The sequence below is a fragment of the Sphingomonas aurantiaca genome, assembly GCF_003050705.1.
Taxonomy (GTDB): domain Bacteria; phylum Pseudomonadota; class Alphaproteobacteria; order Sphingomonadales; family Sphingomonadaceae; genus Sphingomonas; species Sphingomonas aurantiaca.
Genome location: NZ_QAOG01000003.1, coordinates 510663 through 567397, shown reverse-complemented (window position 1 = coordinate 567397; position 56735 = coordinate 510663). Strand labels below are relative to the sequence as shown.

Genomic DNA, 56735 nt, shown 5'->3' with positions numbered 1-56735 from the left:
TGCCGGGTTCGCGGATGTTGAAGACGACGATCGGGATATTGTTGTCGCGGCACAGCGCGATCGCGCTGGCGTCCATGACCTTGAGGTCGTCGGACAGCACACGGCTGTACGACACCGTCTCGTAGCGCACCGCGTCGGGGTGGGTCTTCGGGTCGGCGTTGTAGACGCCGTCGACCGAGGTGCCCTTGAACAGCGCATCGCACTTCATCTCGGCAGCACGCAGCGCGGCGCCCGAATCGGTGGTGAAATAGGGGCTGCCGACGCCCGCCGCGAAGATCACGACGCGACCCTTTTCGAGGTGACGCTCGGCGCGACGGCGGATGAACGGCTCGCACACGCTCGCCATCGGGATCGCCGACTGGACGCGCGTGTCGATGCCGATCTGCTCGAGCGCGTTCTGCACCGCGAGCGCATTCATCACGGTCGCTAGCATGCCCATGTAATCGCCGGTCGCGCGGTCCATGCCGCGGGCGGCGCCGGCCATGCCGCGGAAGATGTTCCCGCCGCCGACGACGATGCAGATCTCATAGCCCTTGGCTTTGACATCGGCGATCTCGCCTGCGACGCGCGCGGTGACCTCGGTGTCGATCGACAGGCCGGACGATCCCATCAGGACCTCGCCCGACAGTTTCAGCAAAATACGTTTGAAGCGCGGAGGCGTCATAAATCTCGAATTGTGATTGGCGGGGCGGCGCGGACCTTAGGCGGCGAGCGCCACGATGGGAAGCGCCGCGCGAGGCCTGCACCGTCTCTCCACGGCAAAGCGACGGAAAATCATCGGTCGCGGGAGTGCGCGCGGGGCTAGTATCGTCATTCCCGGGGAGGCGGGAACCCAGAGTGACTGCCGTCGCGATCGATCATCGCCCGCAGAGGATATGGATCCCCGCTTGCGCGGGGATGACGGACCGGGTGGAATGACACCGCCTTATCCTTCTCCCCTCGGGGAGAAGGTGGCCCGGCAGGGCCGGATGAGGGGGCGTGAGACTCAAGACCTCATCACGCCCCTCCCCCTTCCCACGGCCAAGCGGCCGCGGGCCCCCTCCCTCTCCCCGTAGGGGCGAGGGAAAGAGTCAGCTTACGCCTGCGGAACACCCGACGCTGCAGCGACCTCGGCTGCGAAGTCGGACTGCTCCTTCTCGATGCCTTCGCCGAGCTGGAAGCGGACATAGTCCACCAGCTTGATCTCGGCGCCCGCATCCTTGCCGGCCTTGGCGACGACGTCGGAGATCTTGGTCTTGCCGTCCATCACGAACAGCTGGCTGACCAGCGCATGCTCCTTGCGGTACTTGGCGATGCCGCCTTCGACCATCTTAGCGATGATGTCGGCAGGCTTGCCCGACTCGGCGGCCTTCTCGGTCGCGATCGCGCGCTCGCGCTCGATCTCGGCTTCGTCGAGGTCGGACTCGTTCAGCGCCTTCGGGAACGCCGCGGCGATGTGCATCGCGAGCTGCTTGCCGAGCGCCTGGAGAGCCTCGTCCGAAGCTTCCGACTCAAGAGCGACAAGAACGCCGATCTTGCCGAGGCCGGGGGCAGCGGCGTTGTGGATGTAGGGCACGACCGCGCCCTTGCTGACTTCCAGCGTGCGCGAGCGGCGCAGCGACTGGTTCTCGCCGATCGTCGCGACGTTGTTCGTCAGGACTTCCTCGACGGTCTTGCCCGATGGCATCGCCTGCGACTTGAGCGACTCGATGTCGCCGCCCTTGGCGAGCGCGATCTGCGTCACGTCACGGACGAACGACTGGAACTGGTCGTTCTTGGCGACGAAATCGGTCTCCGAGTTGACTTCGACCGCAGCACCCTTGGTGCCCGACACGGCGACGCCGACCAGGCCCTCGGCCGCGGTACGGCTGGACTTCTTGGCGGCAGCAGCGAGACCCTTGGTCCGCAGCCAATCCATCGCCTGATCCATGTCGCCGGCGTTCTCGCTGAGCGCCTTTTTGCAATCCATCATGCCTGCGCCGCTCTTTTCGCGCAGATCCTTGACCATTGCTGCCGTGATATCGGCCATGTCTCTCATCCTTGTTTAGGTCTGAATGTAGTTGCGGGCGAGGCAGAGCTGATGCCCTACCCCGCCCGCATGACGGTTCGACGACGACGCTTACGCGTCGATCTGGCGCTCACCCTCAGCTGCGAACTCGGCAGCGGTATCGGCATTCGCCGCAGCCTGCGTCGTGTCGGCGGTTGCCTCGACGGTCGGCTCGGCCATGGCCTCTTCCTTCGGCGGCTCGATCATCGCGCCGACGTCAGCACCGGTGCGGCGCTGCTGCTCCTGGCCGCCACGCGTCGCGGCGATCGCGATCGCCTCGCAGTACAGGCGGATGGCGCGGGCTGCGTCGTCGTTCGCGGGAACCGGGAAGGCGATGCCGTCCGGCGACACGTTCGAATCGAGGATCGCGACGACGGGAATACCCAGCGTGTTCGCTTCCTTGATCGCCAGCTCTTCCTTGTTCGCGTCGATCACGAACATCACGTCGGGAATGCCGCCCATGTCGCGGATGCCGCCGAGCGACAGCTCGAGCTTGTCCTTCTCGCGGGTGAGCTGGAGGACTTCCTTCTTGGTCAGGCCGACGGTGTCGCCCGACAGCATTTCCTCGAGAGTCTTGAGACGCTTGATCGAACCCGAGATGGTCTTCCAGTTGGTGAGCATGCCGCCCAGCCAGCGATGGTTGACGAAGTGCTGGCCCGAACGACGTGCTGCGTCCGCGACGGGCTCCTGCGCCTGACGCTTGGTGCCGACGAACAGGACCTTGCCACCACCGGCAACCGCCGACGAGACGAACTCGAGCGCGCGTGCGAACAGCGGCACGGTCTGCGAGAGGTCGAGGATGTGGACGCCGTTACGATCACCGAAGATGTAAGGCTTCATCTTGGGGTTCCACCGGTGAGTCTGGTGGCCGAAATGCGCGCCCGTTTCGATGAGCTGCTGCATGGAGACGACTGGTGCCGCCATAGGGATATATCCTTCCGGTTGTGCCTCTGGGAAGCGGATGACGTCCTGGCCGAATGACCGTGACGCACCGGGCTATGATGCCTCCCATGCGGGGTTAGAGGCGCGCCCCTTAGCGTGGCTTTACCCGAAACGCAATCGCTCAACCACAGCTTGACTCATGGAACGCAATGAGAACATAAAGGGCTCAGAGAGGAACAGATGTTCGACTCGGCGCGGAATCACCCCGGCAGGGCGAGATTCGAAATGCGACGAGTGGAACGATGTTTCTGACCAAGTGTTTGCGGATATTAGGAATTTGTTCGCAACTCATAGGAAGGCGGACGTGATGTTGGTTCTGAGCTTCATGGTTTTTGCAGGTGCATTCGCGGTCGCAGGCATGATGATCGTATCGTCGATCGCGCCACAATGGGATCGTATCGTCCGGCTCGCGCTGGGCAATGTCGAACCCGCCTTCCAGCCGCTCCGGACGCTCGCAGTCGCCGAGCGCCGGATCGCCGTCAGGCGCTGGGCGTCGACGACGGCTCCGTCGTCCGCGCGCCGCTGGAACGCTGCCGCCTGATCTTGGCGTAGCTGGCGATGCTGAACGGCATCGATATCAGGTACAGCACGCAAATGATGCTGAGCGTATGCCATGGCGCGCTCACCATCGCGGCGCCGAGCAGGACGACGAGCGCGAGCGCCTCGAACCGCACGTTGCTACGCAGCTTGAGCGAGCCCCAGGAATAGGTCGCGACGCTTGATACCATCAGCAGCGCGATGAACGCGACCCATGGCGCGACGAAATAGGGCGATGCGAAGCGCGCCTCGTCGGTCCAGAACCAGAAGAACATCGGCATCAGTGCAAGGCCGGCACCCGCCGGGGCCGGCACGCCGGTCAAGAAACCGGCCGATTTGTGCGGCTGGTGACTCTCGTCGATCTTGGCGTTGAACCGTGCGAGGCGCAGCGCGCAGAATACCGCGAAGATCAGCGCGCAGATCCACCCTACCCGCGGCAGCGCGGCGAGCGACCAGAGATAGACGATCAAAGCCGGCGCGACGCCGAACGAGATCGCGTCCGAGAGCGAATCGAGTTCGGCACCGAACCGGCTCTCGCCATGCAGCATCCGTGCGATCCGGCCGTCGAGGCCATCGAGCACGCCCGCAACCATGATCATCGCAACGGCGCTCTCCCATTGCCCGCCGATCGCGAATCGCACGCCGCTGAGACCCGAGCACAGCGCAAGCGCCGTTACCGCGTTGGGCGCGACCGCGCGCAAGGGAAGCCCACGCGGCGCACGGCGCGTACGGCCGAAGCGTCCCCGCCCGCGGCCTTCGATCGAATCGGTAGAGCCGTCGTCGATATCGTCGCGGTCCATCACTGCGCGATACCCCCGACTGGCACGCCACCGACGCGACCCAGGACGGTCTCGCCCGCGATGCTGCGCTGGCCGAGGCATACCTGCGGCACGACATGATCGGGCAGATACACGTCGACCCGGCTGCCGAAGCGGATCAGGCCGATGCGCTGGCCGGCTGCGACCATGTCACCCGACTTTACGAAGCCCAGGATACGGCGCGCGACGAGGCCGGCGATCTGCGTGAAGCCGATGCGCATTCCGGTGCGGTCCTCGACCACGAAATGCTGGCGCTCATTCTCTTCGCTCGCCTTGTCGAGATCGGCGTTGAGGAACTTGCCCGAGATATAGACCACCTGACGGATCGTCCCCGCGATCGGCGTGCGGTTGATGTGCACGTCGAACACCGACATGAAGATCGAGACGCGGACCAGCGGCGCATCGCCGAGGCCGTTCTCGCCGGCAAGTTCGCGCGGGATGGGAACGCGCTGGATCATCGTGATCAGCCCGTCGGCCGGTGCGACGACCAGCCCCTCGCCCTGCGGTGTGGTGCGGACCGGATCGCGGAAGAACGTCGCAACCCAGATCAGCACGCCGACCATCGGCCAGAACAACACGTGGCTGACCATCGTCAGCAGCAGCGTGATGCCGGTCGCGATCGCGACGTATTTGTGGCCTTCCGGATGGACTGCGGGAAATCGCCATTTGACCGTGGAGGTCGTGACGGGCGGCTTGTCGAGCGATGCCATAACGCGCGGGTCTATCCGTGCACGACGCGCGATACAACGATGAACCGGCTTTTCCTTACAGGGCCAACGGTTGCCGGGTGGTTGGCCAACGGTTGATCGACGCGACGCGCTCCCCTAGACGCTCGTCAAACCCCTCCCCCGAAGGACGCGCACATGGCGAAGATCAAGGTAAAGAATCCGATCGTGGAGATCGACGGCGACGAGATGACCCGGATCATCTGGGAATGGATCCGCGAGCGCCTGATCAAGCCGTATCTCGACATCCAGCTCGATTATTACGATCTCGGCGTCGAGCATCGCGACGCGACCGACGACCAGGTCACGATCGACAGCGCGCTCGCCACGCAGAAGCACGGCGTCGCGGTGAAGTGCGCGACGATCACGCCCGACGAGCAGCGCGTGACCGAATTCGGCCTGAAAAAGATGTGGAAGTCGCCGAACGGCACGATCCGCAACATCCTCGGCGGCACGATCTTCCGCGAGCCGATCGTGATCAAGAACGTCCCCCGCCTGATCCCGGGCTGGACTCACCCGATCGTCGTTGGCCGTCATGCGTTCGGCGATCAGTATCGCGCGACCGATTTCCTCGTCCCCGGCCCCGGCAAGCTGCGCCTCGTGTTCGAAGGCGACGACGGCGCGACGATCGACCGCGAAGTGTTCCAGTTCCCGTCGGCGGGCGTCGCGATGGCGATGTACAATCTCGACGACTCGATCCGCGATTTCGCCCGTGCGTCGATGCATTACGGCCTCAACCTGAAGTGGCCAGTGTACCTGTCGACCAAGAACACGATCCTCAAGGCCTATGACGGCCGCTTCAAGGATCTGTTCGCCGAGGTGTTCGAGGCCGAGTTCAAGGACAAGTTCAAGGAAGCGGGCATCGTCTACGAGCATCGCCTGATCGACGACATGGTCGCCAGCGCGCTCAAGTGGAACGGCGAGTTCGTCTGGGCCTGCAAGAACTATGACGGCGACGTCCAGTCGGACCAGGTCGCGCAAGGGTTCGGCTCGCTGGGGCTCATGACCTCGATCCTGCTGACCCCGGACGGCAAGACCGTCGAGGCCGAGGCCGCGCATGGCACCGTCACGCGCCACTTCCGCATGCACGAGCAGGGCAAGGCGACCTCGACCAACCCGATCGCGTCGATCTTCGCGTGGACGGGTGGGCTGAAGTATCGCGGCAAGTTCGACGATACGCCCGACGTGACGAAGTTCGCCGAGACGCTCGAGCGCGTCTGCGTCCAGACGGTGGAGAACGGCCACATGACCAAGGATCTCGCAATCCTGATCGGCCCCGACCAGCCCTGGATGACGACCGAGCAGTTCTTCGAGCAGGTCCGCGCGAACCTCGAAGCTGAAATGGCCAACTGGGCGTAACGGGATTCCCCCGCTCCCCGATGACGGGAGCGGGGTTTTTCGTCAGACACTGCCCCACTCCCGTCATCCTGACGAAAGTCAGGATCCAGGGTAACCGAGCGCCGTCCCTCGCGGCTCTGGATCCTGACCTTCGTCAGGATGACGGAGGAGTCTGAGGACGATGCAACACTACGGGTGACAATTCCGCCACGCCTCCCCTAAGGTTGCAGGCATGGCATTACGGCTCGACAACCACAGCTTCAGCGACGCGCTCGTCATTCTCGGCGCTGCCGGGCTGGTGATCCCCGCATTTGCGCGATTCAAGGTGAGCCCGGTCATCGGGTTCATCCTGGTCGGATTGCTCGTCGGCCCCGCCGGGCTTGGTGCGCTCACCGGCGTCGCGCCGTGGCTCTATTACCTCACCATCTCGAACCCCGAATCGATCGAGCCGTTCGCCGAGTTCGGGATCATCCTGCTGCTGTTCTCGATCGGGCTCGAACTCTCGTTCAAGCGGCTATGGTCGATGAAGCGGCTGGTGTTCGGCACCGGCGCGGCCGAGCTGATCGGCTCCGCGCTGATCATCGGCGTCGCGCTCCACTTCATCGGCCAGGGATGGGCCGGCGCGATCGGGCTGGGGTTCGCGCTCGCGCTGTCGTCGACCGCGCTGGTCCTGCCGCTCGTCGGCACCACCGGCGCGGTCGGGCGCGGCGCGTTCGCGATGCTGTTGTTCGAGGATCTGGCGCTCGTCCCGATCATCTTCGTGCTCGGTGCGCTCGCGCCGACTGCAAGCGCCGATGGCTGGGCGGATATCGCCGGGGTGGCGTTACGCGGGGGCCTGACGGTGGTCGCGATGTATGTCGGCGGGCGGGTCGTCCTGCCGCGGCTGTTCGGACAGGCCGCGCGGACCAAAAGCCCCGAGCTGTTCCTTGCAGCGTCGCTGCTGGTCGTCATCGTCGCCAGTGTCGCGACCACCGCCGCCGGGCTGTCGCCGATCGTCGGCGCGCTGCTCGCAGGACTGCTGATCGCGGAGACCGAGTATCACAGCGAGGTCGAGGTGATCACCGCGCCGTTCAAGGGCCTCGCGCTCGGCGTGTTCCTGATCTCGGTCGGCATGAGCCTCGACCTGCGGCTGATCGCGCAGAACTGGCCGTCGCTGCTGCTCGCGGTGACGGGCGTCGTTGCGGTCAAGGCGATCGTGACGTTCCTGTTCCTGCGCGTTGCCAACTCGCGGCGCGGCGTAGCGGCCGAAACCGGCCTGCTGATGGGCAGCCCGTCCGAGACGACGCTGATCGTGCTCGCCACCGCCGCGCAGGCGCAGCTGATCCTGCCCTCGACCGCGACCTTCTGGCAGACCGTCACCGCGATCGGGCTGACGATCACGCCGCTGCTCGCCAAGCTCGGCCGCACCGTCTCGCGCCATCTGGAGAGCCGGTCGGTCGCCGATACGAGCGATATCGAGATCGACGACGACGGTCCGGGCACGGTTGTGATCGGCTTCGGCCGGGTCGGGAACATGGTGGCGGACATGCTCGCGGTCCACGGTCAGAAATATGTCGCGGTCGAGGCGGATATCGACTCGGTCGAAGCCGCGCGGCGACAAGGGCACCCGGTGCTGTTCGGCGACGTCTCGCGCGCGGAACTGGTCGATCGGCTGAAGCTGCACACGGCGAAGGCACTGATCCTGACGATGGACGATCCCGTGCTGACGGTGCGGCTCGCGCGGCGGGTGCGTGCGTTGGCACCGGACCTGCCGATCGTCGCGCGTGCGCGCGATACCGCGCACGCGGCCGAGCTCTACCGCGCCGGCGTGACGGATGCGGTGCCGGAGACGCTGGAGAGTTCGCTGCAACTGGCCGAGGCGGTGCTGGTCGATCTCGGCGTGGCGATGGGGCCGGTGATCGCGTCGATCCACGAGAAGCGCGACGAGCTTCGGCAGGAGATCAAGAAGGCGGCGGACATGCTGGTCGAGCCGCGCATCAGGAAGGCGAAGCGGACGCCGCGTTCGGCGTAGCGCGTCCGGTCATCGCGCTCCTTGTTCTCCCGCAAAGGCGGGAGTCCAGTCTGGGTCCCCGCCTTCGCGGGGAAACAGGGTTGGAGGATTGCTGAACGCTCATCGCTCAACGACCGATGGCGAGTTCAGCCATGCCAACCCACGCACCACCCCGGCGAAGGCCGGGGCCCAGTTGGAAAGGTCGTTGTAACGGAGCTCCGCTACTCGTTACCTCCGTCCCCCAACTGGGCCCCGGCCTTCGCCGGGGTGGTAGATGTATAGTCGTAGCTCAGTCATGCCCGCCTCCGGCGCAGGGCCGCGCAATCTAAGCCACGCTCGCCCGGCTGGTCATCAGCGGCTGGATCCGCGTCCCGAACGCCTCCACCCCTTCGAGGAAATCGTCGAAGGTGAGCAAAACGCCGCCGGTATTGGGCACCGCGGCCATCTCGTCGAGCATCCGCGCGACGCTTTCGTACGAGCCGACGAGAGTGCCCATGTTGATGTTTACCGCGCCTTCGGGGGCGGCAAGCTGGCGGACGTTGGTGTCTTTATTGTGCGTGTCCTTCGCGCCCTGATCCATCAGCCACGCGATCGCCTCGACATCGACGCCCGCGTTGTAATGCTGCCATTTGGCCATCGCCGCGTCGTCGGTTTCGGCGGCGATGATCATGATCAAGACGAAGACCTGCACGTCACGCCCGGTCTTCGCGGTCGCGAGCGCGAGGCGTTCGTTGTTGACCGCGAACGCAGTGGGTGTGTTGACGCCCTTCCCCAGGCAAAACGCATAGTCCGCCCATTTGGCGGAGAAGGCGAGGCCGTCGTCGGACGATCCCGCGCAGATGATCTTCATGTCGCCGGTCGGCCTGGGCCAGACCCGGCAGTCGGTCATCTGGTAATAGTCGCCCTTGAAGTCGGACGTTCCCTCGTCCCACAGCTCGCGCAGGATATGGGCGTATTCGTCGAGCATCGCGTAGCGGTTGCGGAAATGTTCGTCGCCGGGCCACATCCCCATCTGCGTATATTCGGGCGGCTGCCAGCCGGTGATGAGGTTCAGCCCGAACCGGCCATGGCTGATCGAATCGATCGTGTTGCACATCCGCGCGGCATAAGCAGGCGGGATCAGCAGCGTCGGGCAGGTCGCGAAGATCTTGATCCGTTCGGTGACCGCAGCAAGCCCGGCCATCAGCGTGAAGCTCTCCAGCCCGTAATCCCAGAACTCGGTCTTGCCACCAAAGCCGCGCAGCTTGATCATCGACAGCAGGAAATCGAGCCCGTGCTTCTCGGCCGCCTGCGCGATCGCCTTGTTGAGATCGAAGCTCGGTTTGTACTGCGGCGCAGTCTCGCTGATCAGCCAGCCATTGTTGTTGATGGGAACGAAGACGCCGACCTGCATATGCCGCTCCTATTCGCCGTCGAGCCAGTCGAGCAGCCACATGTTGAAATGCGCCGCCCGCGTCACGTTGCAGGCGTGCGCGCCCACCGCCATCCGCGCGAGCAGCGCACCGGGGATGCCGGCGGCGAGCTTTTCGGAAGCGGACGGCGGCACCAGCATGTCGTCGTCCGACGCGACCAGCAGCGTCGGCACGCGAATCTCGTCGAGGCGGCCGGCGATGTTGAAGCGCCGCACCGCCGCCACCCGCCGCTCGATCATGTCCGCGCCGGGGAAGTGCGCGAGCAGCGCCTCCTCCTCGTCCTGGAGCGCATCATGGTGATCGGCGATCCATTGCGGCGGGTAGAGGAACAGCGGCTGCGCGTGGAGATAGGCGCGCGGGCCGCTGTTGCGCAGCAGTGCGAGCCGCGTGTCGAAACAGCGCGCGGTGTGGAGGTCGAGCTTGGCCCAGCCGTTGATGACGACGAGCCGGTCGAGCCGGGTGGGCGCTGCGAGCGCGAGCGCGAGGCCGATATGCCCGCCGAGCGCGTGGCCGATAAAGGTGCAGCGATCGAGCCCGATCGCATCGATCAGCGCGACGACGTCGGCGGCCATCGCCTCCACGGTGAGATCGCCCGCGACATGGCGATCGGAGCGGCCGGTGCCGCGGTGATCATAGGTGATGACGCGGTGGCGGGCGGCGAGCGCGGCGAGATTGGGCTGCCAATAGCTGCCCGATCCGCCAAGACCGCTCGACAACAGGATCACCGGCCCCTCCGGCTGGCCGTGCGACTCCCAGTGGATGCCGCCTGCGTCGGGCATCAGGCGAGGTGGGCGATGCTGGCGATCTCGACAAGGCAGTCGGGTTTCACCAGCTCGGTCTTGATGCAGTAGCGTGCGGGCTTGGGGCCGGGGAAATACTCCGCATACACCGTGTTGAACGCGGCATAGTCGGCGAGGTCTTTCAGGAAGATGTGGTTGAAGGCGATATCCGCCATCGTCGCGCCCGCGGCCTCGAGCGTGGTCTCGATCGTCTCCAGCACCGCGCGGGTCTGCGCCGCGGCGTCGCCGACATGCAGCACGATGCCGCCCTCGCCCAGCGCCAGCACCCCCGAGACGTAAACCGTGTTGCCGGCCTTCGCCGCCGCCGAATAGGGCGCGATCGGGGTCGGGAACTGCGGCGGGTTGATGGCGTCGAACGGCATGTGTTTTCCTTCTACGTGCTCATCATGGCCAAGCCGTTCCCCCGCGAAGGCGGGGGTCCAGGGTCGCAGGCGATATCGTTCGTGATTCCTGGGCCCCGCGTTCGCGAGGGAACAAGGGAGAATCGATCACTTCGGCAACTGCCCGAACGAACCGCAGAAATCGCCGACGGTGCTGACCCAGCCGAAGAATTTCTCGACATTGTAGACGGTGGCCGCCTGCATCTCGGGCGGCCCGAGGTGATGCGTCGCGTCCTCCAGCATCACCCCGAAATATTCGAGGTGGAAGCCGTCGCGCAGCGTGCTCTCAACGCAGACGTTGGTGGCGATGCCGACGAAGACGAGGTTGCGGATGCCGCGCGACCGCAGGATGCTGTCGAGCTGCGAATTGAAGAACGCCGAATAGCGCGTCTTGTGGACGCGGATGTCGCCGGGCTGGGGTTTCAGCGCGTCGACGATCTCGTAATCCCACCCGCCGCGCGCGAGGAAGCGGCCGTGCAGCTCGGGGCGCGCGCGCATCGTCTTGAGCGCATTGGACTTGTGCCAGTTCGGCGAGCCGGGACCGCCCGCCTCGACATAGTCCGCGTCCCAGCCGTTCTGGAGGAAGACCACTGGCATCGCCGCGGCGCGCGCGGTGGCGAGGACCTTGGTGATCTGCGCGATCGTGGCGGCCGCGCCGGCGATGTCGAAGCCTGCGGTGTCGACATAGCCGCCGGGCGACGCATAGGCGTTCTGCATGTCGATGACGATCACCGCGGTTTCGGCAGGATCGAGACGCAGCGCCTCCGGCCGCGCGGGCAGCGTGACGGCGTTCGCCTCGTTCGCACCGGTACGCAGGATCGGGGGGCCGACTGTCATTGTGACAAGCTCGCTGCATCGCGGGCATTGTGCAAGTGCGAAATGATCTGGGGTGGAAGCGTATCCAGCCAGCCCCAAACAAGTGTGTATCCCCGCGAAGGCGGGGACCCAGACTGGGCTCCCGCCTTCGCGGGAGAACAAGGAAGCGAGAACCGCACGCGCGAAGCATCCCCCAGCCACCCCGCGCACCAGCCACCACCGTCATCCCAGCGAAAGCTGGGATCTCCCGGTTCAGGCCACAGCGCACGCCACGCGAAGATCCCAGCTTTCGCTGGGATGACGGGCGGTGCTGTGGTCGACTCTGGTGTATCAAACGTCAGTCGCGCGGCGAGTCCCGCCGCCGCCGCCCCGCGTCGCCGACCTACACCGCGGCCAGCGCGAAATCCTTGAACCGGTCGCGCAGCGCCGTCTTGAGCAGTTTCCCCGTCGCCGTATGCGGCAACTCGTCGACGAACACGATCGCGTCGGGCAACCACCATTTGGCGACATGCCCTGCCAGGTGATCGAGGATCGCCTGCTCCGCAACCTCGCTGCCGGGCTTGCGGACGACGATCAGCAGCGGGCGCTCGTCCCATTTGGGATGATACACGCCGATCGCCGCCGCCTCCGCGACGCCGGGACACCCGACCGCTGCGTTTTCGAGATCGACCGAGCTGATCCATTCGCCGCCCGACTTGATGACGTCCTTCGAGCGATCGGTGATCTGCATCGTGCCGTCGCCGTGGAGCATCGCGACGTCGCCGGTGTCGAACCAGCCCTCAGCGTCGACCGCATCCGCGTCCGCGCCGAAATAGCGCTGCACTACCCACGGCCCGCGGACCTGGAGCTTGCCCGCGATCGACCCGTCGCGCGGGAGCACCTTCCCCGCGTCGTCGACGATGCGCAGTTCGATCCCGAACGGGACGCTGCCCTGCTTGCCGACGAGATCGAGCTTCTCGTCATGCGTCATGTCGTCCCAGTGCGGCGGCGCGAAGCCCGCGGTGCCGATCGGCGAGGTCTCGGTCATGCCCCAGAGGTGCTTCACATCGGCGCCCATCCGCATGATCCGGTCGATCATCGCGCGCGGCGCCGCCGAGCCGCCGATCGTCACCAGCTTGAGATGCTCGGGCGCCTGGCCGGTCGCATCCATATGACCGAACATCGCGAGCCACACCGTCGGCACACCCGCCGAATGCGTCACGCGCTCCTGGTTCATCAGCCGGCACAGCACCGCGGGATCGTTGACCGCGGAATAGACGACCTTCGCCCCCGACAGCGCGCAGGCGAACGGCAGCCCCCACGCGGCGGCGTGGAACATCGGCACGACCGGCAGCACGACCGCGCTTGGCGAGAGATCGAACACCCAGGGCGCGACCTCGGCCATCGCGTGGATCATGGTCGATCGGTGCGTGTAGAGCACGCCTTTGGGATTACCCGTGGTGCCGCTGGTGTAGCAGAGCATGCACGGATCGCGCTCGGGCCCTTCGACCCAATCATAGTCGCCATCCTCGGCATCCAGCAGCGCCTGGAAACCGTCGGGCCCAAGATCGTCGAAGCAGATATAATGGCGGACGCTGGTCCACTGGCCGCGCAGCCGGTCGACGAGCGGCTGGAATGCCTTGTCGTAGAGCATCACGCGGTCTTCGGCGTGGTTGGCGATGTATACGAGCTGTTCGTCGAACAGGCGCGGGTTGATCGTGTGGATCACGCCGCCCATCCCGATCGTGCCGTACCAGGCGACGAGGTGATGCGCATGGTTCATCGCGAGCGTCGCGACGCGGTCACCGGCCGCGACGCCGAGCTTTTCGAGCGCCTGCGCGAGCTTGCGCGCGTCGCGGGCAATGCCCGACCAGGTCGTGCGCGTCTCGCGCCCATCGGCCCAGTAGCTGACAAGTTCCCTCGCTCCGTGTTCGCGCGCCGCATGGTCGATCAGCCGGGGAACACGAAGCTCGAAATCCTGCATTCCACCCAGCATTCCCGCTCTCCCAAGCTGTTATCCGACCAGAGCAAGCCTCGTTTCAGAGGTCTTCAGCTCCACCTTGGTCACACCGTGCAACGACTCGATGTGCTCCGCAAGTTCGCCGTCGAGCAGGAAGTCGCGGCCGAGCAGCACGCACAGCTCGCCATCGGGCAGTTGCGCCTTCACCCGCACCTCGCCGCGCGCACCGCGATGGTCGGCGAGCAACGATGCCAGTCCGGCGAACGCGGCCATGTCCGAGATCGTCACCACGACCTGGAACCGCGCGAGGTTGGCGAGCCCCTCGAACGGCTGGATCCGCTTGATGCTGACGCGCGGCGTGTCCTCGCCGGGCTTGCGATCGAGCTCGACGGTGATGAGCCCGCAGCCGCCGGCCTTGGCGGCTTCCTCCAGATCCTTCGAGACCTGCTCGTCGAAGCACGTCGCCATGAACTGGCCGCTGGCATCCGAACACTGCGCCATCATGAAGCGCTTGCCGCGCGCGGACGTGCGGTAGCGCGCGTCCTCGACCAGCACCGCCATGGTCGCGCCCGCGCGGCTGCCGTCGTCGGGGATGTTGAGTTCGGACAGCGCGGTATAGGCGCGCGCGCCGTGGCTGTTGGCGATGTGGCGGTGGCGATCGACCGGGTGCGCGGAGAAATAGAAGCCGAACGCCTCCTTCTCCTGGTCCATCCGCTGGCTGAGCGTCCAGCGCACCGACGGCGGCAGCTTGATCGCGTCGCCCGCGGGCTCGGCATCGCCGAACAGACCGCCCTGCCCGCTGGTCTTCTGCTCGTGCGTCCGCGCAGCGATCGCAAGGATCGTCTCGGCGGTGGCATGGATGCCGGCGCGGTTCAGGTCGAGCCCGTCGAACGCGCCCGCGGCGGCGAGCGTCTCGAGCTGGCGTTTGTTGAGCAGCCGCGGATCGACCCGCTTGGCGAGTTCATCGAGCCCGCCGAACCGGCCGTTCTGGACGCGCTCGACGACGAGCTTCTCCATCGCGCCCTCACCGACCGACTTCAGCGCACCCAGCGCATAGCGCACCGCCAGATTGTTTCCCCGCGAAGGCGGGGACCCAGTCTGGGCACCCGCCTTTGCGGGTGAACAGTCTTCTTCCTCGGGGTCGGGCAACACCTCGACGTCGAACTCGGCCTGGCTCGCATTGATGCAGGGCGGCAGCGTGGCGATGCCCAGACGCCGCATGTCGTCGGTGAAGATCGCCAGCTTGTCGGTCTGGTGCAGATCGTAGCACATCGACGCGGCGAAGAATTCGTGCGGGTAATGCGCCTTCAGCCACGCGGTCTGATAGGCGAGCAGCGCATAGGCGGCCGCGTGGCTCTTGTTGAAGCCGTACCCTGCGAACTTGTCGATCAAGTCGAACAGCTCGTTGGCCTTCGCCTTCGGGATGTTGTTCACCTTGGCGCAGCCCTCGACGAAGATCGCGCGCTGCGCGTCCATCTCGGCCTTGATCTTCTTGCCCATCGCGCGGCGCAGCAGATCGGCGCCGCCGAGCGAGAAGCCCGCCAGGATCTGCGCGGCCTGCATGACCTGTTCCTGATAGACGAAGATCCCGTAGGTCTCCGACAGGATCGTCTCGAGCGCGGGGTGCGGATATTCGATCGTCTCGGTGCCGTTCTTACGACGGCCGAACGACGGGATATTGTCCATCGGGCCCGGTCGGTACAGCGACACGAGCGCGATGATGTCGCCGAAATTGGACGGACGAACCGCGGACAGCGTGCGGCGCATGCCCTCCGATTCGAGCTGGAACACGCCGACCGTGTCGCCCTTCTGGAGCAGCGCGTAGACGCCGGCGTCATCCCATTCGAGCGCGTCGAGATCGACCTTGACGCCGCGCTTCGCGAGCAGCTGGACGCCCTTCTGCAGCACCGACAGCGTCTTCAGCCCGAGAAAGTCGAACTTCACGAGGCCTGCGCCCTCGACATATTTCATGTCGAACTGCGTGACGGGCATGTCCGAACGCGGATCGCGGTAGAGCGGCACGAGCTGCGCGAGCGGCCGGTCGCCGATCACCACGCCCGCGGCGTGCGTCGACGAGTGGCGCGGCAGCCCCTCCAGCTTCATCGCCAGATCGAGCAGCTTTCGCACGCCATTGTCGTTGGCATATTCCTTGGCAAGCTCGCCGACGCCGTTCAGCGCGCGCTCGAGCGTCCAGGGATCGGTCGGGTGGTTGGGCACCAGCTTGGCCAGCCGGTCGATCTGGCCATAGCTCATCTGCAGCACGCGGCCGGTATCCTTGAGCACCGCGCGCGCCTTCAGTTTCCCGAAGGTGATGATCTGCGCGACCTGATCACGGCCGTATTTCTCCTGGACGTAGCGGATCACCTCGACACGCCTGGTTTCGCAGAAATCGATGTCGAAATCGGGCATCGACACGCGTTCGGGGTTCAGGAAGCGCTCGAACAGCAGCCCCAGCTTGATCGGATCGAGATCGGTGATCGTCAGCGCCCAGGCGACGACCGAGCCTGCACCAGACCCACGGCCCGGACCGACCGGAATGTCGTGATCCTTCGCCCATTTGATGAAGTCGGCGACGATCAGGAAATAGCCGGGAAAGCCCATCTGGACGATCACGTCGACCTCGAACGCGAGCCGTTTGCGATACACCTCGCGCCAGCCGTCCTCGCCTTCCCCATGGAGCTCGGTGATGCGTGCCAGACGCTTTTCGAGCCCCGCCTCGGCGTCGTCGCGCAGCAGCTTGGCCTCGCCCTCGATATCGCCGGCGAGGCTGGGGAGGATCGGCTTGCGGTACGGCGCCATCACCGCGCAGCGCTGGGCTACGACCAGCGTATTGGCGATCGCCTCGGGCAGGTCGGCGAACATCTCGTGCATCACCGGCGCGGGCTTCATCCATGCTTCGGGGCAGCTGCGGATGCGGTCCTCGGTCTCGACATAGGTCGAGTGCGCGATGCAGAGCATGGCGTCGTGCGCGTCGCCGAACGCGCTTTCGGTGAAGCAGCACGGGTTGGTCGCGACCAGCGGCAGGTTGCGTTCGTACGCGATGTCGATCAGCGCTTCCTCCGCGGCGATCTCGGTCGCATCGCCGCGGCGCGAGAGCTCGATATAGAGGCGGTCGCCGAACAGCCCTTGCAGCCGGTCGAGATAGGCGCGGGCGCGGTCGGGCTGGCCTTCGGCGAACAGCCGCGCGAGACCGCCTTCACCGCCCGCGGTCAGCGCGATCAGCCCGTCGGTGTGGCGTTCGAGCGCGGCGAAATCGACATGCGCGGGCATTTCGATCGGGCGGTCGAGATGCGCCATCGACACGAGTGCGCAGAGGTTGTCGTAGCCCTTTGCGTTCTGCGCATAGAGCGCGATCCAGTCGAACGGGGTGGCGACGCCGTCGGGCATGTCGGGGCGGCTGAGGCCCAGCATCACGCCGATGATCGGCTGCACGCCGTCCTTCTTGGCGGCGTCCGAATAGGCCATCGCGGCGTACAGCCCGTTGCGGTCGGTCAGCGCCGCCGCGGGAAAGCCCAGCGCGCGCGCCTGCTTGGCAATCGCCTTCGGATCGATGGCGCCGTCGAGCATGGTGTAGCAGGAGAAGACGCGGAGCGGGACGTAACCGGAATGCATCGATAGCAGGTAGGCGCTCGGGCGTGATTCGACCAGTCGCGTTGGGGGATGAGCAGGGCTGGGACGCGATGAATTGAGGTGGGAGTGTGGACGGCGGGGCTTGCGGCGCCTCCGCCCAAGCTTCGTCCGTCATCCTGGGCTCGACCCAGGATCCAGAGCCGCGGGCGACGGACTGCGTGGCTCTGGATCCTGACTTTCGTCAGGATGACGGGAGTGTGGGTTGAGGACGGCGCCGGCACGCAAGACGGGCGCACTCGAATATTCGGTAGCATTGTTCCCCCGCGAAGGCGGGAGCCCAGTCTGGGCCCCCGCCTTCGCGGGGGAGCACGCTTCTTCTCGCGGGTGCCCCCCCCAAACACCACCCCGGCGAAGGCCGGGGCCCAGTTGGGGGACGTTGCTAACTAAGGTCTACGCTTTGTTACTGCGACCTTTCCAACTGGGGCCCGGCCTTCGCCGGGGTGGTATGGGGGTGCAGGGGTGGCAGTCGAAGTGCCGGTGGTAGCGGAAGTTCTACAGCAGCTTCTCGATATCCACCCGAATATCCGCCGGCTTGGTCGTCGGCGCGTACCGATCGACCACCCTCCCCTCCCGATCGACCAGAAACTTGGTGAAGTTCCACTTGATCGCCTTCGACCCCAGCACCCCAGGTGCATCCGCCTTCAACCGCTCGAACAACGGATCCGCCGCCCCACCGTTGACGTCGACCTTCGCGAACACCGGAAACGTCACGTCGTAGGTCAGCGAACAGAAATTCGCGATCTCCGCGGCATCGCCCGGCTCCTGCCCGCCGAACTGGTTGCACGGAAACCCCAGCACCTCGAACCCGCGCGCGGCATAGTCGCGGTGGAGCGCCTCGAGCCCTTCATATTGCGGCGTGAAACCGCATTTCGACGCGGTGTTGACGATCAGCAGCACCTTGCCGCGATACGCCTCGAGCGCGGCGGGCGTGCCGTCGGCGGCCTTGACGGTGAATTCGGTGATCGCGGTCATGCAGCACTCCCGTGGCGGCTTAGCAGATACGTCAGGTTCTGACGCACGCCGGGCCATTCGTGCGCCAAGATGCTGTAGACGACGGTATCGCGCAAGCGGCCGTCCGCCATCACCTGATGCCCGCGCAGCACGCCGTCGCGTTTCGCGCCGAGCCGCTCAATCGCGGCCTGCGACCGCTTGTTGAGGCTGTCGGTGCGAATCTGGACGCATGCGCAGCCGAGCGTCTCGAACGCGTGGGTCAGCAGCATCAGCTTGGCCTCGGTATTGACCCCGGTGCGCTGCACCGCGGTGGCGTAGAAGGTGCCGCCGATCTCAAGCCGCTTGTTGCCCGCGTTCATCCGCATGAAGCGGGTCGAGCCCACCACGGTGCCGCCCGCGACCACCGCGAAGATCCGCGCGCGGCCGAAATCCTGCTCGCGGAACGCGGCGTCGAACCAACGGTCGGGCGCCTTCATCATCGCGACATTGGCGTAGAACAAGTCCCACAGATCGTCTGCCGACGCGGCGGCGACCAGCGCGTCTTTGTCGTCGGCGACCAGCGGGCGGAGCGTGACGTGACGCCCGACGAGCGTCGGCGTCGCGTCCCAGCTCACGCCAGCCGCCCCTCGTGGAGCCGGAACACGCGGTCCATCCGCGCGGCGAGGCGCTCGTTATGCGTCGCGACCAGCGCCGCGGTACCCTGTTCGCGGACCAGCCGGACGAATTCGGCGAAGACGATGTCCGCGGTATGCTCGTCGAGATTGCCCGTCGGCTCGTCCGCCAGCACCAGAGCGGGCTTGTTGGCGAGCGCGCGCGCGACCGCGACGCGCTGCTGCTCGCCGCCCGACAACTGGCTCGGCCGGTGCGTCAGGCGGTGGCCAAGGCGGAGCTGCGTCAGCAACTCCGCCGACCGCGCATCCGCCTCGGCGCGCGTGGCGCCGTGGACGAGCTGCGGCAGCACGACGTTCTCGGTCGCGTTGAAATCCGGCAGCAGATGATGGAACTGGTAGACGAAGCCCAAGCTGTCGCGGCGCACCACCGTGCGTTCATGCGCGTTGAGCTTCGACGCCTCGGTGCCCGCGATCTTGATCGATCCCTGGAAGCCACCTTCGAGCAGCCCGACCGCCTGCAACAGCGTCGACTTGCCCGACCCCGACGGCCCGAGCAGCGCGACGATCTCGCCCGGCGCGATCGCGAGGTCGACGCCGCGCAGCACGTCGATCGTCGCGCCACCCTGCGTGAAGCTCTTGGTCAGCCCGCTCGTCTCCAGGACATAGCCATAGGCCTGCTCGCTGCGACGATCGATCGGAAGGCCATTATTCATAACGCAGCACCTGCACGGGGTCGGTACTCGCCGCTTTCCAGGCCGGATAGAGCGTCGCGAGGAAGCTGAAGACCAGCGCCATCAGCGCGATCACGATGATCTCGACCGGGTCGGTCTTCGACGGCAGCTCGGTCAGATAGCGGATCGACGGATCCCACAGATCCTGCCCGGTGACGAGCTGGACGAAGTTCACCACGCCCTGCCGGTAGAACAGGAAGACGAAGCCCAGCGCGAGCCCCGCGACCGTGCCGAGCGCACCGATCGTGGTGCCGACGACGATGAAGATCCGCATCAATCCGCCGCGGGTCGCCCCCATCGTCCGCAGGATTGCGATATCGCGAGTCTTGGCGCGCACCAGCATGATCAGCGACGACAGGATGTTGAACACCGCGACCAGGATGATGATCGACAGCACGGTGAACATCGCGACCCGCTCGACCGCGAGCGCCTCGAACAGCTGCGCGTTCATCGTCCGCCAGTCCTGGATGATCGCGCGGCCGCCGATCTTGTCCGCCAGCGGCTTGAGGATCTCGCCGACCTTGTCCGCGTTCACCGTCTTCAACTCGACCATGCCGGCCGCATCGCCCATCAGGAGCAGCGTCTGCGCATCCTCGATCGGCATGATGATATACGCCTTGTCGTAATCATAGACGCCGATCTCGAAGATCGCGCCGACGGTGTAGCTGACGATACGCGGGACCGTGCCGAACGGCGTCGTCTGCCCCTGCGGGCTGAACAGCGAGATTTCCGACCCGACCTGCGCACCGAGCGATTCGGCGAGCCGCGAGCCGATCGCGATCCGGCCGCTGCCTTGCGTGATCGAGGACAGCGAGCCCATCAGGACCTTGCCCTGGATCGTCGAATTGCGCCGGATGTCGTCGACGCGCATCCCGCGTACCAGCACCGCCTCGGCGCGACCATTATAGGTGGCGGCGAGCGGCTGCTCGATCAGCGGCACCGCGCTGGTCACGCCCGGAGTCGCGCGCGCCTGCGCGACGATATCGCGCCAGTCGGGCAGCTTGCCACCGACGCCCTGCACCACCGCATGGCCGTTGAGCCCGACGATCTTGTCGAACAGCTCGGCGCGGAAGCCGTTCATCACGCTCATCACGATGACGAGCGCGGCGACGCCGAGCATCACCGCGACCAGGCTGATCGAGGCGACGAGGAAGATGAACGCCTCGCCCTTGCCCGGCAGCAGATAGCGGCGGGCTATCATCCGTTCATAGCGGGACAGGATCATGGGCAGCCGGGTTCGATCGTTAGGGAAACAGTCCTGCGGCTCTAGGACGCGGCCCCGCGCGAGGCAACTGCGCCCGCGCGGACCGCCGCCATGGGCATGACCGCGCCCGATGGCTAGATTGGTATGTTGCGCAATCGCCACAGCGCGTATCCAATCGTGCCGCCGCCCTCGCAAATATCGTGACAAAGCCCGCTGACATAACTAGCAAAAACCTTGCTGAGACACAGGCAACGGCCGTGGTTCGGGGACTGCTTTTACGCCGCACCGAAGGTGCAGAGCGGAAGCACAAAAATGGGGGCTGACGAGCGATCGTCACGCAGGCGCCCGGATCGGCAACGATCCGGGCGTTTGCTTGTCCGGTAGAGTTCATCACAGTCTCTATACTTTGCGGCACCGTCTGGATTGGTGGTCGCGCCGTCGCGGCTGCTACCGCCAGAACACTCCGCGACGATCATTACTATCGACGCACGTATTCTTCCGGAAAGATGCCGCGCCTGCATGACGGGGCGCTCCGTGCAGTCTCGTCTGCTACTCGCGGCCCATCTACCCTTCCGTAAGCGATCGACAGGGACGGCACAGATGTTCAGCCGGCCAAATCTCGAGGATGGAAGCGAGCCTGGCCCCGCCTGTTATGTCTTCTGCTCTTCCCCAGGCACGCCGCTATAGGGCGTCGCCTTGTTCTCGCTCGGCTTGGCGTCGAAGCTGTTCGATCGCTTATGGTCGCTGCACGCCCCAAGGATCAGCAAAAGACCCGGCAGCAGGACGCGCATGTGAAGTTCCGATTTCATGGTTCCCGCCGCTACGCCCTATCGTGTCGCAACCCGGCATGATTTCGGTGCCAACGCTGAAACGGGAGATTCAGGCTTCCCGTATTCAGGCGTGGCGAACGGGGCTTTGGCTGGAAGGCACTGCGCGCTCGCTGCGCCCCCAGCAAAACGGTTAGTCCGCGTCCGACCCGGCGGCCAGACGCTCCGCGACTAGTGCGGTGACGACGGCCTGAAGGACGTGGATCGCCCAGCGCTCTGCCGCCTTGCGCGGCCCGGCGTTGATTTCACCATCGGTGATGCCGAGGACCGGCGCGATCCCAGCGATATTCACGACGTACAATGCCGTGCCGTACAGCACGCCGATCGCGGCGGGCGACAGCGACGGCGCCGCGCGCTGGATCGCGGGCAGCGCCGCCGCGAACGCGGCCGAAGCGCCGAGATGGTTGGCGAACTCGACCGCGCTGGTGCCCGCGTCGCCGATCACCGCCCGCGATCCCGTCACGTCGTCGATCCAGTCGACCGCATCGCGATCGAGCGTCTTCGTGAGCACGCCGGTCTTGCGCCCCGCCACCATCACCGCCGTCGTGACCAGGCCCGCTACGAGCCCTCCGGCAATCGCTGCTTTGTACCGCTGCATGTGAAACTCCCGTCGATCGTTAAACGCTGATCGCGAGTAACGCATCGGCGAACGGAAGCGGTCCCCAACAGGTACTGGCGAGAAGTTCATTGATATCGCAGCGCGCGTGCGGGTTCGCTTCGCGCGACGCGGAGTGTCTGGCCCAGGATCGTCGCCACCGCGATGCTCGCGGCGAGCATGACGGCGCCGACGAACAGCCAGGGCGACAGCGCGACCCGGTCGTCGAACCCGGCGAGCCAATGCTCCATCGCGTAATAGGCAAGCGGCACCGCGATCATCGTCGCGATCAGCACGGGTTTGAGAAACTGCCCGATCAGCAGCCGCAGCACGTCGGTCGTCGAGGCGCCGAGCGTCTTGCGGATGCCGATCTCCTTCACGCGCCGCGCGGTATCGAACGCCGCGAGACCATAGAGCCCGATGCAACCGATCGCGACCGCGAGGACCGCGCCGATCATGAACAGCCGCGATCGCTGGACGTCCTGGCGATAAAAGGATTCGTAGAGTTTCTGATCGACCGTCACCGCGGCCGGGGGCACCGCCGGCGCGATCCGGTGCCACAGCGTCTCGATGCGCGCGAGGATCAGCGCGGCATCGCCCGCAGTCCGGACGACCTGAACCGAGCGGTAGCCGCCATCGGGCCGGTAGCTATAGGCCAGCGCATCGACCGGATCGCGCGGCGTGCCGAACCGCATGTCGTCAACGACACCGACGATCCGAACCGCGCCGGCATCGCGCGCCACCACCTGATCGATCGCGTCCGCGGCGCGCGCGAACCCCAGCCTCCGGACGGCGGTGCGGTTGAGGATCACATTCGGCAGTCGCGCGGGCGGATCCTTCTCGCCATTGCCGATGTCGAGCGCGAAGCGGGCGGGATCGAACAACCGCCCCGCGATCAGTCTCGCGCGGTAGGTCTCGAAAAAGGCGGCTCCGACCGTGCCCTGGACGATCATCGGGGGGTCGCCGGTCGCCCCCGCGCGGTGCATCTTGCCGATCGCGAAGCTCCCGCCGCCTGGCACGATGCCGCTCGTCGTCACGGCCGCCACGCCCGGGATAGCGCGGATCGCGGTCGCGAGTTCGGTCCTCTGCGCCGGATCGAGCGCGCGGTCGCCAAACCCGTTGACGATGATGAGGCCATCGCGGCCGAAGCCGATATCGGCATTCTGGACATGGCGGGCCTGCGCGACGAGCACCGCCGTGCCGATCATCAAACTGGTCGCGATCGCGAACTGGAGCACGACCAACGCCTTGCGGACGCGGGCCCCGGTGCGGTCGCCCCCCGGAGTCTGTGCCGCGGCGAGCACCGCGGCGGGCTGGAACCGCGAGATCACGAAGGCGGGATAGAAGCCTGCGAGCAGCGTCACGAGCGCGACCAGCGCGGCGAGCGCCGGCAGGATCGATCGCGCGCCCCAATAGACCAGCATGAGCCCCGTCCCGCCGATCGCGTTGACGAACGGAAGCGCGATCTCTGCCAGCGTCAGGCCGACCAGCGCCGACAGCGTCACGGCGACCAGCGCTTCGCCGAGCAGTTGGACGACCAGCATGCCGCGCGTCGCCCCGAGCACTTTGCGCATCGCGATCTCGCGTGCGCGCATCCCTGCCCGCGCGGTCGCCAGGTTCACATAGTTGAGCATCGCCAGCAGCAACGCGACCGCCCCCACGGTGCCGAGGACGGTCACGACCGTGCGGCTGCGCCTGTCCGCGAGGTGCACGTCAGCGAGCGGCGTGATGTCCTCGGTCAGGAACTTGATGCTGTCCGCGTTGAAACCCGGATCGGGGTGGCGACGGATGAAGGTGGCAATACGCTCGGCGCTCGCGGCATCGGGCAACGACAGGAAGGTCGTCACGCCGTAGCCGGCGGATTGTTCGTCGGCGGCGGGCCGCGCGGGCATCGCCGCGAACAGGTCGCTGACATAGGTCGTGTTCGCGGGCAGGTTCGCGATCACTGCACCGATCCGGTAGACCGCGGGCTTGCCGTCGCGCGCGACCGTCAAGGTACGGCCGAGCGCGCTGGCCCTGCCGAAATAGGTCTCGGCGACCATGCGGGTGACGACGATGCCATCGGGGCGTGCGAGCGTGCTAGCGATATCGCCCTCCAGCACCGGCGACGGAAAGATCCGGAAATAGCCCGGATCGACCAGCGCGAGCCTGGCGGTGGCGCTGCTCTGCCCCGTCAACACCGTGGCGGTGTCGTACGGTGTCATCCGCACGCCGACGAGCCCGGGAAACGCGGCCCTGAGCTGCGCGAGCAGCTCGGGCGACGAGGGGATCTGGAACCGCGGATTGCCCGGAAACTGGATGCTGCGCTCCACCTTCCACACCCGCTCCCACCCCGGCAGCACGCGGTCATAGCCCGTCTCGAACCGCACGAAGAGGAAGAGCACCAGGAACACGGCAACGCCCAGCGCGAGCCCGCCGATGTTCAGGATCGCGTACAGACGATGCCGGGCGAGCGACCGGTACAGGGTCAGCAGTGCAGCGTGCATAATGATGATCCTATTCGTAGCGCAGCGCGCGCGCGGGCTCGGCGCGCGAGACGCGCCACGCCTGGCCGAGGACGGTGGCGCTCGCGATCAGCACCGCGGCGAGCGAGGCGCCCAGGAAGACCATCGGCGACAGCGCGATGCGGTCGTCGAACCCGGCCAGCCAGCGTTGCATCGCGACATAGGCGAGCGGCCAGGCGACGATATTGGCCAGGATCACCGGCCGCATGAACTGCCCGATTAGCAGCATGAGCACGTCCGCGGTCGACGCCCCGAGCGTCTTGCGGATGCCGATCTCCTTGACGCGTCGGGTCGTGTCGAACGCGGCGAGGCCGTAGAGCCCGATACAGCCGATCGCGATCGCCAGGACCGCCCCGATCGTGAACAACCGCGAGCGCTGCGCATCCGCCTTGTAATAGCGGCGGAACAGATTGTCCTCGACCGAGCGCGCGTCGAACGGAACGCCGGGCACGACTCGCTTCCACGCCGCCTCCATCGCGGTCGCCATCGCCTTGGGATCGCCGGCATAGCGCACCGCGGCATAGGGCGAGAGGATGTCGATGCTGTTGTAGCTATAGGCGACCGGATCGACCGGATCGCGCGGACTGCGGAACCGCACGTCGTCGACCACGCCGATGATCGTCGATGGCCGACTGCCGTCGTTGATCGTCTGCCCCAGCGCTGCGGCGGGCGATGCGAAGCCCAAGGCGGTGGCCGCCTTGCGGTTGATCACGATATTGGGCCCGGTCCGCTTGCGCTGCTCGAGCGTCAGCAGCGCGCGATCATCGGCATGCGCGGTATCGAACAGGCGACCGGCGATCAGCCGCGCACCATAGACCCTGAAATAGTCGCGGCCCGTATCGACATCCATGACCGACGTCTTCACGCTGGAGCCGCCCGGTCGGGTATAGCCGGAGAAGTTCGTCGTGCTCTGGTCGCCCGGCGCGTTGTTGCCGACCGTGACGCCGGTCACGCCCGGCACCGCCGCCAGGGCGCGCAGGATCGCCGCGCGTTGCGGCGCGTCGATTCCACCCGTCATCAGCGACCGCACGATCATCAGCCCGTCGCGCCGAAACCCGAGATCGGCGTCGCGCATATGCGCGGTCTGCGCCAGCATCGTCGCGGTCGCGATGGCGAAGGCGATCGCGATCGCGAACTGGATCACGACCAGTCCGCCGCGCAGCCGTGCACCGGCGCGACCACCGCCCGGCGCGCGCGTCGACGCGAGCACCGCGGCGGGGCGGAAGCTCGACAACACGAAGGCGGGATACAGCCCGGCGACGAGCGCAATCCCCAGGACCAGCGCCACGAGCGGTGGCAGGATGCCGTCTGCCCCGAGATACCGGATCGCAAGCTTGGTCCCGCCGAGCGTGTTGACGAACGGCAAGGCGATCTCGGCGAGTGCCAGCCCTATCAACGCGGCCACCGCGACCGTCGCCAGCGCCTCGCCCAGAAACTGTCGCATGAGCGACCGGCGCGTGCCGCCGAGCACCTTGCGCATCGCCACCTCGCGCGCGCGGAGCCCCGCACGCGCGGTCGCCAGGTTGACGTAATTGACGATCGCGATGAGCAACGTCAGCAGCCCGACAGCGCCCAGCGTCGTCACGATCGCGCGGTCGCCGGGGGTGTACAGGTGCATCGCGGTCATCGGTCGCAGCGACTGGAAATACTCGCCCTTCTTGATGTTGCCGCTCGCATAGGCGTGCGCGTCGAGGAACGAGGGCAATCGCGCCTCGAACGCGCGCGCCGCCGGGACATCGGGAAAGCGCAGGATCGTCGTCAGCGATGCGCTGCCCCAGTGATCCCACCATTCGTTGCCGAACCGCGCACGGACGAGTTGCGCGAACATCTCGCTCTTGAAGGTCATGGTGTCGGGCATGTCGCGCAGTACGGCGCCGATCCGATAGGGATAGGTCTGGCCATCGATCGACAGCTGCAGCGTCTGGCCGATCGCCGGCTGGCTGCCGAAATATTTGCGCGCGGCGGCCTGCGTGACGACGAGCCCGTTGGGATCGGCGAGCGTGGCGGTCGGGTCGCCCTCGATCGCGGGATAACGCATCAGGTCGAAGAAATTCGGATCGACCGCGGCTAGATCCTCCGCGGTCGCCTGCGCCCCTTGCCGAACGGTCGCCGCGACATTGGAATAGCGCGTGCCGACGAGTTGCGGATAATCGGCCTTCAGGATTGTCAGTTCGCTGCCCAGCGTGTCGGAGCTGGTGTCGGTGGGATAGCCAGGCATCGCATAACGCTGCTCGAGCACCCAGAGCTTGTCCTGATCAGGCAGCACGCGGTCGAATCCTGTCTCGAACTGCACGAACAGGAACAGCACGAGGAACGTCGCGATCCCCAATGCCAGCCCGCCGATGTTGAGTGCGGCAAACAGGCGGTGGCGCGTCAGCGACCGATAGAGGCTGGTGAGAACGGACACGGGCGGTTCCTTCAGGCGTCGCGCGCGGCTTTGGTCGCGGCGAGATGGCGGACGAGGACGACGACGAGCAGCAGCAACACCAGCGTCCCGAGCGACCGGCGGATCATGCCACCCGCCGCGCGGACGACAGGATGCGGCCGTCGAGCATGTGCACCGTGCGCTTGGCGATATCGGCATGCGACGGGCTGTGCGTGACCATCACGATCGTCGCGCCCTCCGCGTTCAGCTGGCCGAGAATGTCCATCACCTGCGCGCCGTTCTCGGTATCCAAATTGCCGGTCGGCTCGTCCGCCAGGATGAGGCGCGGCTCGCCGACGATCGCGCGCGCGATCGCGGCACGCTGCTGCTGCCCACCGGACAGCTGGTGCGGATGGTGGCGCTGGCGGTGCGCGATGCCGACGCGGTCCATCGCCGCCGCCACCCGTTCCTTCTTCTCCCGCGCGGGCATCGATCGATAGGCGAGGCCGAGCGCGACATTCTCCGCGATCGTCAGTTCGTCGATCAGGTTGAAGCTCTGGAATACGAACCCCAGCCGATCACGCCGCAGCTTGGCCAGGTCGGCCTCAGGGGCGCGGGCGATGTCGGCGCCCTCGAACAGGTAGCGGCCATCGGTCGGCCGATCGATCGTGCCGATAATGTTGAGCAAGGTCGACTTGCCGCATCCCGACGGCCCCATGATCGCGACGAATTCGCCCGCCTCGACCGCCAGGTCGATCCCGCCGAGCGCGGTCGTCTCGATCTCGTCGGAGGCATAGGTGCGGCTGAGGTCCTGAAGATGGATCATGATCGGTCCTATCGGATGAGAAGCGTCTGGAAGGGGGCGTAGGTGTTGAGCGCGGTCGTCACGATCCGCTCGCCGGGTGCGAGCCCGGAGACGATCTCGACCTGATCGGGATTGCGCCGGCCGGTAACGATCGCGCGGCGCACCGCCCTGGCGTCACCGTCGAGTACGAAGGCGGTGGTGCCGCCCGCGTCCAGCCAGCCGCCCGACGGCGCGACCACCGCGGGTCGATCCGCACCGAGGACGAGGCGCACGTCGAGCGTCTGGCCGCGATTGAGCCCGGTGGGCGCGGCGCCCCGAAACGCCAGTTCGATACGAAACCGGCCTTCGGTCACCTGCGGCAGGACCTTGAGCACCGCCATCGGGTAGCTGCGCCCGTCGAGATCGGCGGTCGCGGCGAGCCCGGTGCGGACACGCCCCAGATAATATTGATCGACGTCGGCGGTCAGCTTCCACTGTCCCTCCGAATCGATCTGCCCGACCGGATCGCCGCTCTTGAGCGTCTGTCCCGGCTGCAGCGTGAACGCGGTCAGCCGGCCCGCGACCGGCGCGCGCAGCACGAGCGCGGACAGGCTCGCGCGCACCATCGCGAGGCTTTCGCGCAACTGCCGTGCGGTCGCGGCGATCCCCGCGGACTGATCCGCGAGCGTCGCCCCCGCCTGCGCCATACCGGTATCGAGCGCGGCGACGCGCGCCGTCTGGAACGTCACGTCCTGGCGTACCGGATCGATCGCGGCGCGCGTGATGATCCCCTTCTCGAACAGCACCTGTTTCTGCGCGAGCAACGTCTGCGCCTTGGACAGCGCGTTGCGTGCGTCCGCGACGTCGCGGCCGCTGGTCTGGCGCGCGGTCTGCACCGACAGCCGCTGTCCGCTGATCGCACTCAACTGTCCGGCGATATCGGCGGACCGGCTGGCGACATCGAGTTCGAGCGACGGATTCGACAGCCGCGCGAGTGGCGTGCCCGCGGCGACCATCACGCCGTCGCTCGTCGCGATCTCGGCGACCTGCCCGCCCGAGATCGCCGTCACGAACACGGTGCGCAGCGGCGCCACCTCGGCCCGCAGCGGCACGAAGTCGCGGAACGGCGCGCGCGTGACCTCGCCCGTGCGGATCGCCGCCGCATCGACGGTCAGCGCATTGGCGCCCGGCATCAGCAGCCACAGCACCACGCCAACGACGACGATCGCCAACAGGATCGCACCGCGCACGATGCGCTTGCGCCGCTTCGCGTGCGGGCGCTCTATGCGCCGATCCATCGCGGCGCCGGTTCCGGCCAGGGTTTCCGTCATGCGGACAGTGTACGCGGCTGCCGGGCAATACCCTAAGACACTGGTATTGTTCTAGAATTCATATCCGGCCGAGATCACTGAACACCCTAACTGTACCGACTGTCCGTTTCCGGACACTATGCCGAGCATGTCAACCGAATCGCACATCCTCGTCATCGACGACGATCCCGACATCGCCAAGGCAGCACGACTGTTGCTCGAGCGGCACGGGATGCGCGTGTCGACCGCGGCCGACCCGGACTCGGCATGGGTCCTGCTGGCGGGCGAGCCGGTCGACGTCATCCTGCTCGACCTGAATTTCGCACGCGGGCGGACGAGCGGCGACGAGGGGTTCGCAATGCTCGACCGGCTGATCGCGGCGGATGCGCGCGCGGTCGTGATCGTCGTCACCGGGCATAGCGGGATCGCGGTCGCCGTGCGCGCGATGCGCAGCGGGGCGGCCGATTTCGTCATCAAGCCGTGGCACAACGAACGCCTGCTGACGACGGTCGAACGCGGCGTGGCGCTGCGCCGCGCGAGGCTGGAAACCGCAGCAATCCCGCCGGTGTCGGGCGGCGTCCTGCTCGGCGACAGCGCGGCGATCGCCCGCGCGCGCGACATGATCGCACGGATCGCGCCCACCACCGCGCCGATCCTCGTCCACGGCGCCGCGGGCACGGGCAAGACTTTGCTGGCACAACTGATCCATCAGGCCTCGGCGCAGTCGCACGGGCCGCTCGTCACGCTGGATGCCGAGGCGGCAGATGCGGCGAGCATCGCCGGTTGCGCTGCCGCTGCGACAGGCGGGACGCTGGTGATCGATCATATCGACCGCCTGCCGCGCACGCTGCACGCCGATCTGTTGCGCAGCCTTGGCGCCGTCCGCACGGTCGCAACCACGCGCCGCGACGGCGAAGGGCTGCGCACGGCGATAAGCGAAGATCTGCTCGACCGGATCGGCACGATCCCGATCGCGCTGCCGCCGCTTGCCGAGCGCGGAGACGACGTGCTGCTGCTCGCGCGGCATTTTCTCGCGCTCTTCGCCTATCGCCACGGCAAGCCCAACCGGCCGCTCGGCGACGACGCCGCGCAGGGAATCGTGACGGATCGCTGGCCGGACAATATCCGCGGCGTGCGGCAGGCGATGGAGCGCGCGGTGCTGCTCGGCAACGGCGATATCTACACCGCAGGCGACATCCTGCGGTCGCCCGACGTGACTGCGCCGCAGCCGCTCGCGCCGGATCTGTCGCTGGCCCGCAACGAGGGAACGCTGATCGCCGCGGCGCTCAACCGCCACGCCTTCAACGTCAGCCGCGCCGCCGCCGACCTCGGGCTGACGCGAGCTGCGCTCTATCGGCGAATGGCGCGCCATGGCCTCTGACCGGGTTCGCCGCATGCTCCGCACGCTGGTCGTCGCCGCGGTCGGTGCCGCCGGCGCGGTTGCCGCCACGCGTGGCCTCTATGCGACGGCGGTGCTCGCCGCGCTGATCGCGGTGTGGACTGCCGCGCTCAACCTGGTCGACACCCGCCCGCAGCGACCGGTACCGCCGCCGCCTGTCCCCGTTTCTCCCGGCGAGGAGGAGCGGCGGCGGCTCACCGCCTATCTCGATCTGTCCCCCGCCCCGCTGGTCGCGCTCGACGATGGTCGCCTGCACGTCGTCAATCGTGCCGCGCGGCATCTGCTCGGCGCAAACGACAGGGTCGTCGATCCACCCGAGGGCCTTGTCGCTGCGCTCTCCGACACCCGCCCCGGCCGCACCGCCACGATCGACATCGGCCGTGACACCAATGTCCGCAGCTTCGCACTGGCCACCGGCGACCTCGCGCTTGCCGGGCGGATGACCCGGATCGGCGCGCTGATCGATATCGATGCCGAGTTGAAGGGGGCCGAGGCCGCGGCGCTGCGCGATCTCGTCCAGGTGCTCAGCCATGAGATCGTCAACGCACTGACCCCGATCGCCTCGCTTGCCGAGACCGCGGTCGCGATGCTCGACGATCCGGATCCCGCGCTGCCCCAGGTCCGCGATGCGATTCTGACGGTCGCGCGTCGCGCTGCGAGTCTCCACCGTTTCGGCGAAAGCTACCGCGCGCTCGCCAAACTCCCGGCACCCGCCCCGGAGCGCCTATCCGTCACGCCGTTCGTGAGCGATCTCGAGGCCCTGTTCGTCACCCGCTGGCCGACGATCGCGTTCAGCACGGACCTGCGCGAGGCACCCGCTCATATGCACGCGGATCCGGATCAGCTGACCGCGGCGATCTGGGCGGTCCTGCAGAACGCCGCCGAAGCGTTGCACGACACGCCGGACCCGAGCGTCACCCTGTCGATCCGCGCGCAAGTCGGGCAAACGCTGGTCACGATGACGGATAACGGGCCAGGCATCCCGGTCGGCAACCAGGCCGACATCTTCCGCCCATTCTTCACCACCAAGAAGGAGGGGTCCGGCGTAGGACTGGCCCTCGCCCGCCAGATCCTGCGCGGCCACAATGGCGATCTGACGCTCGCGCACTCCAGTGCGGGCGCGACCCGTTTCGAGAGCATGGTCCCGTCGATCGCGGCCGGTTGACCGCGCCTGGGCTTACCGCAGGACCAGCATGACGTCGGCAAACCCCGACGCCATGCTGTTCACCGTCACATCAGAAGCGAACGCCCATCGCATACACGACCTGTTGCCGGGTCGGCTTCAGGCTCGCGGTCAGCACGTCGGTCTCCGCCGAGACACGACCATAGTTGGTATAGACATACTCCAGTCGACCATAGACGCCGCTGCCGACCGAGGCTTCGATACCACCGCCCACATGGAAGCCGTCGAACGTGCGGCCGACATTCTCGTCCGGGAGAATGAATTCATAGTCGCGGTAGTCGACCGATACGCGGCCGTTCGAATACCCGCCCTTGCCATAGATCAGGAACTTCTGGTCCAGGACGACGCCCACGCGAGCGCCCGCCGTGATGTTGCGCCCAGCACGCAGGCACAGGCGATCCGCGCCGTACAGTTCGCCGCAGGCCTTGACCGTGGAACCTTCGAGGCCCGCATAGGCACCGATGACCATCTTGTTATCGGGGCTGAAATCGTAACCGACTTCGCCACCATAAGACACGCCGCTCTTGTCGGCCGACTGGCTGACGCGATTGCCCGCATCCTGCAAGGTCGCGCGAATATCGGGGTTATCCCAACCGGCGCGCAGCTCTATGCGCGGCCCGTTGAACGTCTGGACGATGTCTTGCGCCGAGGCCGACGTGGATACGAAGGCAGCCGCGACAACGGCTCCCATGGCAACGATCTTCATTGATTCCTCCCGTAGCGAGCGCGATCGCCAGCTCCGGCCTTAAAAGCGGAATTGAATTAACAAACTGAATAAAATGGTACTATTTCTGTCCAAAAGCGGCACTTGCGCGAAATCGGTGCAGCGCGACGCCGCGAGTAGATCGCTGCGCTCCTATCGACAAAGGCGATGGCTGAGGCGCGGTGTCAAATCAGCAAATCTGAGGGCGAGTATCATGGCGAGAGAGCCGGCATGGCTGAAGGCAGCCAAGTCAAAACTGGGTACCAGAGAGGCTGACGGATCCGCAAACAGCGCGACCATTCTCGGCTGGGCGAAGCGTCTCGGTACGAAAGTGCTGGGCATGGTCTACAACGCCGACAGCGTGCCGTGGTGCGGCGTGTTCGTCGCCTATTGCCTGCAGGAGGACGGGATCGCACCGGTAGCGATCGCCGTGCGCGCGACGTCGTGGGCGACATGGGGTCAGGCGCTTCGCCCCGAACGGTTGGCGCCCGGCGCGGTGCTGGTATTCGAACGTCCGGGCGGCGGTCATGTCGGCTTCTATGTCGGCGAGGATGACGCGGCGTATCACGTCCTCGGCGGCAATCAGGGCGATGCCGTCACGATCGCAAGGGTTGCCAAGGATCGGTGCATCGCGCGGCGCTGGCCGGACGGCCGCCCCGTCATCGGCAAGCCGGTCCAGATGGCGGCCCGCAAGCCGATCTCGACGGACGAGGCATAGTCGAGGCAACCGGAGCTTAACGATCGCGCGGTACAGCGGCGCGCTCTACTTCAAGGATCCGCGATGAAGCGCCTCTGGTCTTGCGTCCTCCTACTCGCGATCGCGCAGCCGGCCTGGGCCCGCGGCGATGATGCGCCCTATTATGGCCCGATGAAGCGACGTGGGATCGGCTTCGAGATCGGCTACAAGGACAGAACCGAAAAGGACGGATCATGGCGCATCGACGCCGCGATCCATGCCCGCGGCGATGCGATCGACATGGCGTTGTACCGCGCCGCCGAGCGTGCCCATGATCTGGGCTACCGCTATCTGTTCCTGCTGGGGGGCAGCGAATCCAGGTCACCCGGACTGAACATGGCGACGGTCTATGCTCGACCGAGCCAAAACGCGGGGCCGCCGATCGGCTGCCGGTCCAGGAAGATGACGAGCTGCTACACGGCCAACGTGCTCGAGATCCTGCGCATCCTCGGCGGTCCGGACGGTGCTCAGCCCGGGGTGCCGATCTTGGCAAGCCGCGACGCGTTCGGTCGGGAGGTGTATCTGTCGGGCTATGGAACCGGGGGTGTCGCGTCGCTGGTACCCGGCGGCATCGCGCGAAGTGGCATGACGACGATCGTCGATGGCGGAACCTATATCCGGGGTTCGAACCTTCGGCCATCCAGGCGCGCGGTCGACCCCGTCGCCGGCGCTGCCCTGCCTTTGCCCGCGCCCACCGCGATCGTCGCGCCTCCGGTCTTCAGATACGTGCCGCCCAGCAGTTCGCCCCCCACCGCCGAGGTCGACGCCGATGCGCGCTTCGACCGGGCGCTCAAGGCAGCCCAGCCCGTGCGCGGACGGGATCCAAAACTCGGCTGGACGATCAGCGATTGATCGACCTGGCTGAACGCGACGATCGTTTCGTCAGCGGATCGCCCGGTGTTTTCCGGTTGCCCGTCGCGCCAAAGCGCGTTTGGTCCTCGTCGCGGTAGCTTGCGAAGGGTGTGATGCCGCCAATGCGAGATCGGGACTTGGCTAGCGGCTTCCCCCTATAGTGCCATTTGCGCCGAGCTACCTGGCTAACCCTAACAATAAAAAACCATGCTTTTAGTATTACTTGCTGTGACGCGCACTAAAACGCTGCCTATAAACTTGTAAATATGGGCTCATATCGTCCAGATGAGTCATCTAAGCCAATTCGGTTATATCTGCTCTTATGGTTACCACCTAGTGAGGGGTAGCCATGATCTTAACGTGCATCATGCAGCGGGTTTTTCGAACGAATATTCCCGCTATACATAACTGGTTCGTGACGACCGGCATGGCAGGCATGGTCCTGCTGACTATCTGCACACCGGCGCAGGGCCAGGCAACGACGATCTCCGATTTTGAGGGCGTCTGGAAGATAGCGAAACCATCCAACAGCCTCGAAGCTTCGACGCCGGTCGTGCTGACCGCGGAAGGACGCAAGGCTCTTGCGGAAAACAAGCGCCTCAGATCGCAACACAAGTACGACGATTACGATATCACGATATCGCGCTGTTCGAGCCCGGGCGTTCCGCGGCTCATGCTGACGCCGATGCGGTTCAGGATCTGGCAGCGGCTGGGCGTCGTCACGTTTGACTTCGAATGGAACCGCGCCCTGCGTCAGATCGACATGCGCGGGCGGCCGACCGAACCATTGCTCGCGCCGCAGATGACCGGCCAGACCACCGGGCGGTGGGAGGGCGACGCGCTGGTCGCCGAGACGGTCGACGTAAGCGATCGCACGCTGATCGACGATATCATGCCGCACAGCAGTGACATGAGGGTCACCGAGCGCATCCGACTGGTCGATGCCGACACGCTGGAAGACCGGATCACGATCGACGACCCGATCTATTACGCAAAACCCTGGGGTGGCGTGGTCACCTACACGCGACAGCCCGCCACGCCGTTCTTCCCGGAGCATGTCTGCCTCGACCGTCGCGACACCGCTGCGCGCGCCATGCGTGGGAAATGAGCAGCGCGAACGAACTCGGAGCATCCAGCATGACCGCTTACCGCAAGCATTCATCCCGCGCCCGCATGCTGGCCCTGACGGCCGGCATCCTCAACCTCGGCGCAGGCGTCGCCGTTGCTCAGATGGCGGCACCGCCGCCCGGTGGACCTCCGTCGGGCAACGCCCCCGCCCCTCCACCCCCGGGCCGCGGTCCCGGGGCGGGGTTGGCTCCGCCGCCGCTCCCGCCGCTGACGGAGGCGCAGAAGATCCTGACCGCGCTACCGCCGCCGATGAAGGCCGGGCTTTTTCCGCAGCCGCCGGTAACCGCCGACGACCCCGTATCGCCCGCGGATCCCCGCGATTTCCAGGGCATATGGTATCACGATCAACCGCTCGAAGTGCGCATCCAGAAGGACATGTACGGGGCGGAGCCGCCCGTGACGATGGCCGGCGCCAATGTCATCGCCCGCCGCGTCCGATCCGCCGAGGCCGGAAAGCCGTTCATCAACGCCTCCGCCAAATGCCTCCCACCAGGTCCGCAATGGCAGCGCGATCTCAATTTCCCCTTCCAGATCGTGCAGGGAAAGACCTGGGTCGCGTTCATCTTCGAGGAATATCATGGTCGATGGAACATATCCCTCGACCCGAAGACCACGCCACTGCCCGGCGGCACCGACTTCATGGGGCGCTCGATCGGTCATTGGGAAGGCGATACGCTCGTCGTGGAAAGTACCGGTTTCAAGCAAGCGCTTTGGCTCGATGTCGACGGAACGCCGCTCTCGCCCAATGGTCGCCTGGTTCAGCGCATCCGCAAGGTGAACCTTGGCGACGGCAAACCCTTCCTCGAGATCATAACGACCATCGAAGACCCGCAATATTACACCCACCCCTGGAACATCGTCAGGCGGTTCGCGTGGCATCCCAATCTACCGGTCTTCAAGGAATATAATTGCGAAGAACAGGTCGGCGATCCGAGCGGCGTAACCGATGCCGGGCTCGTCGTCGAAACAGCGGATTAAAAACAAAAACAGAGGGTGGATGCTATGAACAGGAAGGTTTTGCTGCTGATGGCGGCGAGTCAGGCCGCACTCTTCGGCGGGACCGGAGTAGCCAGCGCACAGACCACGCCGGTAGCGGCCCAGACGACACCGGCGAACGCGACGGACACGCAATCGTCGAGCGAGCTGCCCGACATCGTCGTCACTGCGCAGCGCCAGTCCGAGACGCTGCAGCGCGCTGCCGCCTCGGTCAGCGTGCGCTCGGGATCGGATCTTCTGGCCGCGGGCAAGTTTGCGCTGAGTGCCATCCTGGAGGACGTGCCCGGTGTCAGTGGCGGCGCCGCGGCGACGCCGACCGGCATGGCGGGATCGTCGTCGGGCAATGACTCGCCCGCCGCCGGGCTCACCATTCGCGGCATTCCCTCCAATTCTGGCGTCGGTGGATCCGCGACATCGATCGCGACGTCCGCCGCGATCTATGTCGACGGCATCTACAATGGCGTCGGCAGTTCGTACGATATCGACCGCGTCGAGATCCTGCGCGGTCCGCAAGGCACGCTGTACGGCCGCAGCGCGACCACCGGTGTCGTCGTGATCAAGACGCGCGATCCGGCGCTCGGCATCGTCGAGGGCAACATCGCCGCAGAGGCCGGCAACTATGATCTCGAGCATTATTATGGCGCGGTGAACGTCCCCCTCGTGTCCGACGTCATCGCGCTGCGCGTTTCGGGCAATTACTACAGCCGCGACGGATATGACACGCATGACGTCGACAAGGGCGAGCTCGGCTATCGCGGCGGCGCGATGCGGAGCACCGATTTCCGCGCGAAAATGCTGATCGCGCCGACCAGCACCTTTTCGGTCCTGCTCGGCGTCGCCGGCCAGAACAACAAGATCTACAGCTCCGGCAATTCGATGAATTTGCAGACCGACGGGACCTACGACAAGGTTTATGGCGACGTCGGGCCGGGCACCAACAAGTTCCGCCAATATTGGGCGGAGTTCAATCTCGACCTTGGCGGCGCCAATCTGGTGTATATCCCGGCATTCCGCACATGGACGTCGAGCGCGTTGAATTACGGCCGCGTGCCGGCCATCGGCCTGGCCGTCGATCAGGACATCTCCACGCCCAAGGACGAGTTCATGACGCACGAGCTTCGGCTCGCGTCGCAGCAGGGCGGCAAGCTGAAATGGCAGATCGGCGCGCTATACTATCAGAACGACCTGCGCAGCATCGTGAAGGCGACCGACGGCTATTCCGGCGCGCTGTTGTACAATTCCGACGTCGCCAAGAAAACGACCGCAGCCGGCGTGTTCGGCGAGGCCACATACGCCTTGGCCGACACCACGCGGCTGAACGCCGGGCTGCGCTACGATTATACCAAGGTTGCGGTCGACCAGACCTATACCGCCAATCTCAACCTGTGCTGCGGCGGCCCGCTCGGTTCGACGACCTATGGCTATCCGGAGATCCTGCAGACCCAGACGCTGTCCGGTCAGGAGGGGAAACGGACGTACCGCAACGTCACGTACAAGGTGCGGCTCGAACATGACCTGAGCCCGCGCAACCTGCTCTACGCGCTCACGTCGTCCGGCTTTTCGCCGGGCGATCTCAGCGTGACCACCGGCAGGACGGGCGCGCCTACCGCCGTCGAGTTCAAGACCGAAACGCTGACATCGTATGAAGTGGGATCGAAGAACCGATTTTTCGGCAACCGGCTCCAGGTCAACGGATCCGCCTTCTACTATGTCTATGGCGGCTATCAGGTCGGCAACATCAACATCAGCGACATCATCGGGCTGACCGCGTTCACCGCCATCTCCGCCCCGGCCCGCGCCTATGGCGGCGAGCTGGAAATCTCCTTCCAGCCAACGCCGCGCGATCGCATCGGAATAAACTCGAGCTACACCAAGGCGTATTTCGTCGACAGGCGCGAACAAGCGGTTCCCGGCAGCACCAGGACCTTCGACTATTATTTTTCGCGCAAGGACATTCCGAACGTCATCCCCTTCCGGACTCAGGTCAATTACGATCACGACATCGACCTGTCGGATGGGTCGAGCATCACGCTGCATGGCGATGTTCGGTTCCTGAGCAGCTTTTACTCGGCCCCACTCAGGCAGAACCTGGTGGACGGCGCGCTGGACGCCGCGCGCACGGGATCGCAATTCGTCGAGGACGTTACCGCAACATGGCGGTCGCGCGATAACCGGCTGTCGCTGTCGGCCTACGTCCGGAACGTCAGCAATAATCGGTACAACATCAATGCCGGGGTCAACCTGGCGGGCGTGAACGCGACCGGGCAAGGCCTGATTGCGGCAACCCGCGAACTGTCCGATCCACGCACATACGGCCTCGTTCTCAGCACGAAATTCTAAACCGCCACGAAACGGCGGCGGACGCGCGCGTCAATCGCAAGAGGAGATGATGGGATGATAGTTGCCAAGAAACGTGCCGGCATGCGGTTGGCGTGGCTGCCACTTCTGGCGGGCATGGCACTTAGCGCGCCTGCACCCGCCGCGACTAACACCCCCGCCGAGATCATCAACGAGAACCTCGTCCTGGACTTCTACCGCGCTCTCGATGCCGCCAACGCAGCCGGGACCATGGCCCAGCAGGCACGACACATCGCAGAACGCTATCTCAGCCCCGATTACATCCAGCATCGCGAGGGCGAGTCGGCACCGGGCACCGCGCGCGAGGCCTTTATCCGTAACGCCGAGGCCGTTCCTGCCGGCCCGCTTCCCCCCGGCATGAACCAGCCCGCCAGGCGCGTCGCGCTGATGGCCGACGGCGATCGCGTCATCCTGGTCACCAGCCGTGACGTTCCCGACGCATCGGGTCGCATCCGCCCGGTATTCCTCTTCAACATGTTCCGGATCGCGGGCGGTAAGTTCGCAGAACATTGGGATGCGATCCCCGCGCAGATCGGCAGCCCGCCACCAAACGCGCGGCCCCTTGCGGGACGGCGATAGACCAGTTGCTATAGGAAATTGGCGGAGAGGGTGGGATTCGAACCCACGGTACCCTCGCGGGTACGCCGCATTTCGAGTGCGGTACGTTCGACCACTCTGCCACCTCTCCGCAGGTCATCCGAAGCTCTGCGAACAGCGCCTCCGATCGGTCGAAGCGCGGCCTCTAATGAAGTGATCCTGGGGACGCAAGCGGATTTTGGCCCTGCGCGCACCGCTCGGCGCGTTTTCCTTGTGCGGCGCAAAACAGCCCCTAAATTGGCGGATATGCCCCGACACGACAGTATTGCCCACGACATCACCAGTCCGCTCGTCCCCGTCGAGGTGGTCGCGCCGCCGATCTCGTACGCGAATTTCTCGATCGGCGACGTCGTGCGTCACCGGCTGTTCGATTTCCGCGGGGTTATCTTCGACGTCGATCCGGTCTTTGCGAACAGCGACGAATGGTATGCCGCGATCCCCGAGGATATCCGGCCGTCGAAGGACCAGCCCTTCTACCATCTTCTCGCCGAGAACATGGAGTCGAGCTACGTCGCCTATGTCAGCCAGCAGAACCTGGTGCCCGACGACAGCGACGAGCCGGTCGACCATCCGGCGATCTCCGGCCTGTTCAGCGACTATGCAGACGGCCGGTACGCGCTGCGACAGGTTCACCGGCACTGAGGCGAATCGGACCGCTGGCAAAAGCCGGTTCCAGATCCGACGCGCGAGTCGGGCCTGGTCCGCCGTCTGTGCGGGGAAATAATTCCGCACCGGGACCCTGACGATGCGACGGCAGGCAGACGACCCGCACCCTTAAACACCCCGTCGCCGCCCCTTCACGGTTGACAACGCCCCCCCCCTCGCTTAGCTGCCCGGCTTCTCCCGGCGGACCTTGCGTTCGTGGGGCACATGTATTTGGAAAGTGACAAGGGCCATGTTCGCAGTCGTGCGCACGGGCGGCAAGCAGTATCGCGTCGCCGCCGGAGATAAGATCGTCGTCGAAAAGATCGAGGGCGATGCAGGGGCGTCGGTGACGCTGGGCGATGTGCTGCTGGCGGGCGAAGGCTCGGAGCTGCGCTCGGTCGAGGGTTTCACCGTCGCCGCAGAGATCATCGCGCAGGCGAAGGCGGACAAGGTCATCGTCTTCAAGAAGCGTCGTCGTCACAACTATCGTCGCAAGAACGGCCATCGCCAGCAGCACACGATCCTGAAGATCGTGTCCGTCGGCGGCCACACTGCAAAGAGCAACGAGGGCGAAACCGCCCCGGCCGCTCAGGCATAAGGAGTAGCTTCAGATGGCACATAAGAAAGCAGGCGGCTCTTCGCGCAACGGTCGCGATTCGGCCGGTCGTCGTCTCGGCGTCAAGAAGTTCGGTGGCCAGGCGTGCGTCGCCGGCAACATCCTCGTGCGTCAGCGCGGAACGAAGTTCTACCCGGGCACCAATGTCGGCATCGGCACGGACCACACGCTGTTCGCGCTGGTCGATGGCCGCGTCGTATTCAGCCAGGGCAAACTTGGTCGCAAGTTCTGCTCGGTCGAGCTGGCGGCGAACGACGTTGCCGACATGGCAGCAGCAGCCGAATAACATCGGGTAACCATCCGGGTTGCCCACCAGGGTGACCCGGGTCGCGAAAGCGAACCTGAACAAGGGAGACGGGTCACCCCGGCTCCCTTTTTTATTGCTCCCTCCCCCTCGCCTGTCGCTGCCCTGTCATTCGGACATGGCAGGGCGTCAGGCGCGATGCGTGAAGGAGAGAGCCGTGTTCGCGCGCACCAAGAGACTGACGTTGCGGCCAGGCTGGCCGGAAGATGCGCCTGCATTGGCGCGGGCGATCGGCCATGAGTCGGTCATCGCCAAGCTGGCGCGTGCGCCCTGGCCCTATACGCTGGACGATGCCGAGGCGTTTCTGGCGCAGCCGCGTGGCGCGCACGACCCCCATTTCCTGATCGAGACGATGGACGCCGGCACGCCGCGACTCGTCGGCGGGATCGCCATCCGGGCGGCGGAGGCGGGCCATGAACTCGGCTATTGGCTGGCGCCGGACGCCTGGGGTCGCGGCTATGCGACCGAGGCCGGCGTGGCGGTGGTGGCGATGGCCCGCCACGCGCTGGGCCTGCGCCGGCTGGATGCGTTCCACTTCGTCGACAACCCGGCGTCGGGACGCGTGCTGGCGAAGCTCGGGTTCCGACCCACAGGTCGGATCGAGCCGCGGACCTCGCGCGGGCGCGGGGGCGAGGCGCCCGCGGTGATGTTCGAACTCGATCTCGATGACGATCGATGCGCGCCGATGCCGATGGCGGCGTGAGCCGCGCGCCTTTCCCCTGAGAGTACGACTCCACCCCGGCAAAGGCCGGGGCCCAGTTGGCATGGTCGTCGTAACGACGCGATGATTTCCGTCGGTACCGTCCCCCAGCTGGGCCCCAGCCTCGCCGGGGTGGTGCATCTGGTGACGGGGCGACTCCCCCCACCTCCCTTTGGCCCGCAAAAGCGGGGATCCCGAATCGGCAGGCATGGTTGCTTTCCCCACGGAAACCTCCAAACAGGGATCAACATTCTTTACTTACAGCGATGTAAATAGGTTCCCGTCCCGTGACGTCACCACCGCGCAAGCGCCTCTCCCCCACCGAATCGCGTGACGCCGCCGTCGAGGCCGCGCGCGCGCTGCTCGTCGAAAGCGGCCCCAGCGCCGTCACCTTGAAGGCGGTGGCGGGCCGGATCGGGCGGACGCACGCCAATCTGCTCCACCATTTCGGCTCGGCGGAAGCGCTGCAGACCGCGCTGATCACGCGGATGGCGGCGGACATCGTCGGCACGATCGGCGCCGCGGTGCTGCGGGTGCGCGCGGGCGAGCTCGACCCCCGCGAAGTCGTCGAGATGACGTTCGACGCGTTCGGCAAGGGCGGTGCGGGCGCACTGGCGAGCTGGATGATCCTGTCGGGCAATACCGACGCGCTCGACCCGATTCTCACCGCGATCCACGATCTGGTCGACGAACTCGCCGAGGGCGACATGCCCGGCGACCAGCCGATCCAGGACCAGACGCTCACGCTGGTGCTGATGGCGCTCGGCGACGCCTTGATGGGCGCGCCGATGGCCCGCGCGCTAGGCCTGCCTGCGACCAGGGCGCGCGAACTCGCGCTCGACGCGCTGCTCGCGAGCAAGGACGCCGCCGCCTGCCCATCGGGCTGAGCGTCACCGAATCGGAACCCGAATCGCAGACACTGGCGATTTTCGCCAATTTCGCTATGGGGCGGCGATGCATTTTCTAGACCAAGCCAAGATCTACGTCCGTTCAGGTGAGGGCGGCCCCGGTGCCGTCAGCTTCCGCCGCGAGAAATATATCGAATATGGCGGCCCCGATGGCGGCAATGGCGGCAAGGGCGGCGACATCGTGTTCGAATGCATCGCCGGCCTGAACACGCTGATCGACTTTCGCTACACGCAGCATTTCCGCGCACCGCGCGGCTCGGGCGGCTCGGGCTCGAACCGTACCGGCGCAGGCGGCGAGGATCTCGTGATCCGCGTGCCGCTCGGCACGCAGGTGCTGTCGGAGGACAAGGAAGAGGTGCTGATCGACTTCACGCAAGTCGGCCAGCGCGAAGTGCTGTTCCGCGGCGGCGACGGCGGGCGCGGTAATGCCAGCTACAAGACCTCGACCAACCGCACCCCACGCCAGCACGGCACCGGCTGGCCCTATGGCGAGGCGTGGGTCTGGCTGCGCTTGAAGCTGCTCGCGGATGCGGGTCTCGTCGGGCTGCCGAACGCGGGCAAGTCGACCTTCATCAACCAGGTGACGAACGCGCAGGCCAAGGTCGGCGAATACGCCTTCACCACCACCCGGCCGCAGCTGGGCGTTGTGCGCCACAAGCAGCGCGAATTCGTCGTCGCGGATATTCCCGGGCTGATCCAGGGTGCGGCCGAGGGCGCCGGCATCGGCGACCGGTTCCTCGGGCATATCGAGCGGTGCCGCGTGTTGCTGCATCTGGTCGATGCGAACGACGCCGACGTCGCCGAATCGTACCGGATCGTGCGCGACGAGCTGGAGAATTACGGCGAGGGGCTGACCGACAAGAACGTCATCGTCGCGCTCAACAAGATCGACATGCTCGATGCCGAACTGATCGCGGCGCTGTCGGCAGAGCTGGCGGAAGCCAGCGGCGCCGAGGTGATGGCGATCTCGGGCGCGAGCGGCGCGGGGATCGAAGCGGTGCTCGACAAGCTGATCGGCGCGATCGGCCCGGCCCCCGGCGCGGCGAAGGACCTCGAAGAGGGCGAAGTCCCGGTCGCATGGTCGCCGCTGTAGGCCAACGCATAGCCCTCTCCCCCTCGGGGAGAGGGTTGGGTGAGGGGCTGTTCCGGGCGTTGCACTGCTTGGCTGCCCCTCGCCCCGACCCTCTCCCCGACGGGGAGAGGGAGCAGTGATGTTTCCACCGTCATCTTGCGCGCGGCTGATCGTGAAGATCGGCTCGGCGCTGCTCGTCGATCCCGACGGCAGCGTCCGACGCGACTGGCTCACGGGCCTCGTCGCCGACATCGCCGCGCGCACCGCTGAGGGCCAGCAGATTGCGATCGTATCGTCCGGCGCGATCGCCTTGGGCGCACGCCGACTCGGGCTATCGAAAGGCGGCCGCGCGAGTCTCGAGGACGCGCAGGCCGCCGCCGCCACCGGCCAGATCGCGCTCAGCCAGGTCTGGGCCGAATTGCTCGCCGCGCAGGGGCTCAACGCCGCGCAGATGCTCGTCACGCTCGACGACCTCGAGGACCGCCGCCGCTATCTCAACGCCGCCGCGACGCTCAACCGCCTGCTGTCGCTCAAGGTCGTCCCGGTCATCAACGAGAACGACAGCGTCGCGACCGAGGAAATCCGCTTCGGCGACAATGACCGCCTCGCCGCGCGAGTCGCGCAGGCGGCGGGTGCGCAGGGCGTGATCCTGCTCTCCGACGTCGACGGGCTCTATACCGCCAACCCGCACACCGACCCGTCCGCGACGCATATCGCCAGCGTCGCCCGGATCGACGCGGTCGCGGGCATGGCAGACGACGGGTCGGGCTCGGGGATGGGCTCGGGCGGCATGGCCTCGAAGATCGCCGCCGCGCGGATCGCGACCGGTGCGGGCATTCCGCTAGCGATCGCCTCGGGCCGTATCGACCATCCGCTCTCCACCCCTGCCCGCCACACGCTCTTCACCGCCGAACGCACCGCGTCTGCGCGGAAAGCTTGGCTCGCGGGCGGACTGACCGCGAAGGGCGCGATCCATGTCGATGCGGGCGCCGCGGCCGCGCTCGGCCAAGGGCGGAGTTTGCTCGCGGCCGGCGCGATCCGGATCGACGGCGGTTTCACGCGCGGCGATCTGGTGACGATCGAGGGGCCTGCGGGCACGATCGCGCGCGGCCTCGCGGAATACGACGCCGCCGATACCGCACGCCTGCTCGGCCGGCACAGCGACGATCATGCGGCGATCCTCGGCTACGCGCCGCGGTCCGCGCTGGTCCACCGCAACCATCTGGCGCTGCTGTGATCGGCCGCGCTCTGTTCACCCCGGGAACGCGACCATGATTCTGGCCATCACCGGCGGCACGGGGTTCGTCGGCAGCCACCTGATCGATCATGCGCTCGAGACCGGCCACACGATCCGCGCGCTCGCCCGCAAGCCGCAGGCCAAGCGGACCGGCGTCACCTGGATCGAAGGCGCGCTCGATCGCCCGATGAGCCTGGGCAAGCTGGTCGAGGGCGCGGACGTCGTGATCCACGTCGCGGGCGTCGTCAACGTGCCCGATCGCGTCGCCTTCGCCGCGGGTAATATCGCGGGCACCGAGGCGATCCTGAAGGCGACGCGGCTGTCCGGCATCCGCCGCTTCGTCCATGTCTCGTCGCTCGCCGCGCGCGAGCCCACCTTGTCGAATTACGGCTGGTCGAAGGCCGAAGCGGAGACGCGCGTTCAAGCATCCGGGCTCGACTGGACGATCATCCGCCCGCCCGCGATCTTCGGCCCGCGCGATCACGAACTGCTCGACGTCTTCAAGGCCGCTAGGACGGGCTATCTGCCGATGCCCCCGGCAGGCACCCGCGTATCGCTGTTGTACGTCGAGGATCTGACCGCACTTCTGCTCGCACTCGCTGAAACCCCCGCCGCGCCGTCGATCATGGAACCCGACGACGGCGTACCGAACGGCTGGGACAACCGCGACTTCGCGCGCGCCGTCGGCGTGGCGGTCGGCAAATCGATCAGGGTGATCTCCACACCCCGCGCATTCCTCAGGCTCGCGTCCGCCGCCGACCGCCTCGTCCGCCGCCGCAAGGCCAAGCTCACGCGCGACCGGGTCAGCTATTTCTGCCACCCCGACTGGGTGTCGCACGCGCCGCCCCCGCCCGCGCTCTGGACGCCTGCGGTCCCGACCCCACAAGCCCTGGCGCAAACCGCCGCATGGTATCGCGCCGCGGGGCTGCTATAGCGCCGAAAAGCCGCCGCAATTTCCTGTCAGGAATGGTGGCGACACCGAAGGGATTATCATGAGCGACCGCCAGCAGATCTACGACACCGTCACCGCGCAGATCGAGCCGTTCAACAAGAAGGGCGTCGCGCTCACCGACGCGACGACGTTCCAGGGCGACCTGGAGTGGGACAGCCTGACCGTCATGGATTTCGTCGCCGCGATCGAGGACGAATTCGACATCATCATCACGATGAACATGCAGGCCGAGATCGAGACCGTCGGCCAGCTGGTCGACGCGGTCGCGAAACTGAAGGCCTGACCCCATTGCCGTTCGTGCCGAGTAGGGATCGAGCGTAGTCGAGAGCCCGTATCGAGGTACATGTCCTTCGATACGCCATCTCGACAAGCTCGATGGCTACTCGGGACGAACGGCTTGAGGCGTTATCAAATTCCAACCTCTTGGAACCGAACATGACCGAAGCCGCCACCACCGCCCACGCCCTCCCCCTCGACGTCGCCGAGGTCGCCCCCGAACGCGACCTGATGTCGAAGTTCGACGGCCTCATCGCCGAACGCGAGGCGCTGGTCCGGTCCGGCGTGCGCAACCCCTTCACGATCGTGATGGACGAGGTGAAGTCGCCGACCGAGGCGGTGATCCGCGGCAAGGACACGATCCTGCTCGGCACCTATAATTACATGGGGATGACGTTCGACCCCGACGTCATCCAGGCCGGCAAAGACGCGCTCGACGCGTTCGGGTCGGGCACCAATGGCAGCCGGATGCTCAACGGCACGTTCCACGACCATGTCGACGTCGAGCAAGCCCTGCGCGAGTTCTACGACGTGACCGGCGCGATCGTGTTCTCGACCGGGTACATGGCCAATCTGGGCATCATCTCGACGCTCGCCGGCAAGGGCGAATACGTCATCCTCGACGCCGACAGCCACGCCTCGATCTACGACGGCTGCAAGCAGGGCAATGCCGAGATCGTCCGCTTCCGCCACAACGACGTCACCGACCTCGACAAGCGCCTCGGCCGCCTGCCCAAGGAAGCCGGCAAGCTGGTGGTGCTCGAAGGCGTCTATTCGATGCTCGGCGACATCGCCCCGCTGAAGGAGATGGTCGCGGTCGCCAAGAAGCATGGCTGCATGGTGCTCGTCGACGAAGCGCATTCGATGGGGTTTTTCGGCCCCAACGGCCGCGGCGTGTACGAGGAGATGGGGCTGACCGACGAGGTCGATTTCGTTGTCGGCACGTTTTCGAAGTCGGTTGGCACGGTCGGCGGCTTCGTCGTGTCGAACCATCCGAAGTTCGAGATGGTCCGCTTCGCCTGCCGCCCCTACATCTTCACCGCCTCGCTCCCCCCGTCGGTCGTCGCCACCGCCGCCACCTCGATCCGCAAGCTGATGACCGCGCACGACAAGCGCGCGCAGCTCTGGAAGAACGCGCGGGCGATGCATGCGGGCCTCAAGGCGATGGGCTTCAAACTCGGCACCGAGACGTCCGACTCGGCGATCATCGCGATCATCCTCACCGACCAGGAACAGGCGATCGCGATCTGGCAGTCGCTGCTCGAGGGCGGGCTGTACGTGAACATGGCGCGCCCGCCGGCAACGCCCGCGGGCACGTTCCTGCTGCGCTGCTCGCTCTGCGCCGAGCATACCGACGCGCAGGTCGCGACGATCCTCGGCATGTTCGAGGCCGCGGGCCGTGCCGTCGGGGTGATCGACTGACCCTCGATCCTCCCCCCCCGGGGGAAGGATCGGACAGGCCGGCTGCGTTAAAATTGACATCATTGCGCAGGGGCAACGACTCGCTAGGATGGGATGGTGATACGCAGCGAGGCCCAGACCGCAGCCCTGGGGGGCGGAGCGACCTGGCGGACTGTCATGCTCGTCGTGATGGGGCTGCTCGGCGCGGCGGTGCTCGTCGCGATGATCGTGACACTCGGCAGCGCCAACCGCCAGCGCGATCAGGCGCTCGACCTGCAGGCGCACAGCTATGACGTGATGATCCTCGCGCGGACGCTGTCGGGGACGATCGCGCGGTCGGAGGCGTCGCTCGGTCGCTACGTGATCAGCGGCGACAAGCAGCTCGGCCAGCTCTATTTCGACGAATGGGTACTTGCCGGATCGCAGATCGACCGTCTCGACCGGATCACCGGCGACAATCCCGAGCAGCAGACCCGGATCGACCGGCTGCGCGCCGCCTATGATGCGCGCGGGCGCGAACTGTCGCTGACCGCGCTGAGCACGAGCTACGGCAAGAACGGCCAGGCGCTGGCGCGCTATTACCAGGCGCGCAAGGCGCCGACGCTCATCGAGATCAACGCCACGCTCGACACGCTGATCGCCCGCGAACGCGCGCTGCTCGACGAGCGGACCGCGAGCGCGATGGGGTCGGTCGATCGGTCGAGCCGGGTTGCGGGCGTGCTGGCGGTGTTCGGCGTGCTGCTGGTGCTCGGCGCGATCCTGCTTGGCTGGTTCACGATCCGCGCGGTCGGCGAGCGCGCGACCGCGCTGGCCGACGCCGAGCTGGAACGCGAGCGCGCCGCCGAGCTGACTGCCGCGGTCGCCGCCGCCACCGCCGAACTCCGCGTGCAGGAGGCCAAGCTGCGCCAGATCCAGAAAATGGAGGCGGTCGGCCAGCTGACCGGCGGCATCGCGCACGACTTCAACAACATGCTGGCGGTCGTGCTGGGCGGGCTGGAACTCGCGCGGCGGAGCATCGGTGCCGATCATGCCGACGCACGCCGCCACATCGACAACGCCACCGAAGGCGCGAACCGCGCGGCCGCGCTGACCCGCCGCCTGCTCGCCTTCAGCCGCGAGGATTCGCTGAAGCCCGAATCGATCGACGCCGCCGCTCTGGTCGCGGGCATGTCCGACCTGCTCGACCGCACGCTAGGCGATGCGATCACGCTGATCGCGCGCGCGGAGACGCCGGGGGGATGCGTGCGCGCCGATCGAGTCCAGCTCGAGAACGCGGTGCTCAACCTGGCGGTCAACGCGCGCGATGCGATGAACGGCCGCGGCACGCTGACGATCGCCACCGGCACCGCAACGCTGGCGGCGGGGCAGGTCGGCCAGTGCGCGGCGGGCGCATATGTCACGATCAGTGTCGTCGACGATGGCTGCGGGATGACGCCCGACATCGCCGAGCGCGTGTTCGAGCCGTTCTTCACCACCAAGGACGTCGGCAAGGGCACGGGTCTCGGGCTCAGCCAGATCTTCGCGCTGGTGCAGCAGTTGGAGGGAGAGGTCACCATCGCCTCGACGCCCGGCGAAGGCACCGCGGTCACGCTCTACCTCCCCCGGACCGCCGACGCCGTGGCCGGGCCGTTGCCCGCGTCCGTGCTTCCGGTGTCGACCACCGTCGCACCGGTCGTACCGGCGGCGGCAATGCTCGACATCCTCGTCGTCGAGGACGATCCGCGCGTGCTGACCGCGACGATCGGCGCGCTGGAGGAGATCGGCCACCGGGCGATCGCCTGCGACGATCCACTCGCCGCGCCCGCGCTGCTCGCGGCGAACCCGACGATCGGGCTCATCATCTCCGACGTGCTGATGCCGCGGCAGACGGGGCCCGAGATGATCGCAGCGCTCAGCCCGCTCTATCCGCATATCGCCGTCCTGTTCGTCACTGGCTTTGCGGGCGAGGTGAACGTCGCGCAGTTCGGCGGGCATGACGTGCTGCGCAAACCCTTCACGCTCAACGGGCTTGAACGCGCGGTCATCGCGGCGTTGGCAGCGGAACGCGCCCCCTCCCCCGCGCAGCACGAGCGGATCGCGGCGGAATAAGGGCTTGGCGACGTGCAACCCATTGCGGTGCGATTGGGGATGACGCCTCGGCCGCGCGCCCCTATACCCCTTCGACCCAGCATACCGAGCCCTATCCGCGCATGAAATCCATCGACCGCTACATGGCCCGGCTGATCGCGGTGCCGCTGTTTTCGACGCTGCTGATCGCCGTCATGCTGTTCGTGCTCGATCGCATGCTCGGGCTGTTCAATTTCGTCGCGACGCAGGGCGGCCCGATCAGCGTCGTGTGGCGGATGCTCGCCAACCTGCTGCCCGAATATCTGGGGCTCGGCATTCCGATCGGGCTGATGCTCGGCATCCTGCTCGCGTTCCGCCGGCTGTCGACCTCGTCCGAGCTCGACGTGCTGCGCGGCGTCGGCATGAGCTACAACCGGCTGCTACGCGTGCCCTATATGTACACGATCGCACTGGCGCTGCTGAACCTCGCGATTGTCGGCTATGTCCAGCCGATCGCGCGCTATTATTACGAAGGGCTGCGGTTCGAACTGCGCACGGGCGCGCTCGGCGCGTCGATCAAGGTCGGCGAGTTCACCAATCTGGGCAGCAAGATGACGCTGCGGATCGAGGAGAGCAAGGACAAGGGCCGCGAGCTGTCGGGCATCTTCGTCCATGCGCAGAGCCAGAATGGCGACTGGCTGGGGGTAACCGCGGAGAAGGGCAAGTTCCTCGCGACCGACGATCCCAACGTCATCATCTTCCGGCTTGCCAACGGCACGCTCGTCCACAACCGGCCCGAATTCAAGACGCCGCGCGTGCTGACCTTCACCAGCCACGATCTGCCGATCAACCTGCCCAAGTTCGAGAGCTTCCGGGTCCGCGGCGGGCGCAATCTCGAATATACGCTGCCCGAACTCGCCAAGCAGGGCCAGCGCGGTGCGACGCTGGAGCAGCGCGACGGCAGCCGCTCCGAATTCCATTTCCGCCTGGCGGAGGTCGCGACGATGTTCCTGTTGCCGCTGCTGGCGCTCGCGCTCGGCGTACCGCCCAAGCGATCCTCGTCCGCGCTAGGTGTGTTCCTGTCGATCGTGATGATCGTCACCTATCACAAGGTGAACCAATACGCCGCCGATGTCGGCGAGCTCGGCCGGATCGATCCGATCGTCGCATTGTGGGTGCCGTTCACGATCTTCGCCGGGTTGATCCTGTGGATGTACTACACGATCGCCTATGTCCCCGGCGGCCAGCCGATCGGTGCGCTAGAACGCGTCTTCTCGAAGACGTTCAAGGCCATCACGAAACGCATTCCGGGCTTCCGCAAGAGCAAGGCCGCATGAAAACCGTCAGCTTCTTCCCGTCGCGCACGGTCGCGATCTACATGGGCCGGATGTTCCTGTTGCGGACGTTCGCCGTGCTGGCCGCGCTTGTGCTCGTCCTCCAGGCGCTCGACCTGTTGAGCGAGTCGGGCGACATCCTCGCCTTTCCCGGCAATGGCGATGCGCAGGTTTGGCAATATGTGTCGCTGCGCGTGCCGCAGATCGTCTCGCGCTTCCTGCCCTTCTCGGTGCTGCTCGGCACGATCCTGACGCTGATCACGATGAACCAGAACAGCGAGATCGTCGCGCTGAAGGGCTCGGGCCTGTCCGCGCACCAGGTGCTGGCGCCGCTGCTGGTCGCCAGCCTCGGCGTCGCGGTGATCAGCTTCGTCTTCAACGACCGGGTGGTGGCGCGCGCGACCGCGACGCTCAACCAGTGGCAGAAGGTGAATTACGGCAAGCTGCCGATCGACCGCGGCGACCGCGCCAATGTGTGGGTCCGCGACGGCGACGACCTGATCGAGGTGGCGCAGATCCGCGGCCGCGGCGATGCGACGCGGCTTGGCGGGATCACGCTGTACGATCGGACCGGCGGTAACCTCGTCGCGATCCTGCGAGCCGATCATGGCAAGCGCGCCCCTGCCGGTGGCTGGCTGGTCGGCCCTGCGACCCGGTTCGACGTCGCACGCGGCACCGATACCAAGCTCGGCTCCGTGGTGATCGGCAAGGATGTTCGACCCGATCAGTTCACGCTGGCGAGCGTCGATGCGGACGGGCTGTCGTTCGGCGCGCTCAAGGCCGCGATCGCCGACCTGTCCGACGCAGGCCGCCCCACCAAGGCGCTCGAGGGGTCACTGTGGCACAAGCTGTCGGGGCCGTTGTCGTCGGTGTTGATGCCGCTCCTCGGCGCGGTCGCGGCCTTCGGTATCGCGCGCTCGGGCAAGCTGTTCGTGCGCGCGGTGATCGGCATGGCGCTGGGCTTCGCGTTTTTCGTCGCGGACAATTTCGCGCTGGCGATGGGCAATCTCGGCGCCTACCCGCCGTTCCTCGCCGCCTGGGCGCCGTTCCTGCTGTTCTTCCTGATCGGCGAAGCGGTGCTGATCCGCTCCGAGGAATAATCCGGCGGTTGGCCTCCCGCCGCAGCGGGAGGCCAATCTCAGCGGCGGACCATCGTGCTGCGCGCGATCTTGCTGACCAGCCCCGGCAACCCCGGATAGCTCGCCTTGTGATAAGGCGACATCGCATCCAGTTCCGCCGAGATCCGGCGATGCGCCTCGCCCAACGCGTGATAGGGCAGCCCCGGCAACAGGTGGTGCAGCGCGTGATAGCGCAGGCCCACCGGCGCCCACAGCGCCGGCAGCAGCGCCGGCGGCGGCACGTTGACCGTGTCGAGATACTGCGCGGTCACCGTCATCGGCTCGCCGTCATTCTCCCACAGATGCGCGACCAGCGTGCGGACCTGGTTGAGCACCGCAAACGCCGATGCCACGCCAAGGATCGTCAGGAACGCACGCAGCGGCAGTACACCCGCCACGGTGATCCCGATCAGCGTGATCGCCCACAGGCTCGCTGCAACTTCGAGGCGGTTCCAATAGGCCTTCGCCTCGCCCTCCGGCGCACGACGACGGAATTGCGGGTTGATCGCCAGCGCCGAATAGCGCTCGACGACCATCGTCCGCAGCTTGGGCGACAGCAGCGAGAGCGGCGACAGGATCGAAAACCGGATCAGCAGCGCGATCGGTGCCAGCGCGGAAACAACAATGAACAGCGGCAACGTCCACGGCTTCATCAGCGCGAGCGGCAGATATTCGGGATCCTCGACCGTGCCATAGCGGGTCTTGGCGTGATGCAGGTTGTGGACGCCCTCATACATGAACGACGGCGTCATCATCGGGACGCCGACGAGGATGTTCCAGCCCAGCCGGAAGTTGGGCACCGACGCGTGCTTCATGTGGCTGACTTCATGGATGAAGCTCAACCCGCGGTACAGCCCAAGCACCGACACGATCGCGGCGACCACCACGACCGCGGTCGAACCGCTCGTCGCCGCCACCACCAGAGCGCCATAGCCGAGCGCGACCGACGCGATCAGGTCGCCCCAATAGACCGACGGCCGCGGCTTCACGAGATCGCGCGTCAGATCCGCGGCCGCGCGCAGCATCGCCTTGTCGTCGGCGATACGCACCACCCCGGCACCGGCGACGGGTGTGGCTGGAACGGGAGCGGCCGTGCCGCGAGCGAGGCTGAGCGAGGTGTCCATGGGCATATCCATTGCCCGAAGATAGTGGCCACAGCGTGGCATTTACAGGCCGTGCCGCTGCCGCCGCTCCAAGGAAACACGATCACCCTGACAGGATTTTACGATGACCCATGTCACTCTCGCCTTTATCCGCCGTGCTGGCTAGACACGCTCGACTGCGTAATCGGGAACGACACATGGCTAACATCAACATTCGACCGGTCGAGACGCTGAAGGATCGCAAGATCTTCATCGATCTGCCGTTCCGCCTGTATGCCGACGATCCCAATTGGGTGCCGCCGCTGAAGTCGGAGGCGCTCGGGCTGATCACGCCAGAGAAGAATGGCTGGTTCAGCCACGCCAAGGTGCAGCAGTTCCTCGCCGAGGAGGATGGCCGCGTGGTCGGTCGCATCTCCGCGCATATCGACACGCTCGCGCTGACGATGCCCGCCGAGCAGGGCTTTGGCCCCGGCGTCGGCCAATGGGGACTGATGGAGGCCGAACGCCAGGATATCTTCCAGGCGCTGCTCGTGCGCGCGGAAGGCTGGCTGCGCGACCAGGGCATGACGCGTGCGATCGGCCCGATCAGCATGTCGATCTGGGAGGAGCCGGGGCTGTTGATCGACGGCTATGATCATCCGCCGACGATCATGATGGGCCACGCCAAGCGCGAATATCGCGGCTGGATCGAATGGGCGCAGTATCGCCCGATCAAGCAGCTGATGACCTATGAGGTCGACGTCACGCGCCAATTCCCGCCGATCGTTCAGCGCATCATCAAATCGGGCGAGAAGAACCCGCGCATCGTCATCCGCAACGTCGACAAGACCAAGTTCGAGGAGGAGGCGGCGATCATCCTGTCGATCCTCAACGATGCGTGGAAGGACAATTGGGGCTTCGTGCCGCTCACCCCGCCCGAGATCAAGGATGTCGGCGTCAAGCTGAAGCCGATCGTCTTCAACGACCTGATCCGCATCGCCGAGGTCGACGGCCGGCCCTGCGCGTTCATGATCACGCTCCCCGATCTGAACGAGGCGATCAAGCCGTTGAAGGGCAGCCTGTTCCCGTTCGGCTGGGCTAAGCTGTTGTGGTGGCTCCGCAAACCCAAGGTGCGGACGGTGCGCGTGCCGCTGATGGGGGTGGTCAAGGACTTGCAGGCCTCGCGGATGGCGAGCCAGCTCGCCTTCATGATGATCGAATATATCCGCCGCGCCTCGGTCGAGCATTACGGTGCCGAGCGCGCGGAGATCGGCTGGATCCTCGACGACAACCAGGGGATGCGATCGATCGCCGAGACGATCGAGAGCCGGGTGAATAAGGTCTATCAGGTTTACGAACGGACGCTGTAGAGCGCGCGCAACAGTGTTTCCCCGTGAAGGCGAGGACCCAGTCTGAGCTCCCGCCTTCGCGGGAGAACAGGGTGGCGGGGACCGGCGGCGGGAATGCCCGGGCTACTCCCGCGTTCCCTTCCCGAACGGAATCCTCAGCGTCACCGCTACCCCCTGCCCGGACGCACCGGGCAACTCGGTACGGATCGCGTGGACATTGCCCCTGCCCCCGCCTGGCAGCCGGAACGACAGCGGATCGGAACGCGGAGGCTGGACCGGCTCGGCCAGCGTCGCGAGCCGCTGGTCGGTCGGCCGCGCGCAGACGACGATATCGCCATCGGGATCGGCCTGGACCGGGCACGGCATCGTCGCACGCGGCCTGCGCCTGCGCAGTTCGGGCGGGAGCGGCGGCCCTGCTACCGCTTGCAGCAGGAGCAGGCCGACGAGCATCTAGAACCGCCGCGATATACCGGCATAGAGCCGGGCATCGGGCGTATCGGCGGTCAGCCCGGCCGCACCCAGTATGTCGAACTGCAGATCGTCGTTCGCCATCCATGCCAGCGACAGCGCAGCCACGCCCTGCGTCGCATGCTGATCGGGGTCATCGTCACGCAGCGCCTGCAGCTCGCCGGTCAGCGTGAACGCCTTGGAAACCTTCACCGACAGGCCGGCGGTCGCGCTATAGGCGAAATGCCGGCCATTGCCGTCCTCGTCGACCGCCGCATCGATCTCCGGCGTCAGGTCGAGCGACACCGAATCCGACAGTTCGTACGTCACGGGGACGAGAAACCCCGCCCCCCAATCACCCGCACCGATCGAGGACTGCCCAACCGGCAGCGTCACGAACGGCAGGACCGATACCGACAGGTCCGACCCGTCGGGGTGAAGGAGGTTCGCCTTCATGCCCAGCGAAACGTCGCCGATCCCGTCGACCGACTCGACTCCCGTCGAATCGCGCATTCGATCATGGCCGAACGGCGTGAAGCCGATCCGCGCTTCGATTGTATCGCTGACACCGACGCGGACGAGCGTGTCGCCGAACAGGATGTTGTCCTCGCGCGATCCGGGCTGGTCGTCACGCGTCCAGTCGGCCAGCGACGTCTCGACCGAGATGCGCCCCGGTGCGATCGTGCACGCCGGTGTATCGATGCCCGGCCGGTCGGGGCAATATTCACGCTCCTGTGCCGCGGCGGCACCGGAGAGACCCAAGCTGGCGAGCGCGACGCCGATCAGCGCCCGCTTCACCGCAAGCGGACCCAAGTCGGCGCATGGTCGCTGGCCTTTTCGCGGCCGCGATACGCCTTGTCGACGCCGGCATCGATCATCCGGTCGGCAGCCTGCGGGCTGAGCAGCAGATGGTCGATGCGGAAGCCTGCATCGCGCTGCCACGCGCCTGCCTGATAGTCCCAGAACGTCCACACGCCGCCCTTCGGAAACTGTGTGCGCAGCGCATCGGTCCAGCCCTGCGCCACGAGCGCGCGATAATGCTCACGGCTTTCGCGCTGCATCAGCGCATCGTCCTGCATCGCGCGCACCGAGTAGGTGTCGTCGTCATTCGCGATGACGTTATAGTCGCCTGCGAGGATCGCCGGCACTTCCTCGGCCAGCAGCACGCGCGCCCGCGCGGCCAGGCGGTCCATCCAGCGCAGTTTATAATCGAATTTGGGCCCCGGCTGCGGGTTGCCGTTGGGCAGATAGAGTGCGGCGACGATCAGGCCGTCGACCTCCGCCTCGATATAGCGGCTGTGCTCGTCCTCGGGCTCGCCGTCGAGACCGCGCTGGCGGACGTCGGGCGTGCGTCCCTTCGCGAGGATCGCGACGCCGTTCCACGCCTTCTGCCCATGCCAGACCGCACCATAGCCGACCGCCTCGATATCGGCGATCGGGAAGGTGTCGTCGCTCGATTTGAGTTCCTGGAGGCAGACGATGTCGGGCTGCTCTTCGACGAGATATTCGATCAGCCGCGGCAGTCGCGCCTTGATGCCGTTGACGTTGTACGTGACGATTTTCATGGAAAACTCAGACCGAGAAGCTGGAGCCGCAGCCGCAGCCCGAAGCGGCGTTGGGGTTCTCGACCTTGAACGCGGCACCCGCGAGCGATTCGACGTAATCAACCGCGCACCCACGGACTAGGTCGATGCTCACGCTGTCGACGACCAGCTTTACGCCGTCATGCTCGGCGATCACGTCGTCCGGTTCCACCGCATCGGCGAACCCGAATTTATACTGGAACCCCGAACAGCCGCCGCCGTCGACGGACAGCCGGAGGATCGCCGGCTTCCCCTGCTTGACGGCGATCGCGGCGACGCGCGCCGCGGCGGAGGGGGTGAGGATGATGTCGGGAGCCAGCGTTGCCATGGGCTGGAGATAGGAGGTTGCGCTATCCGCGGCAACCTTGGGCTTGCCCGTGGGGCGGAGGGCTGGCTCGCCGGGGCGACTGCTAGGGCGCCGTTATCTTTTACTGACGGTCCGTCCCCGTGGAGGGAAATCCCAGCTTTCGCTGGGATG

General features: G+C 66.3%; 52 protein-coding genes and 1 tRNA gene (1 of these 53 only partly in view). 25 read left to right on the top strand and 28 right to left on the bottom strand.

Features of this window, described 5'->3' with window-relative positions:
- The 3 genes from pyrH to rpsB all read right to left on the bottom strand — a co-directional run.
- Positions 1–664, bottom strand: partial view of a UMP kinase gene (gene pyrH, locus C8J26_RS11565; protein ID WP_056417137.1) — the 5' portion only. The gene continues 65 nt to the left of window position 1, outside the view; 664 of the gene's 729 nt are visible here — the first part of the coding sequence; the start codon lies at positions 662–664; its stop codon lies beyond the left edge, outside the window.
- Positions 665–1075: 411 nt separating this feature from the next.
- On the bottom strand, positions 1076–2008 hold the full coding sequence (tsf, locus tag C8J26_RS11560; protein WP_107958099.1) for a translation elongation factor Ts: 933 nt from the start codon (positions 2006–2008) through the stop codon (positions 1076–1078).
- Positions 2009–2098: 90 nt separating this feature from the next.
- Positions 2099–2950 (bottom strand): 30S ribosomal protein S2, encoded by an 852-nt coding sequence (rpsB, locus tag C8J26_RS11555; protein ID WP_056417133.1) that lies wholly within the window; start codon positions 2948–2950, stop codon positions 2099–2101.
- Positions 2951–3275: 325 nt separating this feature from the next.
- On the opposite strand from rpsB, the gene C8J26_RS11550 reads away from it, so the two are divergent.
- Positions 3276–3509 (top strand): hypothetical protein, encoded by a 234-nt coding sequence (locus tag C8J26_RS11550; protein WP_244185264.1) that lies wholly within the window; start codon positions 3276–3278, stop codon positions 3507–3509.
- Here the strand turns inward: C8J26_RS11550 and C8J26_RS11545 are convergent.
- Together C8J26_RS11545 and C8J26_RS11540 are read right to left on the bottom strand one after the other, a co-directional pair.
- Positions 3448–4305, bottom strand: a complete 858-nt coding sequence (locus C8J26_RS11545; protein WP_107958096.1) for a CDP-alcohol phosphatidyltransferase family protein — start codon at positions 4303–4305, stop codon at positions 3448–3450. The two genes, C8J26_RS11550 and C8J26_RS11545, sit on opposite strands and share 62 nt — an antisense overlap.
- The gene (locus C8J26_RS11540; protein ID WP_107958094.1) at positions 4305–5033 is read right to left on the bottom strand and encodes a phosphatidylserine decarboxylase; all 729 of its coding nucleotides are present in this window, start codon (positions 5031–5033) and stop codon (positions 4305–4307) included. The genes C8J26_RS11545 and C8J26_RS11540 overlap by 1 nt, the downstream gene beginning before the upstream one ends.
- A gap of 153 nt (positions 5034–5186) precedes the next feature.
- On the opposite strand from C8J26_RS11540, the gene C8J26_RS11535 reads away from it, so the two are divergent.
- Complete coding sequence (locus C8J26_RS11535) at positions 5187–6407, top strand: NADP-dependent isocitrate dehydrogenase (protein WP_056417119.1); 1221 nt, start codon at positions 5187–5189, stop codon at positions 6405–6407.
- 211 nt (positions 6408–6618) lie between these two features.
- On the top strand, positions 6619–8397 hold the full coding sequence (locus C8J26_RS11530) for a cation:proton antiporter domain-containing protein (RefSeq protein WP_056417116.1): 1779 nt from the start codon (positions 6619–6621) through the stop codon (positions 8395–8397).
- Positions 8398–8701: 304 nt separating this feature from the next.
- Here the strand turns inward: C8J26_RS11530 and rutA are convergent, their stop codons facing one another.
- The 16 genes from rutA to C8J26_RS11455 form a co-directional block, all read right to left on the bottom strand.
- Positions 8702–9769, bottom strand: a complete 1068-nt coding sequence (gene rutA / locus C8J26_RS11525) for a pyrimidine utilization protein A (RefSeq protein ID WP_107958092.1) — start codon at positions 9767–9769, stop codon at positions 8702–8704.
- A gap of 9 nt (positions 9770–9778) precedes the next feature.
- Positions 9779–10567, bottom strand: coding sequence for a pyrimidine utilization protein D (gene rutD, locus C8J26_RS11520; protein WP_107958090.1), 789 nt, complete (start codon positions 10565–10567; stop codon positions 9779–9781).
- Positions 10567–10950: a pyrimidine utilization protein C gene (gene rutC, locus C8J26_RS11515; protein ID WP_107958088.1), complete on the bottom strand. Its 384-nt coding sequence runs from the start codon at positions 10948–10950 to the stop codon at positions 10567–10569. The genes rutD and rutC overlap by 1 nt, the downstream gene beginning before the upstream one ends.
- A 126-nt stretch (positions 10951–11076) precedes the next feature.
- Positions 11077–11805 carry a pyrimidine utilization protein B gene (rutB, locus tag C8J26_RS11510; protein WP_107958086.1) on the bottom strand — a complete coding sequence of 243 codons (729 nt, stop codon included), beginning with the start codon at positions 11803–11805 and terminating at the stop codon, positions 11077–11079.
- A 361-nt stretch (positions 11806–12166) separates the two neighbouring features.
- Positions 12167–13759 carry a long-chain fatty acid--CoA ligase gene (locus tag C8J26_RS11505; protein WP_107958084.1) on the bottom strand — a complete coding sequence of 531 codons (1593 nt, stop codon included), beginning with the start codon at positions 13757–13759 and terminating at the stop codon, positions 12167–12169.
- Between the two features lie 18 nt (positions 13760–13777).
- Positions 13778–17335 (bottom strand): DNA polymerase III subunit alpha, encoded by a 3558-nt coding sequence (dnaE, locus tag C8J26_RS11500; RefSeq protein ID WP_107958082.1) that lies wholly within the window; start codon positions 17333–17335, stop codon positions 13778–13780.
- A 510-nt stretch (positions 17336–17845) separates the two neighbouring features.
- A complete protein-coding gene (locus C8J26_RS11495; protein ID WP_107958080.1) occupies positions 17846–18325 on the bottom strand; it encodes a glutathione peroxidase in 480 nt (159 codons plus the stop codon).
- A complete protein-coding gene (locus C8J26_RS11490) occupies positions 18322–18918 on the bottom strand; it encodes a GNAT family N-acetyltransferase (protein ID WP_107958078.1) in 597 nt (198 codons plus the stop codon). Before C8J26_RS11490 ends, C8J26_RS11495 begins: the two co-directional genes overlap by 4 nt.
- Complete coding sequence (locus C8J26_RS11485) at positions 18915–19628, bottom strand: ABC transporter ATP-binding protein (RefSeq protein WP_107958076.1); 714 nt, start codon at positions 19626–19628, stop codon at positions 18915–18917. The genes C8J26_RS11490 and C8J26_RS11485 overlap by 4 nt, the downstream gene beginning before the upstream one ends.
- The gene (locus tag C8J26_RS11480) at positions 19621–20871 is read right to left on the bottom strand and encodes a lipoprotein-releasing ABC transporter permease subunit (protein WP_056417086.1); all 1251 of its coding nucleotides are present in this window, start codon (positions 20869–20871) and stop codon (positions 19621–19623) included. Before C8J26_RS11480 ends, C8J26_RS11485 begins: the two co-directional genes overlap by 8 nt.
- 629 nt (positions 20872–21500) lie before the next feature.
- Positions 21501–21659, bottom strand: coding sequence for a hypothetical protein (locus C8J26_RS20470; protein ID WP_156359675.1), 159 nt, complete (start codon positions 21657–21659; stop codon positions 21501–21503).
- 151 nt (positions 21660–21810) lie between these two features.
- Entirely contained in the window at positions 21811–22275 is a 465-nt protein-coding gene (locus C8J26_RS11475; protein WP_056417083.1) for a hypothetical protein, read from the bottom strand.
- 86 nt (positions 22276–22361) lie between these two features.
- A complete protein-coding gene (locus tag C8J26_RS11470) occupies positions 22362–24758 on the bottom strand; it encodes an ABC transporter permease (RefSeq protein WP_107958074.1) in 2397 nt (798 codons plus the stop codon).
- Between the two features lie 10 nt (positions 24759–24768).
- Positions 24769–27183 (bottom strand): ABC transporter permease, encoded by a 2415-nt coding sequence (locus tag C8J26_RS11465; RefSeq protein ID WP_107958071.1) that lies wholly within the window; start codon positions 27181–27183, stop codon positions 24769–24771.
- A gap of 103 nt (positions 27184–27286) precedes the next feature.
- Positions 27287–27967: an ABC transporter ATP-binding protein gene (locus C8J26_RS11460; protein WP_107958069.1), complete on the bottom strand. Its 681-nt coding sequence runs from the start codon at positions 27965–27967 to the stop codon at positions 27287–27289.
- 8 nt (positions 27968–27975) lie between these two features.
- On the bottom strand, positions 27976–29256 hold the full coding sequence (locus tag C8J26_RS11455) for an efflux RND transporter periplasmic adaptor subunit (RefSeq protein WP_244185263.1): 1281 nt from the start codon (positions 29254–29256) through the stop codon (positions 27976–27978).
- Positions 29257–29383: 127 nt separating this feature from the next.
- Between C8J26_RS11455 and C8J26_RS11450 the strand changes: the two genes are divergently transcribed.
- Positions 29384–30616, top strand: coding sequence for a sigma-54-dependent transcriptional regulator (locus C8J26_RS11450; protein WP_107958227.1), 1233 nt, complete (start codon positions 29384–29386; stop codon positions 30614–30616).
- Complete coding sequence (locus C8J26_RS11445) at positions 30606–31799, top strand: sensor histidine kinase (protein WP_107958067.1); 1194 nt, start codon at positions 30606–30608, stop codon at positions 31797–31799. The genes C8J26_RS11450 and C8J26_RS11445 overlap by 11 nt, the downstream gene beginning before the upstream one ends.
- Positions 31800–31869: 70 nt before the next feature.
- On the opposite strand, the gene C8J26_RS11440 is transcribed toward C8J26_RS11445, so the two are convergent.
- Positions 31870–32523, bottom strand: coding sequence for an outer membrane protein (locus C8J26_RS11440; RefSeq protein WP_056417069.1), 654 nt, complete (start codon positions 32521–32523; stop codon positions 31870–31872).
- Positions 32524–32734: 211 nt separating this feature from the next.
- On the opposite strand from C8J26_RS11440, the gene C8J26_RS11435 reads away from it, so the two are divergent.
- From C8J26_RS11435 to C8J26_RS11410, 6 genes are all read left to right on the top strand, one after another.
- Positions 32735–33238 (top strand): TIGR02594 family protein, encoded by a 504-nt coding sequence (locus C8J26_RS11435; RefSeq protein WP_056417066.1) that lies wholly within the window; start codon positions 32735–32737, stop codon positions 33236–33238.
- A 63-nt stretch (positions 33239–33301) separates the two neighbouring features.
- A complete protein-coding gene (locus tag C8J26_RS11430; RefSeq protein WP_107958063.1) occupies positions 33302–34108 on the top strand; it encodes a hypothetical protein in 807 nt (268 codons plus the stop codon).
- A gap of 427 nt (positions 34109–34535) precedes the next feature.
- Positions 34536–35216 (top strand): hypothetical protein, encoded by a 681-nt coding sequence (locus C8J26_RS11425; protein ID WP_107958061.1) that lies wholly within the window; start codon positions 34536–34538, stop codon positions 35214–35216.
- Between the two features lie 29 nt (positions 35217–35245).
- A complete protein-coding gene (locus C8J26_RS11420; RefSeq protein WP_107958225.1) occupies positions 35246–36214 on the top strand; it encodes a hypothetical protein in 969 nt (322 codons plus the stop codon).
- A 24-nt stretch (positions 36215–36238) separates the two neighbouring features.
- Positions 36239–38572 (top strand): TonB-dependent receptor, encoded by a 2334-nt coding sequence (locus tag C8J26_RS11415; RefSeq protein WP_107958059.1) that lies wholly within the window; start codon positions 36239–36241, stop codon positions 38570–38572.
- Positions 38573–38626: 54 nt separating this feature from the next.
- Positions 38627–39169, top strand: coding sequence for a nuclear transport factor 2 family protein (locus C8J26_RS11410; protein ID WP_244185262.1), 543 nt, complete (start codon positions 38627–38629; stop codon positions 39167–39169).
- Between the two features lie 19 nt (positions 39170–39188).
- On the opposite strand, the gene C8J26_RS11405 is transcribed toward C8J26_RS11410, so the two are convergent.
- A tRNA-Ser gene (locus C8J26_RS11405) sits at positions 39189–39278 on the bottom strand.
- A 155-nt stretch (positions 39279–39433) separates the two neighbouring features.
- Here C8J26_RS11405 and hspQ point away from each other — a divergent pair.
- From hspQ to lptG, 13 genes are all read left to right on the top strand, one after another.
- Positions 39434–39829 carry a heat shock protein HspQ gene (hspQ, locus tag C8J26_RS11400; RefSeq protein WP_107958223.1) on the top strand — a complete coding sequence of 132 codons (396 nt, stop codon included), beginning with the start codon at positions 39434–39436 and terminating at the stop codon, positions 39827–39829.
- Between the two features lie 253 nt (positions 39830–40082).
- Complete coding sequence (rplU, locus tag C8J26_RS11395; RefSeq protein ID WP_056417047.1) at positions 40083–40430, top strand: 50S ribosomal protein L21; 348 nt, start codon at positions 40083–40085, stop codon at positions 40428–40430.
- 13 nt (positions 40431–40443) lie between these two features.
- Positions 40444–40734: a 50S ribosomal protein L27 gene (gene rpmA / locus C8J26_RS11390; RefSeq protein ID WP_056417044.1), complete on the top strand. Its 291-nt coding sequence runs from the start codon at positions 40444–40446 to the stop codon at positions 40732–40734.
- A gap of 175 nt (positions 40735–40909) precedes the next feature.
- Positions 40910–41455, top strand: a complete 546-nt coding sequence (locus C8J26_RS11385) for a GNAT family N-acetyltransferase (RefSeq protein ID WP_234422602.1) — start codon at positions 40910–40912, stop codon at positions 41453–41455.
- A 284-nt stretch (positions 41456–41739) separates the two neighbouring features.
- On the top strand, positions 41740–42339 hold the full coding sequence (locus C8J26_RS11380) for a TetR/AcrR family transcriptional regulator (protein ID WP_056417041.1): 600 nt from the start codon (positions 41740–41742) through the stop codon (positions 42337–42339).
- A 67-nt stretch (positions 42340–42406) separates the two neighbouring features.
- On the top strand, positions 42407–43453 hold the full coding sequence (gene obgE, locus C8J26_RS11375) for a GTPase ObgE (protein WP_056417038.1): 1047 nt from the start codon (positions 42407–42409) through the stop codon (positions 43451–43453).
- 118 nt (positions 43454–43571) lie between these two features.
- Positions 43572–44669, top strand: coding sequence for a glutamate 5-kinase (proB, locus tag C8J26_RS11370; RefSeq protein WP_107958055.1), 1098 nt, complete (start codon positions 43572–43574; stop codon positions 44667–44669).
- 34 nt (positions 44670–44703) lie between these two features.
- On the top strand, positions 44704–45603 hold the full coding sequence (locus C8J26_RS11365; RefSeq protein WP_107958053.1) for an NAD-dependent epimerase/dehydratase family protein: 900 nt from the start codon (positions 44704–44706) through the stop codon (positions 45601–45603).
- A 58-nt stretch (positions 45604–45661) separates the two neighbouring features.
- Entirely contained in the window at positions 45662–45904 is a 243-nt protein-coding gene (locus tag C8J26_RS11360) for an acyl carrier protein (protein WP_056021671.1), read from the top strand.
- 152 nt (positions 45905–46056) lie between these two features.
- Positions 46057–47319: a serine palmitoyltransferase gene (gene spt / locus C8J26_RS11355; protein ID WP_107958052.1), complete on the top strand. Its 1263-nt coding sequence runs from the start codon at positions 46057–46059 to the stop codon at positions 47317–47319.
- 156 nt (positions 47320–47475) lie between these two features.
- Complete coding sequence (locus C8J26_RS11350) at positions 47476–49386, top strand: ATP-binding protein (RefSeq protein WP_244185261.1); 1911 nt, start codon at positions 47476–47478, stop codon at positions 49384–49386.
- 101 nt (positions 49387–49487) lie between these two features.
- A complete protein-coding gene (gene lptF / locus C8J26_RS11345; protein ID WP_207223151.1) occupies positions 49488–50681 on the top strand; it encodes an LPS export ABC transporter permease LptF in 1194 nt (397 codons plus the stop codon).
- Positions 50678–51778: an LPS export ABC transporter permease LptG gene (lptG, locus tag C8J26_RS11340; RefSeq protein WP_056417025.1), complete on the top strand. Its 1101-nt coding sequence runs from the start codon at positions 50678–50680 to the stop codon at positions 51776–51778. The genes lptF and lptG overlap by 4 nt, the downstream gene beginning before the upstream one ends.
- Positions 51779–51816: 38 nt before the next feature.
- Here the strand turns inward: lptG and C8J26_RS11335 are convergent, their stop codons facing one another.
- Positions 51817–52920, bottom strand: coding sequence for a fatty acid desaturase family protein (locus tag C8J26_RS11335; protein WP_107958217.1), 1104 nt, complete (start codon positions 52918–52920; stop codon positions 51817–51819).
- A gap of 176 nt (positions 52921–53096) precedes the next feature.
- On the opposite strand from C8J26_RS11335, the gene C8J26_RS11330 reads away from it, so the two are divergent.
- The gene (locus C8J26_RS11330) at positions 53097–54248 is read left to right on the top strand and encodes an N-acetyltransferase (RefSeq protein ID WP_107958047.1); all 1152 of its coding nucleotides are present in this window, start codon (positions 53097–53099) and stop codon (positions 54246–54248) included.
- A gap of 102 nt (positions 54249–54350) precedes the next feature.
- On the opposite strand, the gene C8J26_RS11325 is transcribed toward C8J26_RS11330, so the two are convergent.
- From C8J26_RS11325 to erpA, 4 genes are read right to left on the bottom strand one after another with little or no spacing between them, the layout of a single operon-like run.
- Positions 54351–54677, bottom strand: a complete 327-nt coding sequence (locus C8J26_RS11325) for a hypothetical protein (RefSeq protein ID WP_107958045.1) — start codon at positions 54675–54677, stop codon at positions 54351–54353.
- Complete coding sequence (locus tag C8J26_RS11320) at positions 54678–55472, bottom strand: transporter (RefSeq protein ID WP_107958215.1); 795 nt, start codon at positions 55470–55472, stop codon at positions 54678–54680.
- Positions 55469–56239, bottom strand: coding sequence for an exodeoxyribonuclease III (gene xth, locus C8J26_RS11315; RefSeq protein WP_107958043.1), 771 nt, complete (start codon positions 56237–56239; stop codon positions 55469–55471). Before xth ends, C8J26_RS11320 begins: the two co-directional genes overlap by 4 nt.
- 7 nt (positions 56240–56246) lie before the next feature.
- Positions 56247–56585 carry an iron-sulfur cluster insertion protein ErpA gene (gene erpA / locus C8J26_RS11310; RefSeq protein ID WP_056417012.1) on the bottom strand — a complete coding sequence of 113 codons (339 nt, stop codon included), beginning with the start codon at positions 56583–56585 and terminating at the stop codon, positions 56247–56249.
- Positions 56586–56735 lie beyond the last annotated feature (150 nt).

What these genes read in the sequence shown, in the direction of transcription:
- hspQ (WP_107958223.1), top strand. Translation starts at nt 39,434, where the DNA reads ATGCCCCGACACGACAGTATTGCCCACGACATCACCAGTCCGCTCGTC.
- rutD (WP_107958090.1), bottom strand. Translation starts at nt 10,567, where the DNA reads ATGCCCGACGCAGGCGGCATCCACTGGGAGTCGCACGGCCAGCCGGAG.
- C8J26_RS11475 (WP_056417083.1), bottom strand. Translation starts at nt 22,275, where the DNA reads ATGCAGCGGTACAAAGCAGCGATTGCCGGAGGGCTCGTAGCGGGCCTG.
- C8J26_RS11330 (WP_107958047.1), top strand. Translation starts at nt 53,097, where the DNA reads ATGGCTAACATCAACATTCGACCGGTCGAGACGCTGAAGGATCGCAAG.
- C8J26_RS11455 (WP_244185263.1), bottom strand. Translation starts at nt 29,256, where the DNA reads ATGACGGAAACCCTGGCCGGAACCGGCGCCGCGATGGATCGGCGCATA.
- C8J26_RS11550 (WP_244185264.1), top strand. Translation starts at nt 3,276, where the DNA reads ATGTTGGTTCTGAGCTTCATGGTTTTTGCAGGTGCATTCGCGGTCGCA.
- C8J26_RS11365 (WP_107958053.1), top strand. Translation starts at nt 44,704, where the DNA reads ATGATTCTGGCCATCACCGGCGGCACGGGGTTCGTCGGCAGCCACCTG.
- rpmA (WP_056417044.1), top strand. Translation starts at nt 40,444, where the DNA reads ATGGCACATAAGAAAGCAGGCGGCTCTTCGCGCAACGGTCGCGATTCG.
- C8J26_RS11470 (WP_107958074.1), bottom strand. Translation starts at nt 24,758, where the DNA reads ATGCACGCTGCACTGCTGACCCTGTACCGGTCGCTCGCCCGGCATCGT.
- C8J26_RS11540 (WP_107958094.1), bottom strand. Translation starts at nt 5,033, where the DNA reads ATGGCATCGCTCGACAAGCCGCCCGTCACGACCTCCACGGTCAAATGG.
- lptF (WP_207223151.1), top strand. Translation starts at nt 49,488, where the DNA reads ATGAAATCCATCGACCGCTACATGGCCCGGCTGATCGCGGTGCCGCTG.
- C8J26_RS11480 (WP_056417086.1), bottom strand. Translation starts at nt 20,871, where the DNA reads ATGATCCTGTCCCGCTATGAACGGATGATAGCCCGCCGCTATCTGCTG.
- lptG (WP_056417025.1), top strand. Translation starts at nt 50,678, where the DNA reads ATGAAAACCGTCAGCTTCTTCCCGTCGCGCACGGTCGCGATCTACATG.
- C8J26_RS11545 (WP_107958096.1), bottom strand. Translation starts at nt 4,305, where the DNA reads ATGGACCGCGACGATATCGACGACGGCTCTACCGATTCGATCGAAGGC.
- rplU (WP_056417047.1), top strand. Translation starts at nt 40,083, where the DNA reads ATGTTCGCAGTCGTGCGCACGGGCGGCAAGCAGTATCGCGTCGCCGCC.
- C8J26_RS11430 (WP_107958063.1), top strand. Translation starts at nt 33,302, where the DNA reads ATGAAGCGCCTCTGGTCTTGCGTCCTCCTACTCGCGATCGCGCAGCCG.
- C8J26_RS20470 (WP_156359675.1), bottom strand. Translation starts at nt 21,659, where the DNA reads ATGAAATCGGAACTTCACATGCGCGTCCTGCTGCCGGGTCTTTTGCTG.
- C8J26_RS11460 (WP_107958069.1), bottom strand. Translation starts at nt 27,967, where the DNA reads ATGATCCATCTTCAGGACCTCAGCCGCACCTATGCCTCCGACGAGATC.
- C8J26_RS11450 (WP_107958227.1), top strand. Translation starts at nt 29,384, where the DNA reads ATGTCAACCGAATCGCACATCCTCGTCATCGACGACGATCCCGACATC.
- C8J26_RS11425 (WP_107958061.1), top strand. Translation starts at nt 34,536, where the DNA reads ATGGCAGGCATGGTCCTGCTGACTATCTGCACACCGGCGCAGGGCCAG.
- C8J26_RS11530 (WP_056417116.1), top strand. Translation starts at nt 6,619, where the DNA reads ATGGCATTACGGCTCGACAACCACAGCTTCAGCGACGCGCTCGTCATT.
- proB (WP_107958055.1), top strand. Translation starts at nt 43,572, where the DNA reads ATGTTTCCACCGTCATCTTGCGCGCGGCTGATCGTGAAGATCGGCTCG.
- C8J26_RS11495 (WP_107958080.1), bottom strand. Translation starts at nt 18,325, where the DNA reads ATGACCGCGATCACCGAATTCACCGTCAAGGCCGCCGACGGCACGCCC.
- xth (WP_107958043.1), bottom strand. Translation starts at nt 56,239, where the DNA reads ATGAAAATCGTCACGTACAACGTCAACGGCATCAAGGCGCGACTGCCG.
- C8J26_RS11485 (WP_107958076.1), bottom strand. Translation starts at nt 19,628, where the DNA reads ATGAATAATGGCCTTCCGATCGATCGTCGCAGCGAGCAGGCCTATGGC.
- C8J26_RS11505 (WP_107958084.1), bottom strand. Translation starts at nt 13,759, where the DNA reads ATGCTGGGTGGAATGCAGGATTTCGAGCTTCGTGTTCCCCGGCTGATC.
- rutB (WP_107958086.1), bottom strand. Translation starts at nt 11,805, where the DNA reads ATGACAGTCGGCCCCCCGATCCTGCGTACCGGTGCGAACGAGGCGAAC.
- tsf (WP_107958099.1), bottom strand. Translation starts at nt 2,008, where the DNA reads ATGGCCGATATCACGGCAGCAATGGTCAAGGATCTGCGCGAAAAGAGC.
- C8J26_RS11360 (WP_056021671.1), top strand. Translation starts at nt 45,662, where the DNA reads ATGAGCGACCGCCAGCAGATCTACGACACCGTCACCGCGCAGATCGAG.
- C8J26_RS11445 (WP_107958067.1), top strand. Translation starts at nt 30,606, where the DNA reads ATGGCCTCTGACCGGGTTCGCCGCATGCTCCGCACGCTGGTCGTCGCC.
- rpsB (WP_056417133.1), bottom strand. Translation starts at nt 2,950, where the DNA reads ATGGCGGCACCAGTCGTCTCCATGCAGCAGCTCATCGAAACGGGCGCG.
- C8J26_RS11435 (WP_056417066.1), top strand. Translation starts at nt 32,735, where the DNA reads ATGGCGAGAGAGCCGGCATGGCTGAAGGCAGCCAAGTCAAAACTGGGT.
- dnaE (WP_107958082.1), bottom strand. Translation starts at nt 17,335, where the DNA reads ATGCATTCCGGTTACGTCCCGCTCCGCGTCTTCTCCTGCTACACCATG.
- C8J26_RS11415 (WP_107958059.1), top strand. Translation starts at nt 36,239, where the DNA reads ATGAACAGGAAGGTTTTGCTGCTGATGGCGGCGAGTCAGGCCGCACTC.
- C8J26_RS11350 (WP_244185261.1), top strand. Translation starts at nt 47,476, where the DNA reads ATGCTCGTCGTGATGGGGCTGCTCGGCGCGGCGGTGCTCGTCGCGATG.
- spt (WP_107958052.1), top strand. Translation starts at nt 46,057, where the DNA reads ATGACCGAAGCCGCCACCACCGCCCACGCCCTCCCCCTCGACGTCGCC.
- rutC (WP_107958088.1), bottom strand. Translation starts at nt 10,950, where the DNA reads ATGCCGTTCGACGCCATCAACCCGCCGCAGTTCCCGACCCCGATCGCG.
- C8J26_RS11335 (WP_107958217.1), bottom strand. Translation starts at nt 52,920, where the DNA reads ATGGACACCTCGCTCAGCCTCGCTCGCGGCACGGCCGCTCCCGTTCCA.
- obgE (WP_056417038.1), top strand. Translation starts at nt 42,407, where the DNA reads ATGCATTTTCTAGACCAAGCCAAGATCTACGTCCGTTCAGGTGAGGGC.
- C8J26_RS11440 (WP_056417069.1), bottom strand. Translation starts at nt 32,523, where the DNA reads ATGAAGATCGTTGCCATGGGAGCCGTTGTCGCGGCTGCCTTCGTATCC.
- C8J26_RS11325 (WP_107958045.1), bottom strand. Translation starts at nt 54,677, where the DNA reads ATGCTCGTCGGCCTGCTCCTGCTGCAAGCGGTAGCAGGGCCGCCGCTC.
- rutA (WP_107958092.1), bottom strand. Translation starts at nt 9,769, where the DNA reads ATGCAGGTCGGCGTCTTCGTTCCCATCAACAACAATGGCTGGCTGATC.
- C8J26_RS11535 (WP_056417119.1), top strand. Translation starts at nt 5,187, where the DNA reads ATGGCGAAGATCAAGGTAAAGAATCCGATCGTGGAGATCGACGGCGAC.
- erpA (WP_056417012.1), bottom strand. Translation starts at nt 56,585, where the DNA reads ATGGCAACGCTGGCTCCCGACATCATCCTCACCCCCTCCGCCGCGGCG.
- C8J26_RS11410 (WP_244185262.1), top strand. Translation starts at nt 38,627, where the DNA reads ATGATAGTTGCCAAGAAACGTGCCGGCATGCGGTTGGCGTGGCTGCCA.
- C8J26_RS11420 (WP_107958225.1), top strand. Translation starts at nt 35,246, where the DNA reads ATGACCGCTTACCGCAAGCATTCATCCCGCGCCCGCATGCTGGCCCTG.